50 protein-coding genes and 2 pseudogenes (1 of these 52 cut by a window edge) are annotated in these 57,671 nt (G+C 60.6%); 21 read left to right on the top strand and 31 right to left on the bottom strand.

The features are described 5' to 3' along the window. Positions 1-156: 156 nt before the first annotated feature. The 5 genes and pseudogenes from M1E04_RS05940 to M1E04_RS05920 form a co-directional block, all read right to left on the bottom strand. A complete protein-coding gene (locus M1E04_RS05940; protein ID WP_369318379.1) occupies positions 157-1,173 on the bottom strand; it encodes an ADP-ribosylglycohydrolase family protein in 1,017 nt (338 codons plus the stop codon). Next, positions 1,170-1,883 carry a GntR family transcriptional regulator gene (locus tag M1E04_RS05935; protein WP_192135167.1) on the bottom strand — a complete coding sequence of 238 codons (714 nt, stop codon included), beginning with the start codon at positions 1,881-1,883 and terminating at the stop codon, positions 1,170-1,172. The genes M1E04_RS05940 and M1E04_RS05935 overlap by 4 nt, the downstream gene beginning before the upstream one ends. 171 nt (positions 1,884-2,054) lie before the next feature. Continuing rightward, positions 2,055-2,723 (bottom strand): DsbA family oxidoreductase, encoded by a 669-nt coding sequence (locus M1E04_RS05930; protein ID WP_065992518.1) that lies wholly within the window; start codon positions 2,721-2,723, stop codon positions 2,055-2,057. A 110-nt stretch (positions 2,724-2,833) separates the two neighbouring features. Continuing rightward, positions 2,834-3,826 carry an alpha/beta fold hydrolase gene (locus tag M1E04_RS05925; protein WP_065992516.1) on the bottom strand — a complete coding sequence of 331 codons (993 nt, stop codon included), beginning with the start codon at positions 3,824-3,826 and terminating at the stop codon, positions 2,834-2,836. Between the two features lie 156 nt (positions 3,827-3,982). Further along, positions 3,983-4,591 (bottom strand): annotated as a pseudogene (locus tag M1E04_RS05920) (5-methyltetrahydropteroyltriglutamate--homocysteine S-methyltransferase); the annotation flags it as partial. Between the two features lie 207 nt (positions 4,592-4,798). Between M1E04_RS05920 and metR the strand changes: the two are divergent. Then, positions 4,799-5,716, top strand: coding sequence for a transcriptional regulator MetR (gene metR, locus M1E04_RS05915; protein WP_065992512.1), 918 nt, complete (start codon positions 4,799-4,801; stop codon positions 5,714-5,716). 28 nt (positions 5,717-5,744) lie between these two features. Here metR and M1E04_RS05910 read toward each other — a convergent pair whose 3' ends face one another. The 3 genes from M1E04_RS05910 to M1E04_RS05900 all read right to left on the bottom strand — a co-directional run bounded on the left by M1E04_RS05910 (position 5,745) and on the right by M1E04_RS05900 (position 7,675). After that, positions 5,745-6,149 carry an NUDIX hydrolase gene (locus M1E04_RS05910; RefSeq protein ID WP_065993203.1) on the bottom strand — a complete coding sequence of 135 codons (405 nt, stop codon included), beginning with the start codon at positions 6,147-6,149 and terminating at the stop codon, positions 5,745-5,747. 2 nt (positions 6,150-6,151) lie between these two features. Beyond that, positions 6,152-7,243, bottom strand: a complete 1,092-nt coding sequence (ddlA, locus tag M1E04_RS05905; protein WP_192135175.1) for a D-alanine--D-alanine ligase — start codon at positions 7,241-7,243, stop codon at positions 6,152-6,154. Positions 7,244-7,405: 162 nt separating this feature from the next. Further along, positions 7,406-7,675 (bottom strand): type B 50S ribosomal protein L31, encoded by a 270-nt coding sequence (locus M1E04_RS05900; RefSeq protein WP_065992508.1) that lies wholly within the window; start codon positions 7,673-7,675, stop codon positions 7,406-7,408. Between the two features lie 200 nt (positions 7,676-7,875). Between M1E04_RS05900 and M1E04_RS05895 the strand changes: the two genes are divergently transcribed. The 4 genes and pseudogenes from M1E04_RS05895 to M1E04_RS05880 all read left to right on the top strand — a co-directional run bounded on the left by M1E04_RS05895 (position 7,876) and on the right by M1E04_RS05880 (position 10,756). Further along, complete coding sequence (locus M1E04_RS05895; RefSeq protein ID WP_192135177.1) at positions 7,876-8,247, top strand: hypothetical protein; 372 nt, start codon at positions 7,876-7,878, stop codon at positions 8,245-8,247. Between the two features lie 231 nt (positions 8,248-8,478). Next, positions 8,479-8,736 (top strand): annotated as a pseudogene (locus tag M1E04_RS05890) (helix-turn-helix domain-containing protein); the annotation flags it as partial. 144 nt (positions 8,737-8,880) lie between these two features. Further along, positions 8,881-10,023, top strand: a complete 1,143-nt coding sequence (locus M1E04_RS05885) for an OpgC domain-containing protein (RefSeq protein ID WP_456292544.1) — start codon at positions 8,881-8,883, stop codon at positions 10,021-10,023. A 112-nt stretch (positions 10,024-10,135) separates the two neighbouring features. Further along, positions 10,136-10,756, top strand: coding sequence for a hypothetical protein (locus M1E04_RS05880; RefSeq protein WP_456292543.1), 621 nt, complete (start codon positions 10,136-10,138; stop codon positions 10,754-10,756). Positions 10,757-10,998: 242 nt separating this feature from the next. Here M1E04_RS05880 and M1E04_RS05875 read toward each other — a convergent pair whose 3' ends face one another. Beyond that, positions 10,999-11,451, bottom strand: coding sequence for a hypothetical protein (locus M1E04_RS05875; protein WP_456292542.1), 453 nt, complete (start codon positions 11,449-11,451; stop codon positions 10,999-11,001). A 624-nt stretch (positions 11,452-12,075) separates the two neighbouring features. On the opposite strand from M1E04_RS05875, the gene M1E04_RS05870 reads away from it, so the two are divergent. The 3 genes from M1E04_RS05870 (at position 12,076) to M1E04_RS05860 (ending at position 16,679) form a co-directional block, all read left to right on the top strand. Continuing rightward, positions 12,076-15,198, top strand: a complete 3,123-nt coding sequence (locus M1E04_RS05870; RefSeq protein ID WP_456292541.1) for a transglycosylase domain-containing protein — start codon at positions 12,076-12,078, stop codon at positions 15,196-15,198. Between the two features lie 120 nt (positions 15,199-15,318). Further along, positions 15,319-15,912 (top strand): PadR family transcriptional regulator, encoded by a 594-nt coding sequence (locus M1E04_RS05865; protein ID WP_192135186.1) that lies wholly within the window; start codon positions 15,319-15,321, stop codon positions 15,910-15,912. Further along, on the top strand, positions 15,909-16,679 hold the full coding sequence (locus M1E04_RS05860; RefSeq protein ID WP_192135188.1) for a siderophore-interacting protein: 771 nt from the start codon (positions 15,909-15,911) through the stop codon (positions 16,677-16,679). The genes M1E04_RS05865 and M1E04_RS05860 overlap by 4 nt, the downstream gene beginning before the upstream one ends. A gap of 75 nt (positions 16,680-16,754) precedes the next feature. Here M1E04_RS05860 and M1E04_RS05855 read toward each other — a convergent pair whose 3' ends face one another. Continuing rightward, positions 16,755-17,417, bottom strand: a complete 663-nt coding sequence (locus tag M1E04_RS05855) for a Pr6Pr family membrane protein (RefSeq protein WP_456292540.1) — start codon at positions 17,415-17,417, stop codon at positions 16,755-16,757. A gap of 28 nt (positions 17,418-17,445) precedes the next feature. Then, on the bottom strand, positions 17,446-17,676 hold the full coding sequence (locus M1E04_RS05850; RefSeq protein ID WP_192135192.1) for a VF530 family protein: 231 nt from the start codon (positions 17,674-17,676) through the stop codon (positions 17,446-17,448). A 199-nt stretch (positions 17,677-17,875) separates the two neighbouring features. Here M1E04_RS05850 and M1E04_RS05845 point away from each other — a divergent pair, with 199 nt between their 5' ends. The 3 genes from M1E04_RS05845 (at position 17,876) to M1E04_RS05835 (ending at position 24,417) form a co-directional block, all read left to right on the top strand. Then, positions 17,876-19,906, top strand: a complete 2,031-nt coding sequence (locus M1E04_RS05845) for a TonB-dependent receptor (RefSeq protein ID WP_456292539.1) — start codon at positions 17,876-17,878, stop codon at positions 19,904-19,906. A gap of 594 nt (positions 19,907-20,500) precedes the next feature. Next, positions 20,501-21,871, top strand: coding sequence for a carbohydrate porin (locus M1E04_RS05840; RefSeq protein ID WP_456292538.1), 1,371 nt, complete (start codon positions 20,501-20,503; stop codon positions 21,869-21,871). Between the two features lie 113 nt (positions 21,872-21,984). Next, the gene (locus M1E04_RS05835; RefSeq protein WP_456292537.1) at positions 21,985-24,417 is read left to right on the top strand and encodes a glucose/quinate/shikimate family membrane-bound PQQ-dependent dehydrogenase; all 2,433 of its coding nucleotides are present in this window, start codon (positions 21,985-21,987) and stop codon (positions 24,415-24,417) included. Between the two features lie 183 nt (positions 24,418-24,600). On the opposite strand, the gene M1E04_RS05830 is transcribed toward M1E04_RS05835, so the two are convergent. From M1E04_RS05830 to M1E04_RS05815, 4 genes are read right to left on the bottom strand one after another with little or no spacing between them, the layout of a single operon-like run. After that, positions 24,601-25,032: a group I truncated hemoglobin gene (locus M1E04_RS05830; RefSeq protein WP_456292536.1), complete on the bottom strand. Its 432-nt coding sequence runs from the start codon at positions 25,030-25,032 to the stop codon at positions 24,601-24,603. Further along, positions 25,032-25,922, bottom strand: a complete 891-nt coding sequence (locus M1E04_RS05825) for a DUF3034 family protein (protein ID WP_296309160.1) — start codon at positions 25,920-25,922, stop codon at positions 25,032-25,034. Before M1E04_RS05825 ends, M1E04_RS05830 begins: the two co-directional genes overlap by 1 nt. A 14-nt stretch (positions 25,923-25,936) precedes the next feature. Next, positions 25,937-28,282 (bottom strand): bifunctional diguanylate cyclase/phosphodiesterase, encoded by a 2,346-nt coding sequence (locus tag M1E04_RS05820; RefSeq protein ID WP_065992482.1) that lies wholly within the window; start codon positions 28,280-28,282, stop codon positions 25,937-25,939. Then, positions 28,279-28,950: a methylamine utilization protein gene (locus M1E04_RS05815; protein WP_456292535.1), complete on the bottom strand. Its 672-nt coding sequence runs from the start codon at positions 28,948-28,950 to the stop codon at positions 28,279-28,281. The genes M1E04_RS05820 and M1E04_RS05815 overlap by 4 nt, the downstream gene beginning before the upstream one ends. A gap of 251 nt (positions 28,951-29,201) precedes the next feature. Between M1E04_RS05815 and lon the strand changes: the two genes are divergently transcribed. From lon to M1E04_RS05800, 3 genes are all read left to right on the top strand, one after another. Then, a complete protein-coding gene (lon, locus tag M1E04_RS05810) occupies positions 29,202-31,619 on the top strand; it encodes an endopeptidase La (protein WP_456292534.1) in 2,418 nt (805 codons plus the stop codon). A 73-nt stretch (positions 31,620-31,692) separates the two neighbouring features. After that, positions 31,693-32,061, top strand: a complete 369-nt coding sequence (locus M1E04_RS05805; RefSeq protein WP_065992476.1) for a PH domain-containing protein — start codon at positions 31,693-31,695, stop codon at positions 32,059-32,061. A gap of 235 nt (positions 32,062-32,296) precedes the next feature. Beyond that, positions 32,297-32,689, top strand: coding sequence for a protease inhibitor I42 family protein (locus M1E04_RS05800; protein WP_192135206.1), 393 nt, complete (start codon positions 32,297-32,299; stop codon positions 32,687-32,689). A gap of 88 nt (positions 32,690-32,777) precedes the next feature. Here M1E04_RS05800 and M1E04_RS05795 read toward each other — a convergent pair whose 3' ends face one another. Then, positions 32,778-34,574 (bottom strand): methyl-accepting chemotaxis protein, encoded by a 1,797-nt coding sequence (locus M1E04_RS05795; RefSeq protein WP_456292533.1) that lies wholly within the window; start codon positions 34,572-34,574, stop codon positions 32,778-32,780. A 177-nt stretch (positions 34,575-34,751) separates the two neighbouring features. On the opposite strand from M1E04_RS05795, the gene M1E04_RS05790 reads away from it, so the two are divergent. The 3 genes from M1E04_RS05790 (at position 34,752) to cmoB (ending at position 38,726) form a co-directional block, all read left to right on the top strand. Then, positions 34,752-36,872 carry a TonB-dependent siderophore receptor gene (locus M1E04_RS05790; protein WP_456292532.1) on the top strand — a complete coding sequence of 707 codons (2,121 nt, stop codon included), beginning with the start codon at positions 34,752-34,754 and terminating at the stop codon, positions 36,870-36,872. Positions 36,873-37,026: 154 nt separating this feature from the next. Next, positions 37,027-37,770: a carboxy-S-adenosyl-L-methionine synthase CmoA gene (gene cmoA, locus M1E04_RS05785; protein WP_065992462.1), complete on the top strand. Its 744-nt coding sequence runs from the start codon at positions 37,027-37,029 to the stop codon at positions 37,768-37,770. Beyond that, complete coding sequence (cmoB, locus tag M1E04_RS05780; RefSeq protein WP_369318394.1) at positions 37,767-38,726, top strand: tRNA 5-methoxyuridine(34)/uridine 5-oxyacetic acid(34) synthase CmoB; 960 nt, start codon at positions 37,767-37,769, stop codon at positions 38,724-38,726. The genes cmoA and cmoB overlap by 4 nt, the downstream gene beginning before the upstream one ends. A 120-nt stretch (positions 38,727-38,846) precedes the next feature. On the opposite strand, the gene pdxJ is transcribed toward cmoB, so the two are convergent. The 11 genes from pdxJ to rpoE all read right to left on the bottom strand — a co-directional run bounded on the left by pdxJ (position 38,847) and on the right by rpoE (position 49,341). Further along, complete coding sequence (gene pdxJ / locus M1E04_RS05775; RefSeq protein ID WP_192135214.1) at positions 38,847-39,602, bottom strand: pyridoxine 5'-phosphate synthase; 756 nt, start codon at positions 39,600-39,602, stop codon at positions 38,847-38,849. Positions 39,603-39,691: 89 nt separating this feature from the next. After that, on the bottom strand, positions 39,692-40,381 hold the full coding sequence (gene recO / locus M1E04_RS05770; RefSeq protein ID WP_065992457.1) for a DNA repair protein RecO: 690 nt from the start codon (positions 40,379-40,381) through the stop codon (positions 39,692-39,694). A gap of 166 nt (positions 40,382-40,547) precedes the next feature. Beyond that, positions 40,548-41,450 (bottom strand): GTPase Era, encoded by a 903-nt coding sequence (gene era, locus M1E04_RS05765; protein ID WP_065992456.1) that lies wholly within the window; start codon positions 41,448-41,450, stop codon positions 40,548-40,550. Continuing rightward, positions 41,443-42,132: a ribonuclease III gene (gene rnc, locus M1E04_RS05760; RefSeq protein ID WP_065992454.1), complete on the bottom strand. Its 690-nt coding sequence runs from the start codon at positions 42,130-42,132 to the stop codon at positions 41,443-41,445. Before rnc ends, era begins: the two co-directional genes overlap by 8 nt. Next, entirely contained in the window at positions 42,129-42,506 is a 378-nt protein-coding gene (locus M1E04_RS05755; protein ID WP_065992452.1) for a DUF4845 domain-containing protein, read from the bottom strand. The genes rnc and M1E04_RS05755 overlap by 4 nt, the downstream gene beginning before the upstream one ends. A 100-nt stretch (positions 42,507-42,606) precedes the next feature. Further along, positions 42,607-43,461: a signal peptidase I gene (gene lepB / locus M1E04_RS05750; RefSeq protein ID WP_065992450.1), complete on the bottom strand. Its 855-nt coding sequence runs from the start codon at positions 43,459-43,461 to the stop codon at positions 42,607-42,609. Between the two features lie 9 nt (positions 43,462-43,470). After that, positions 43,471-45,267 carry a translation elongation factor 4 gene (lepA, locus tag M1E04_RS05745; RefSeq protein WP_065992448.1) on the bottom strand — a complete coding sequence of 599 codons (1,797 nt, stop codon included), beginning with the start codon at positions 45,265-45,267 and terminating at the stop codon, positions 43,471-43,473. Positions 45,268-45,438: 171 nt separating this feature from the next. Next, entirely contained in the window at positions 45,439-46,875 is a 1,437-nt protein-coding gene (locus M1E04_RS05740; RefSeq protein ID WP_065992446.1) for a DegQ family serine endoprotease, read from the bottom strand. Positions 46,876-47,167: 292 nt separating this feature from the next. Beyond that, entirely contained in the window at positions 47,168-48,130 is a 963-nt protein-coding gene (locus M1E04_RS05735; RefSeq protein ID WP_369318395.1) for a MucB/RseB C-terminal domain-containing protein, read from the bottom strand. 8 nt (positions 48,131-48,138) lie between these two features. Continuing rightward, positions 48,139-48,726 carry a sigma-E factor negative regulatory protein gene (locus tag M1E04_RS05730; protein WP_065992442.1) on the bottom strand — a complete coding sequence of 196 codons (588 nt, stop codon included), beginning with the start codon at positions 48,724-48,726 and terminating at the stop codon, positions 48,139-48,141. A 33-nt stretch (positions 48,727-48,759) separates the two neighbouring features. Beyond that, positions 48,760-49,341 (bottom strand): RNA polymerase sigma factor RpoE, encoded by a 582-nt coding sequence (gene rpoE, locus M1E04_RS05725; RefSeq protein ID WP_037014368.1) that lies wholly within the window; start codon positions 49,339-49,341, stop codon positions 48,760-48,762. Between the two features lie 495 nt (positions 49,342-49,836). Between rpoE and nadB the strand changes: the two genes are divergently transcribed. Beyond that, a complete protein-coding gene (gene nadB, locus M1E04_RS05720) occupies positions 49,837-51,453 on the top strand; it encodes an L-aspartate oxidase (RefSeq protein ID WP_296306371.1) in 1,617 nt (538 codons plus the stop codon). Here nadB and M1E04_RS05715 read toward each other — a convergent pair. Beyond that, complete coding sequence (locus M1E04_RS05715; RefSeq protein ID WP_065992438.1) at positions 51,422-51,889, bottom strand: protein YgfX; 468 nt, start codon at positions 51,887-51,889, stop codon at positions 51,422-51,424. The two genes, nadB and M1E04_RS05715, sit on opposite strands and share 32 nt — an antisense overlap. Further along, positions 51,873-52,127 carry an FAD assembly factor SdhE gene (locus M1E04_RS05710; protein WP_065992433.1) on the bottom strand — a complete coding sequence of 85 codons (255 nt, stop codon included), beginning with the start codon at positions 52,125-52,127 and terminating at the stop codon, positions 51,873-51,875. The genes M1E04_RS05715 and M1E04_RS05710 overlap by 17 nt, the downstream gene beginning before the upstream one ends. A 142-nt stretch (positions 52,128-52,269) precedes the next feature. On the opposite strand from M1E04_RS05710, the gene ygfZ reads away from it, so the two are divergent. Together ygfZ and M1E04_RS05700 are read left to right on the top strand one after the other, a co-directional pair. Next, the gene (ygfZ, locus tag M1E04_RS05705) at positions 52,270-53,211 is read left to right on the top strand and encodes a CAF17-like 4Fe-4S cluster assembly/insertion protein YgfZ (protein ID WP_369318396.1); all 942 of its coding nucleotides are present in this window, start codon (positions 52,270-52,272) and stop codon (positions 53,209-53,211) included. 97 nt (positions 53,212-53,308) lie between these two features. Further along, positions 53,309-54,130 carry an HDOD domain-containing protein gene (locus M1E04_RS05700; protein WP_065992430.1) on the top strand — a complete coding sequence of 274 codons (822 nt, stop codon included), beginning with the start codon at positions 53,309-53,311 and terminating at the stop codon, positions 54,128-54,130. A gap of 18 nt (positions 54,131-54,148) precedes the next feature. Here the strand turns inward: M1E04_RS05700 and M1E04_RS05695 are convergent, their stop codons facing one another. Then, entirely contained in the window at positions 54,149-55,573 is a 1,425-nt protein-coding gene (locus M1E04_RS05695; RefSeq protein ID WP_065992428.1) for a sensor histidine kinase, read from the bottom strand. Then, entirely contained in the window at positions 55,566-56,237 is a 672-nt protein-coding gene (locus tag M1E04_RS05690) for a response regulator (protein WP_192135230.1), read from the bottom strand. Before M1E04_RS05690 ends, M1E04_RS05695 begins: the two co-directional genes overlap by 8 nt. Positions 56,238-56,711: 474 nt before the next feature. On the opposite strand from M1E04_RS05690, the gene M1E04_RS05685 reads away from it, so the two are divergent. Next, positions 56,712-57,671, top strand: partial view of a Bug family tripartite tricarboxylate transporter substrate binding protein gene (locus tag M1E04_RS05685; RefSeq protein WP_065992422.1) — the 5' portion only. Its footprint extends 21 nt past the window's final position; only the first 960 of its 981 coding nucleotides appear in the window; it begins with the start codon at positions 56,712-56,714; the stop codon falls past the right edge of the window.

Raw genomic sequence — 57,671 nt, 5'->3', positions numbered from 1 at the left:
AATGCTCCTGTGCCATTTGTTCTGGTTGTGGGCAGTACGCAAAGCAAACGACATCCGTGTCAGCGTGGGCTTTTGCAGGCTGCAAAAACCCTGACTCGCCGCTACATGGAGCCGCGAGGTAGGTCTTGTTCTTTATACGGGCTGGCTTCGGTCGGATCAGACCCCGCGCAGGGACAGCAACTGCTCGACCACGGGATGAAGGTCGAGCGCGTTGACGGTCTGGATCTCTTCGATCAGCGGTGCGGGCCAGGCGGCCATGCCCTCGCAGGCACCGAGCATCGCCCCGAGAATAGCGGCGATGGTGTCGGTGTCACCGCCCAGACTGGCGGCCATGCACAGTGCGTCGAATGCCGACAACTGCCCGCGAGCCACCTGATGCGCGACAGTGAACGCAGCGACGACCGATTCCTGGGAGGCGACGGACGTGCCGATCACGTCATAAATCAATTCGGGCAGTTGTTCATTGCTGCATTCGACGCACAGTTGTTTGGCCCACCGGATTCGGGCGGCAATGCGGCCGCCGGCGATCCAGTACCCGTAGCCCTCGGCCTCATGGGCGATGCGCGCGCCGACGTCGAGGGCTTCGCCCAGAGTGGCACCGCTGATACCCGCCGAGACAACCGCCGCGACCGCTGCTGCGCTGGAGATCCCGAGATTGGTGTTGTGGGTGACCTGGCAGGCCTGTTTGACCGCCTCGACGAAACGCGCCTCTTCGCGCACATCGAAGGCAATGCCCACCGGCGTGATGCGCATGGCGGCGCCGTTGGTGGTGCCGAAACGCCCCGATTCTTCGGGGCTGTGACCGGCCAGAATCATCTCGATGGCGCGCTTGGTCGAGGGGCCGAGCAGGTCTTGCGAACCCTTGGCCTGCATCACCGCTTCCCAGTCGATCAGGCTCTGCGCCAGATCCGACGGCTCGATGCGCCCTTCTCCAGCGACCAGCAGTTCAGCGACCAAAACGGCTTGTTCGGTGTCATCGGTGATCGATCCGGCAGGCATGTTCGGCGCAATAGGCTGATCGGCACCGGCAGCCTGCAACGTAGTGATGCGGTCGAATCGCTGCCTGATCTGCTCGCGACTCAAGGACTGCGTCGGCATGCCCAACGCGTCGCCCAGCGCCAATCCGTAAAAAGCGCCCAGGCCTCGGTCGCGCGTGTCGATCAGTGCAGTCATGTGGGTGATCCAAAAGCCAGATGCAGACGAAAATGCACGGGGTCCAGAAGGCTTTCCACGTGCTCCATGAAACGTTCGCGGCGATCAAAAGTAGTGCGAGTCGCCTTGAGGAACACCGAACCCGGCTGGCGCAACATCAGCGCCGCGTCGTCGTTGCTCAGGGGCTCGGCACCGATCCACTGATCGCCGCGATCACCGACATACCCGTGGGCAGCCAGGGTGACCGTCAGCGAATCATCGATCAGCCCGTCGCGGGGCAGATTTTCCAGGCCATCGCACGCCGGGATCAAGACACGCTCCAGGGAAACCACGCTGCCATCCCCCGCCGTGCGCCGACGATCCAGCGCGATGAACTCGGCCGTGCCGAACCGTCCTGCCAGATCAGGCCGCTGCACCGCCACCAGACGCAGAATCTCGGTGCTGACCCTGGCCCCCGTGTCGGCCAGGGCCTGGGCCCAACCGGCGCGCTGATCCAGCGAGATGCCGTCGTAGGTGACGATCGAACCGACGCCGGTTTGCGTGGCGATGTAGTTGCGCCGCTTGAGCTCGGACAGCGCCTCGCGCAGCGTACCGCGGCTGACGTTGAATTCCTGTGCGAGCAGATTCTCGCCCGGCAACAACTCGCCCGACCCCATCTGTCCGGTCTCGATGCGTCGGGCCAGCTCATCCACCACACGTTTTTTCTTGTCGAATCGAACCTGTCTAATCATGTACAAATTGATATCCGAAAGTGGCTGGGAGGAGCAAGTGTTTTTTGAAATGCAATGACGGAGGCGTAACAGCAGGTGACGGCTGCACGCGCAGAAGGATAATCGGCCGTCCGGGGTCGAAGAGCCCGGATCAGCCGCCTGTGCGCTGCGCGTCAGGCCTCATCTCACCTTTCAATCAGCCCGATTCACTACGCTCGATTCTTCGCCCACGATCTGACGAATGGCGCTGACGAACACGTCGACGGGTTGCCCACCGGAAACGGCGTACTGGTCGTTGAAGACGATCGTCGGCACCGAACTCACGCCCCGCGATACCCACAGTTGCTCGAGTTCTCGAACGTCGCTGGCGTACTGATCGCTGGCCAGCAAGGCCTCGGCGCGCACCCGGTCCAGCCCCACTTTCTGCGCAACATCCGCCAGCACCTGGTGGCTGGATACGTTGGCATGCTGGCTGAAATACGCCGTGAACAGCGCTTCTTTCAGCGCGTGCTGCTTGCCTTCCAGCTCAGCCCAGTGCAGCAGTCGATGGGCGTCGAAGGTGTTGAAAATGCGCCGCTCGCCCTGCTTGAAGACGAACCCGAGTTCTGCACCGCGCTCACGGATATTCTCGGCGTTGGCCTGGAATTGTTCCCGCGTCGAGCCGTACTTTTCGGCGATGTGCTCGAAGATGTCCTGGCCTTCAGGCGGCATTTGCGGGTTGAGTTCGAAGGGCTGGAAGTGAATGTCGGCTTGAACTTCATCGCCCAGATGCTCAAGCGCCTGGTCCAGCGCGCGCAGGCCGACGATGCACCAGGGGCAGGACACATCGGAGATGAAATCGATTTTCAGCGGAGTGCTCATGGCAGCCTCGTGCAAGAGAGGAAAAGCACCACGATACGCCGATCACGGTGGCGCTCAAACCCTACACCGGCACGCCCACCCTCAATGGGCGGGTCAACCCCGCCGTCTTATTAGAGCTGCGCGACGTGGGATGCGTCTTCACGATGCTCGCGCAAATACGGCAACACGGCCGCCAGCAGCGGGGCCTTGAAGGCTTCCTGAAAGCGGTGGGCCAGGCCGGGAATGAGCTTCAGTTGACTGCCCTGTATGTGTGCCGCCACGTGGATTCCGTGCATGACCGGCAGCAGCGGGTCGGCGGTGCCGTGAACGACCAGCGTCGGCACGCGCAGACGATTCAACAATTCCACTCGGCTGGGCTCGGACAGGATCGCCAGAATCTGGCGCTTCACGCCTTCAGGATTAAACGCCCGGTCGTAGGAAACCGCCGCCTGATGCAACAGCATCTGCCGATCATCCTTGACCTCCGGGCTGCCCAGCGCCGCCAGAAGATCGGCCTGTTGCTCGAGGGCAGTCTGCCGGTCAGGCGCGCCGCGACGGGCCAATAGTTGCAACAGCGCCGGGCTGGGCATCGGCAGCCCGGGCGCGCCGGAGCTGGTCATGATCAGCGTCAGGCTCTCCACGCGCTTGGGCGCCATGTCCGCCAGATGCTGCGCAATCATGCCGCCCATGCTCGCCCCCAGCACATGGAATTGCTGGACGTGCAGCGCGTCCATCAGGCCGAGCGCGTCCTGAGCCATGTCGGTCAGCGAATACGGCGCCGACACCGGCAGGCCGATTTTGTAGCGCAGCACTTCGTAGGTAAGGTTGGGACTCGGCGGCGCCTGGACCCAGGTCGACAATCCTACGTCCCGGTTGTCGTAGCGAATCACGCGAAAGCCCTGCTGGCACAAGGCAACGACCACTTCGTCCGGCCAGTGGATCAGTTGACCGCCAAGCCCCATGACCAACAGCAGCGCCGGATCGGAATCACGCCCGATGCTTTGATACGCCAGGTGCACGTCATCGAGCTCGACCACCTGCGTGGGAACGTCAACATCGCATCGAGAGGCCGCAAAAGACGACAGGCTGCACAAGAGCGCAGCCAGAAAAAGTAAAACCCGCATGGAAAAACACCGACACACAGAACCCCAGTAGGCCGCGAGTCTGATGAAGTTTGCTCAAGCGCGCTGCCACAGTTGCGTGACAGTTTGATGAAGAGGGCTGAGCGGTAGCAAAACGGTCATCTCACCCTGTTTTCACGCGGCCGCTGTTGCCGGCGAGCTGATCGAATCTGCCACCCACAGGTTGTCGGCGAAGCGCAGTTGAGCCTCTTTTACCACCTCAAGGGCGGCTTCGCTGTCGGTGCCAGCGGGGTCAAGTTCGCCTGCCACACCCAGCGACAGCACCTTGTAGATGGGCAGGCGGTCCAGCACCAGAGGCATTTGCTCCGGGGCACTGAGCACATCGACATGCAGGCCTTGCACTGGCAAAGACACCGCAAGGCCAAGGTTGCTGCCCAGCCCCAGACCGCCGCAGGAGACCGCGAGCAGCTTTTTAAGCGGCGAGTATTGCAAGGCGTGGTACGCGCGCTCGAAGGCGTTCTTCCAGTCCTGGGGCAGGTCGAGGGTCAGAATTGGCTCGTCGATCTGTACCCACTCGACGCCCTTGCCCGCCAGCCGGCCGAGGATCTCGCCGTAGACCGGCAGCAGACGGTCGAGCAGGTCGAGCTTGTCGAAGCCCTCCCCTTCCGCTTGCCCCAGCCAGAGGTACGTCAACGGACCGATGATCTCCGGCCGGAGGGTGTGGCCCTCGGCGCGGGCCTGGTCGACCTCATCGAACAGCGGCGCCCAGCTCAGGTTGAAGCGCTGGTCATGGGTAAACGTTGGCACCGAATCCACATCAATGCCGTCACCCAGGGTTTCGAGGATGTGCTTGAAGCCCCTGGCCACGCCGATGTGAGGAAAATTAGAGTTGTTGACCTGGCCCATGCTGACTGCTTCCTTCAAAAGATGGCGCCATTGTCGACACTTACCCTGACATGAGACAAACTCATTAAATTCGTGTTGATCACAAAATTTACTCATGGAGCGCCGTCGGTGCTGGAAATTCGCCACCTGAAAACCCTGCATGCGTTACGCGAAGCAGACAGCCTCGTTGACGCCGCTGACCGCCTGCATCTGACGCAGTCGGCGCTGTCGCACCAGTTCAAGGAGCTGGAAGAACGCATGGGCATGCCGCTGTTCGTGCGCAAGACCAAACCGGTGCGCTTCACCAGCGCGGGCCTGCGACTGCTGCAACTGGCCGACTCGGTACTGCCGCAACTGCGCCATGCCGAACGGGATATTTCGCGACTGGCCGGCGGTGTCGCGGGGCGTCTGCACATGGCCATCGAATGCCACAGTTGCTTTCAGTGGCTGATGCCGACGATCGACCAGTTCCGCGATGCATGGCCGGAGGTGGAACTTGATCTGGCGTCAGGCTTCGCTTTCGCGCCCCTCCCCGCCCTGGCCCGTGGCGATCTGGATCTGGTGGTGACGTCGGACCCGCTGGAGCTGGCAGGCATTACCTATGTGCCGCTGTTCACCTACGAAGCGATGCTCGCGGTTGCCAATCAGCATCCGCTGGCGGCCAGGCCGTATGTCGTGCCGGAAGATTTGATCAATGAAACCCTGATCACCTACCCCGTCGAGCGCGACCGCCTGGACATCTTCACGCGTTTCCTTGAGCCGGCCGACATCGAACCGGCGCAGGTGCGCACGTCCGAGCTGACGGTGATGATGATGCAACTGGTCGCCAGCGGCCGCGGCGTGTGCGGGATGCCCCACTGGGCGCTGCATGAATACAGCTCACGCGGGTACGTGAAGGGCAAGCGGCTGGGGGAAAAAGGATTGTTCGCCACGCTGTACGCGGCGATTCGCGCTGACATGCTGGACGCGCCCTACATGCGTGACTTCTTGCTGACGGCGAAGGACACGTCGTTTTCGACACTGGACGGGGTAAGCGCGGTTCGTTAACCCGCCGCACCGCACCCCCCCATCAAAATCAGGCGATTGGCAGGCCTCGGTACAGCGGCAATATCGAATCCCGGGTCAGCGGCGCCAGGTGCAACTGCTCAATATTCTCGCCGTCGACCCAGATCGCTTCCTCGATCTCGGCCGCGGGATTGACCGGCTCGTCCACGTGAACGCCGTACAGCTGGCAGTTCACTTCGAAGCCCGGCTCATTCGCCGCCACCGCCGAAAACTCGCCCAGGAATCGCGCGTGTTCAGGCGCGATGACCAGCCCCAGTTCTTCGTTCAGCTCACGGGCCAGCGCATCGAGCGCCGACTCGCCGGCATCGATCTTGCCGCCCGGCTGCATGAACGCTTCGGTCCCGCGCTTACGCACCAGCAGCGTCTTGCCATCGGCACGGGTCAGCAGCGCGGCGGCAATACGGAGCGTCTTCACCGTCACAGCACCACCTCGGTTTTCAGCGCGCGGGTTTCTTCGGCACGTTCCAGCGCCAGGGTGATTAACCGATCGATCAGCTCGGCGTAGCTCAATCCGCTGGCCTGCCAGAGTTTCGGGTACATGCTGATGGAGGTGAAGCCGGGGAGCGTGTTGACCTCGTTGATGATGATTTCCCGTGCCTCGGTGACAAAGAAATCCACCCGCGCCAAACCGGCGCAGCCCAGCACGCGATAGGCCTGCAGCGCCACTTCACGCACGGCCTCGCTCATCTCTTCGGCCATCTGCGCGGGGATGGCGATGCGCGCCTGACCGTCGTTCAGGTACTTGGTGTCGTAGGCGTAAAACTCGTCATTGGCCACGACCTCACCGCACACACTGACCTTCGGCTCGTGGTTGCCCAGCACGGCGCATTCCACTTCGCGACCGACGATACCCTGCTCGATCAGCACCTTGTTGTCGTACTCGAAGGCCAGCTTCAGGGCGGCTGCATAGCCGGCCTCGTCGGTGACTTTGCTCACGCCAACCGACGATCCCTGGCACGCCGGTTTGACGAAAAGCGGCAGGCCCAGCTGGGCGGAGACGCTGACGAAATCCACGGTCTCGCCACGCTGAAGGACCACGAACGGCGCCACCGATATACCCGCATCGCGCAGCAGCCGTTTGGTCACATCCTTGTCCATGCAAGCCGCGGAGCTCAGCACATCCGGGCCCACGAACGGAATGTCCAGCAGCCGCAGCATGCCTTGCAGGCAGCCGTCTTCGCCGAAACTGCCATGGATCAGCGGGAACACCACGTCGATGCGCGGCACCTCTGCGCCGGTCTGCACTTCCACGAATTGCGGCCCGCTGGCGCCCGGCATCAGCGAAAGCAGACGCCCGGAGTCACTGAGCTTGATGTGCGCAGGATCAGTAGGGTTCTGCAGGTAATCCTGCTCGTCGAAGCGCAGCCAGTGGCCCTGCTTGTCGACACCAATGAGGGTGATGGAGAAGTTGTTGCGATCAATCGCGTTGATCACGTTGCGCGCCGATTGCAACGACACTTCATGCTCGGAGGATTGCCCACCGAAAACGATGGCGACTGACTTTTTCAAAGGGGGATGCTCCTGAATTTCAGGTCGCAGAGCTAAAAGCAATTTGGCCCGATAGTCCAGTGCCAAGGTGGCTTGCGAGACGGAATACAGGAAAAACGGGGCAAAAAAATCCCGCGCCCGGGTGATCGACTGGCGATGCCCGGAGCGCGGGAGGTGCTGCTGTCATTCCTCTTTCCTGGCGCCGGAACCGAAGGTCGCGAAGCGCTTGTTGAAGCCCGCGATGCGGCCTTCGGTGGTGGTCTTGCGTTGTTGACCGGTGTACATGGGATGCGACGCGCTGGACACGTCGAGGGCAACATAAGGGTAGGTGGTGCCATCGGTGTGCGTGTGTGTGCGATCGGTATCAACCGTGGAGCCGATCAGGAAAAACACATCGGCAGCAGTGTCGTGGAAGAGCACTTTACGGTAGTCGGGATGGATGTCGGGCTTCATCGTTTTTCTCCAGAATGTAAACAATCATGTAATACGTTATACAGTATCAATTCGATAAAGTTCAACCGCTAACGATTTTGTAACGGTTACAACTTTCGCCTTTTCCGCCGCTTCCCCTGCCGCTAACGTTCGCGCCTCTGACGACCTCAGCCCGGTCCTCGACGGGAACGGAATGAACAAAAACACCAGGAGGGAGTGCCATGCACTTGATCGATCGATACGAAATGAGTGTCCCGGGACACATGAAGCTGATTGACGCCCGCAGCGCGTTGAATCATCTGCAGCGTCTGGTCCAGGCAACTGGCGGCAAGCCTGAATCCGAGCAACTCGTCAGCCTGATCGAAACGATCGTGGAGGCTTTTCACGAAGCCGCTGACGACGTCATGCCGGTCAACGACCACGACGTGTTCATGCGCCAGGCGTGTGAATGGAACTACATCGCGCTGTCTCCCAGAGAGCGTGAAGTGCTCCACGAGATCCGCTGCTGCAACGACGAGGGCAAAGAAGACATTTATCGAATGGTCAGCGAGACGCTGGACCGCAAGCCGATGCTGATGCCGCAAGCTCAGTAATTCACGGTTGGGTTGGAAATCTCCGCGAAAAAAGGGGCGCCTGTGAGTTCCCCTGGTGCATTGCTCGTCGTTAAAAATGCCGGTTCCAGGCCAACCTGACGGTGTCGCAGGGATGAGATCGAATGAAAGCGTTGAGCCGCCGTCCACCAGTCGATTTCGGACTGCTCTACGGCTTGCGAGCCGAGACGGCAGGCTCACCTGAGCGCGCCATCGCATTTTCGTTTATTTCGAATAACATCCTCAGTTCTAGGCAACGTTGTCAGGGTGGTCCCGGTGCATGCCGAACTGACGACTCAGGAAGCCGCTGATCTCCTCAACGTCTCTAGACCTCATCTCGTCAAGCTGCTTGGGGAAGGCGCTCTTCCTCACTTTAAAACCGGTCGCCACCGCAGGGTGTTGTTCTCTGACCTGATGGCGTTCAAGAACAAACGCGACGAAGCCAGCCGAAAACCGATGGATGATTTGTCCCGGCTTTCAGAAGAGCTATAAAGCGAGACATCCTGCAACATCCACCCTTTGCTTTTACCCCGCAAACCCGCCACCCTGCGCGCCGCCGATCAGACCCTGCTGACGGCAAGGAACCATGGCCCCATTGGCCCCTCTTCTTTAAACACCTTTGCAAGGCCCACCGTCATGACGAACGGACGCGACCATCGCATCGACTTCTTTCGGGGTCTGGCGCTGATTTTCATTTTTTGGGATCACGTGCCAGCCAACCCTTTCGCGCAACTGACGCTGCGCAATTTTGGCTTCAGCGACGCCGCCGAGGTGTTCGTGTTTCTCGCCGGCTATGCCGCCGTACTCGCTTACGGGCGCGTGGCGCAGCGTGACGGTTATGTCGTGGCGTGCCTGCGTATCCTGCGGCGCACATGGGTGCTGTACGTCGCGCACATCTTCTTGCTGACGCTGCTGATGGGCATCGTTTTCGTCGCCAACAATCACGTCGAAACCCGGGACATGGTGCGGGAGATGGGGCTGGAGTATTTCGTCGGCAACCCGCAGCAGGCGCTGGCCGATGAGCTGTTGCTGCGCTTTAAACCCAACCTCACCGACCCGCTGCCGCTGTACATCCTGCTGATGGGCACGTTGCCGTTGATCCTGCCTGTCATGCTGCGCAACGCAGCAATGGCGATCGGCCTGTCGATTGGCCTGTACATGATGGTGCCGTTGCTGGGCTGGAACCTGCGCGCCTACGAAGGCGGCGGTTACTGGTATTTCAATCCCGTCGCCTGGCAGTTGATCTTCGTGCTCGGCGGGGCCTTTGCCTTGCACACCCAACGCGAGCTGAACGCAAAGCCCCCTGCTCGCCCGCTTTGGCAACAGCCGTTGTTTCTCGTAGCGGCGGCTTACCTGCTGCTGGCCGGCGTCATCACCGTGCTGTGGAAATTTCCCGACGTGCATGACGCGCTCCTGCCTACCGCGCTCACCGAATTGATCTACCCAATCAGCAAAACCGACCTGTCGCCGGTGCGCCTGCTGCATTTCCTTGCGCTGGTGTCTGTCGTCGCGAAGACGCTGCCGACGTCGATGACCTGGCTCGACAACTGGCCTGTCCAGCAGACCTGCCGGATGGGCCGCTATTCGCTGGAGATCTTCTGCCTGGGCGTCCTCCTCGCCCCGCTGGCCGACATGGCGAACGCGCTGGCTGACGATGCCTGGCAAATGCGCGTGATCACCGCGTTGTTGGGGCTGGGATTGATGCTGCTGTTGTCGAACTGGCTGGAGTTGAACAAGCGATTGGGCAGTCCGAAAGCGGTGCAGGTGGTGAAGGTTTGAGAACAGCGTCTCACTGAGGGGGCTCTTCGGAAATTTCCTACTGGTTTATCAGGCAAAGCTTTTTCGCGAATTGCCGTTACGCGAAGGAGTGGACAAATCAGCGGAGGAAAAAATGGAACTACATCACCTGATGCAGCACGTGGCTTTAGCACCAGCGAGGATCTCAGTACAGCTAAAGCAGGGCGACGAATCCCCCGGCAGCCTAGACGTGTCTCAAGGCCCAGTTGCCGTGGAAGATGAACAACCGTGGCTTACCGAGCCGAATATGAAGAACATAACGAGCATGGCCGACTATCTTTCCTTGAAAAGGATTGATGCGGCCATATCGCTTGAACTGGCAAATCTGGCTTATACGTCATTCAAAAACGAGCTCTATAACCTACGACCGGAACTGGCTTCCAAAAACTTCAGCTTTGGCTTTGATAGCAGTGGGAATATCCAGATACTCGACCCTCAGGAAAGTCTCTCCACAGAGGAGCGGATCTGGCTGACAGAGCAGCTAAAGCACCGAGGCATAAAGGATCATTTGGTCGCCCACTCCAGCGCAATGTCAGCGTTAGCCAAATATGACAAAACCGGCTTCAATGCCCGCTACAAGCTTGAAGCGGCTGATATCGCCCGGATTGTTGACTACGGAAAAATCCTCGAGAGTGAAGACATGGTACAGACGTGGAAGAAACAGATAGACGAGAGAGCGGAGAGAAAGCCTTCCCTGATTTCTGAACATGTTTAATTGATCGGGACAGGCCTGGCTTGTACAGTGTTCAGCCAGGCATCTTCTTATAGGGGGCCTGGAATACTTTTAATCAGCGTCTGCCTACAAATATGACCGAACACTCTTAGATCCTTGCCAGCCTCCACATCTCCAGCCTTTCCCAGCAGATAGTTCGAGAAAGTATAACCACCCACGTAGTAAAAGCTTCTCCACGTATTTGTGCCATGGTCATAGCGGACAAAGTCCCGTGCTTGATGTCCTCACGCACAGCGTTCGAAATTGATAACCGCAACCGCTTTCCCGTTTTCGTCACTTGTGACCTCCTCCTTCACCGGCGCAATTCTGGATTGCGTGAGACTCAGCAGGAATTTGCCAATCGCGCCTTTCAACGGTGCTCCGACGGAGTCGGTAAACTCCGCTTCCAAAACGCCTAGGGTATAGCCCTGAGTCCACAGCCAAGTCGGTTCGGTATAACCTGAAGGAATCCTGTTAACACCGATTTCGTCGCTAAATTCGAAATCTTTTAAAACGGGGTAAGAGCCGATCGCCAAATGATAAGGCTGTCCAGATAAAGGGACATCCGCTCTGTGGATAACCCTGATAAGCACCTCAGTCCCAGGTATCAAACTAGAGAACTTATCTTCAGAATCAGGTTTTTTAAGCCAGTTAGCACCATCGAAGTATTCCAGCTCCCAAAACGGTGCACCTGACATCCTGGTGCGTTAGACACCAGTACATCTTGGCCTCGGACGGAAGTAAAACTGTAGTAGTGAACGGCGGTCTTGCCTTTAAGCACAGCGTCTAACACGTGAGTTTGATCAGACAACACAGTAAGAATCATCTCACCATCATCATGTACCTCAGAAACACTTTCCTCTAAACCTTTGGCATAGGGTTGAGCGGGGGAGATTGATTGAGCGCTGGCAGGCGCGGCGAGAGTACAGACACACGCTACAAAAAAGCCTCTTAACATGTCACTCAAAATTATTTTTCTGCTCATAGTTTCATCCTCTTTAAATTGATTTGCCACCGCATTCAGAGGTGACAAAAGGACGTAACTATCTCAATCAACGCCGGTCAACTGACGAGGCTGAAAACAAGAGATTTCCTACAAATCAGTCAGTCCCCATAACGGCCCCCGGGGAAGGAATAATCAGGCACGAGGCGCGAGGGGTCTAAGCGAGATCCCTCGCGCCTATCACGAAGTTCCAGCGGTTGGATGACGAACGTGCCTCCTAAAGAAGCCGACCGAGCGCCGGTCACAAACTCTTCACCCGCGCCCACCAGCGTCTACGCTTGTAACAAGTGCGATGTGCAGGTTTGACCGGGCTTACGATATGGGCGCTTTTTGGCATTCCGATACGAAGAAGGCTGCGGTCAAGGCTGACAGTCAGGGGAACGGATCAGTGCCAGCCCATGCTCGCCCACGGCGTTACGTGTGGCGGTTTTTGCTGGTGGCGGTGCTAATGGCAGCAGTGATCCTGGGATTTGTGGTCTCGACCGAGGTGCGCAGCTCCCGTTTGCAGGCGCAGGAGTTCAGTCATCTGGCCCAAGGCCTGAGCTACACCGTCGAAGCCGGTTCCAGCGACGCGATTGTGTATCCCGGTGACGGTCCTTTCGACAAGCGTCTGGGCTATTCCGCCCTCGGCGAATTCCTGCCGCGCTTGCTCAAGCGTGACTACCTGATCAGCGCTCAGGCGCGTTTCTCCCCTGATCTTATGTCCTACGCCAGGCGCGGTTTCTTCGTCCCGTATCAGGAGAAGATTCAATCCGGCCTGACCATTTCTGACTGTCGCGCCGCGCCGCTGTATCAGTACACCTACCCGCAGCAGCTGTACCCGACCTTTGCCGCGATCCCACCGGTGCTGGTCAACAGCCTATTGTTCATCGAGAACCGTGACTTGCTGGATGATCAGCGCCCGCTGGCCAACCCGGCGGTGGATTGGCCAAGGTTCTTCAAGGCGGCGCTCTCTCAAGTGGCGAAAATGGTGGGGTTGCCGGGGCAGTCGGCCGGTGGCAGCACGTTGGCGACACAGTTGGAGAAGTACCGGCACTCGCCGGACGGCCTGACGCTGTCGGGCAGCGAGAAGATTCGTCAGATGGTGTCCGCCAGCGTTCGCGCTTATCAGCCGGGGCAGCAGACCCTTGAGGCGCGGCAGCGGGTGGTGCGGGACTATCTCAACAGCGTGCCGCTGTCGGCGGTCCCGGGTCATGGTGAAGTCCACGGCATGGCCGAAGGGTTGCGGGTCTGGTACGGCGCGGACTTCGACCGCACCAACCAGTTGCTGGCGTCGACGGCAAAAGACGATAAAACCCAGGCGGCGCAGGGTTTGGCGCTGCGCGAGGTCCTGTCGCTGGTGATCGCGCAGCGCAGGCCCTCGCACTTTCTGGCGAAGGGGCGCAAGGAGCTCGCGGATCTGACTGACAGCCATCTGCGCGTGCTCGCGCAGAATCATGTCATCGATCAACCGCTGGCCGACGCCGCTCTGGCAGCCAGCGTGACCTATCGCGACTGGGTGCAGCAGCCGACCGTGCAACCGATTGAGAGTAACAAAGGCATCACCGTCGCCCGCACGCGGCTGTCGAACATGCTCAACCGTTCGCTCTACGACCTTGACCGCCTGGACCTTTCGGCCACCAGCACGCTGCAAAACGACCTGCAGGTCAGCGTCGGCCAGTACCTGCGCGACCTCGCCAAGCCCGAATTTGCCGGTCAGATGGGGCTGATCGGTGAGCATCTGCTGACGCCGGCCAGCACCCAGGCGGTGCGTTACAGCTTTACCCTGTTCGAGCGCGACCCCGATGGCTCGCGGGTGCGGGTGCAGACGGACAGCACGGATCAGCCGTTCGACATCAACGAGGGCAGCAAGCTGGAGCTGGGATCGACGGCCAAGATGCGCGTGCTGACGACGTACTTGCAGATCATCGCCGAGCTGCACGACAAGTACGTCGATCTGCCCGCCAGCGCCCTGAGAAAAATCCCGGTCGAGGAGTCCGACCGCCTTAGCCGCTGGGCGGTGGACTACCTGATTCAGAACACCGATCGGGACCTCGCGAAGATGCTCGCTGCGGCCCTCGATCGTCAGTATTCGGCCAGCCCCGGCGAAAGCTTTTTCACCGGCGGCGGCCTGCATCATTTCAATAATTTTCGCCGGGAGGACAACGCGCGCAACCCCACCCTTCGCGAGGCGTTGCGCGAGTCGATCAACTTGCCGTTCATTCGCCTGATGCGCGATCTGGTGCGTTACACCACCTACCAAGGGCCCAACAACAGCGCGGTGTTGCTCAAGGACGACAGCGATCCGAGGCGCCAGGAATACCTGGCCGATTTCGCCGATCGCGAGGGCAAGTCGTTCCTGCTGCGCTTCTGGAAACGCTATAAAAACAAATCCACCCAAGACCGGCTCGACACCTTCCTCGACGGGGTACATCCCGCGGCGAGCCGACTTGCCGCCGTGCACCGTTACCTGCTGCCTGACGCTTCGCAAAGCGCGTTCAATGCGTTCGTGCGGGCGCACATGGCCGGGGAAAAGGGTAAAACGGCGCTCACCGAGAAGCGCCTGGACGACCTCTATTTCGCCTACGGCCCTGGAAAGTTTGATCTGCCGGATCAAGGCTACGTTGCCCGCGTTCATCCGCTGGATCTGTGGCTGGTGGGGTATCTGCTGCAGAACCCGGACGCCACGTTCAAGGATGCCGTCGCGGCCAGCCGTTTCGAGCGTCAGGAGGTCTACAGCTGGCTGTTCAAGAGCCAGCACAAGAGCGCGCGCGACAGCCGCATTCGTACGATGCTGGAGATCGAAGCGTTTCTCGACATCCACCAGCGCTGGCAGCGGCTGGGGTATCCGTTCGATCATCTGGTGCCGTCGCTGGCCACCGCCATTGGCAGTTCCGGTGATCGGCCCGCCGCGCTTGCCGAACTCATCGGGATCATCCAGAACGATGGCATCCGCCTGCCGGTGTTGCGCATCGACAGCCTGCACTTTGCCGCGCAGACACCGTACGAAACGCAACTGATCAACAACCCCGAGCTGGGCAAACGGGTGCTGCCCTCGGAAGTCGCCGCAGCCATGCGCGAGGCGCTGTCGCAGGTGGTCGATGCCGGCACGGCAAGGCGCGTGTCCGGCAGTTTCAAAACCCGTGACGGCAGCGTGCTGGCCATGGGCGGCAAGACCGGCACGGGCGACAACCGTATCGAAAGCATTGGCGCAGGGGGTCGAATCCTGGCGTCCAAGGCCATCAACCGCACCGCGACGTTCGTGTTTTTCATCGGCGACAACCACTACGGCACGCTGACGGCCTACGTCCCGGGACGCGCCGCCGAGAGCTTCAAATTCACCTCCGCCCTTCCGGTGCAAGTCCTCAAAGGCATGGCGCCGATTCTCAGTCCCTACCTGGAGCCGGGCACTTTCACCCAGTGCAAAGCGCCCGTCCCTACGCAGGTGGCCACGCTTCTGTAACCGGTATCCATCGATCCCATGCCTCTGAAACGGGACGACAACCGTTCGTCTTAACCCATCTTGTGGAAACAATAAGATATATCTTAAGGTATATCTAACTTGTACCAAGAGATGAAAAAAATGAAAGACCACTCACACGATCACCCCCACCACCACCGCCCACACTTCGGCGAACACGGCGACGGCCGCGATGGTTTCGAGAAACGTCCCGGCCGTGAACGCGGCGGCCGTGGGCCTCGGGTATTTGCCCCAGGCGACCTGAAATTGATGCTGCTGGCGCTGATCGCCGATCAGCCGTGCCATGGCTATGACTTGATTCGTCAGATCGAAGCGCTGTTCGACGGCGCCTACAGCCCGAGCCCCGGCGTGATTTATCCGACGCTGACCTTTCTGGAAGAAAGCGAGTTGATCCAGGGCGATGCCGACGGCGGCAAAAAACGCTATTGCATCACCGAGGCCGGTCAGCAGTTCCTGACCGAACAGGCCGTCGCGCTGGATGGCGTGAAAATGCGCATCGAAGTCAGCAAGCGCTCGTTGCGTGGGCATGATCGTCCGCCGGAAATCCACGAGGCCGTGCATAACCTGCGTCATGCGTTGCAGATGCACCACGGCCGCTGGAACCCTGAGGAGATCCTGCGGGTTCGCGACCTGCTGAACGACACCGCGAAAGCCATCGTCGACGGCCAACAACCCGCTGCGGAGAAATCTGAATGAATGCACCCCAGGGAATTCACCGCGTCAGCCACGAGATCAAACGTCGTACGCTGCAGGTGCTGAGGGTGACCGACATCACCCCGCGCATGCGCCGCATCACCTTGCACGGGCCGGAGCTTGAAGGGTTCATCAGTCTGGGCACGGATGACCACGTCAAACTGTTGTTCGCCACCACGCCCGAAGAGCAGGCGGCGCTGGACAGTGACGCACCGCTGCAAAACGCTGAAGGCCCGCGCCCGGCGATGCGCGATTACACCCCGCGTCGCTACGACCCGCAGTCCGGCGAGCTGGACATTGATTTCGTGCTGCATGGGGACGGTCCGGCAGCGACTTGGGCGGCCCAGGCCGAAGCCGGGCAAACGCTGAATATCGCCGGGCCTCGGGGTTCGATGATCGTGCCGGACATGTTCGACAGCTATCTGTTGATCGGTGACGAGACCGCCCTCCCCGCCATCGGTCGTCGGCTGGAAGCGTTGCCGGCGGGTCGGCGTGCGCTGGTGGTGGTTGAAATCGATAACCTGGCGGAGCGACAGGCGCTGACCAGCGATGCACAGACCGAGGTGATCTGGGTGGTGCGTGGCGAGCAGGATCTGCTTGAAGTCACGCGCCAACTGACCCTGCCGAATGGCGATTTATACGTTTGGGTGGCGACCGAATCGTCCTTGTCGCGCAAAGTGCGGCGCGTGCTGCTGGATGAGTTCAAGCTGGACGAGGCGTCGGTCAAAGCCGCGGGCTACTGGCGCGCGGACGGTTCGGACGAGGAGTGAGGCGTACGAGGTCGTCGGAGATGATTGAATATTGCCCGCGCTCGAGATTCAGGGCGCGTCAGCATTGTTGAATGCTTACAACTGCCCTCTGCCGCCCAACACCCGATCAATCAGGAAAACAAATGACCCGATTCCCACGAAACCCGCCAGCACGCCCAGCGCATTGGTCAGCGCCTTGGCCACCCCAAGGGTGCCGATGTCCAGGAATGGATAGAGGTAGTCGCCGAAGGCATTCCCACGCAGCAGCAAATAGCCGAAATACATGACGGGATACAGCATCCACATCAGCACATGCCTGGGTTTCAGCAGGCCTTTGGGCACGAAGAACAACCAGTAGCCAAGGAACAGCAGCGGCATGACGTCGTGCAGTAATTCATCGGCGATCCACTGCCAGCCCTGGGGCGTCCACAGATGGCGCAGCAGCAGGTTGTAAGCGAGGCTCACCAGAATAATGCTAGTGGTGATGCCGGCGCAGACAGCGGGAGAACGGAAGAATCGGTACCCCGCCGAATGCCGGTCGATGACCGCACAACTGAGCGCCACCGCCACCAGCGTGTTGGTCACCACGGTGAAGAAACTGCAGAAGCGCACCAGCCCGCCGAGGAGGCTGGCGTGGTCGATCCATCGCCCCCATAGAATCAGGTACAGCTGCACCGCGAGCCCAAACCAGCCGAGCATGGCCGCCGTGACGACGAAGCGGCGCCGGCCTGGGGACAGGTGCAGCAGGGGGTTTTGCATTGCGTTCACATCCTTGGCAGTCAGCGAATCAGCTCGGGCGCTTGGTGCGCGCCAGCTTGATGTACAACCCTTCGACCTTCTCCCGCGCCCAGGGCGTCTTGCGCAAAAACGTCAGGCTGGACTTGATACTCGGGTCGCTCTTGAAGCAGCGAATGTCGATGCGCTCGGCCAGGCCCGACCACTCGTAATGCTCGACCAGCGCGATGAGGATCTGCTCCAGCGTCACGCCGTGCAGCGGGTTGTTGTTGGGTGTGGTCATGACGGGCCTATGGACGCTGATGGGACGGGGCTGATTGGCAAGAGGTTTCGCGAGCTGCGCACCTTAGCGGACGCAGTGATCAGTGTGAAGGCTGCAAGCACCCGAAGCAGCAACCGATATCAAAATGATTGCTTTTTTAGTGTTATGTTATAACACTTACAAATCGTACATTTTGAATCGTTCTGCAAGGAAACGCTGCATGTCCCGTCCCTCAAAACTCCGCCCGTGGCGCCTGACGCCACTCGCTGCCGCTTTGCTGATTGCCTCACCTGCGTACGCCATCGAAGTAGAGCCGCAAATCATCACCGCCAACCCGCTCGGCAGCGATCAACTCGCCTCGCCCAGCACGGTACTGACCGGCGATGAGCTGACCCTGCAACAGAAAGGCAGCCTCGGTGAGACGCTGAATAAACAGCCCGGCGTGTCCTCTTCTTATTTCGGACCGGGCGCGAGCCGGCCGATCATTCGGGGGCTGGACGGCGACCGCATCCGGATCCTGCGCAACGGGGTCGGTGCGCTCGACGCCTCGTCGTTATCCTACGATCACGCGGTGCCGCTGGACCCGGTCAACGTCGACCGCATTGAAATCGTGCGCGGCCCTGCGGCACTGCTTTACGGTGGCAGCGCCATCGGTGGCGTGGTCAACACGTTCGACAACCGCATCCCCACCGAATCCATCGAGGGCATTCAGGGCGCGGGCGAACTGCGTTACGGCGGTGCCGACACGACCCGCAGCAGCGCCGGGAAACTGGAAGCAGGCAATGGCACCTTTGCGTTGCACCTGGACGCCAATGCTCGTGAGTTCAACGACCTGAAAATCCCGGGCTATGCCCGCACCGCCGATCAACGCGCGCGGGATCCGCAAGACAGCGACAAGAAACATCGCCTGGGCAACAGCGATGGTCGGCAGGACGGAGGCGCCATAGGAGGCTCCTACACTTGGGACGACGGTTACGCCGGGGTTTCCTACAGCAACTACGATTCCAATTACGGTTCGCCTGCCGAGCAGGGCGTGCGCATCCGCATGAAGCAGGACCATTACGCGTTTGCCTCCGAGATCCGCAATCTCTCCGGCCCGTTCAGCTCGGTAAAACTCGACGCCGGTTACACCGATTACAAGCACATGGAGATCGAAGACGGCGAAGTCGGCACCACCTTCAAGAACAAGGGTTATGAAGCCCGCGTCGAGGCCCGGCACCAGCCCATCGGCCCGGTCGAGGGCGTCGTCGGCGCGCAAGTGACGCGCAGTGAGTTTTCAGCCCTGGGCGAAGAGGCCTTCGTGCCGCAGACCGATACGGACGCCGGTGCCTTGTTCATTCTGGAAGAACTGCAGGCCACCGACCGCCTCAAGCTCAGCCTGGGCGGGCGCATTGAACACACGACTGTGGACCCGGACAGCGGAGGCAACGCGCGATTCGCAAACGCCAGCCGCTCAAGCAGCTTTACCGCAGGGAGCGTTTCATCCGGGGCCGTTTACACCCTGACGCCGATCTGGTCGCTGGCGGCGACCCTTGGCAACACCGAGCGGGCGCCGACGTTCTATGAGCTCTACGCCGATGGTGCTCACGTCGCCACCGGCACGTACGAGCTCGGTGATGCGGACCTGTCGAAGGAGAAAGCCGTTTCCAGCGATCTGGCGCTGCGCTTCGACAACGGTACCCACAAAGGAAGTGTCGGCGTGTTCTATAGCCACTTCTCCAACTACATCGGACTGCTGGGCAGCGGCCGCACATTGAACGATGAAGGCGCTGACGACCCCGACGGCATTCCCGAATACACCTATTCAGGCGTGCGCGCACGGTTTGCCGGGTTCGAGGCCAAGGATCACTGGAAGCTCGGCGAAACCCGCTATGGCAATTTCGCCTTGGAGCTGTCCGGCGATTACACCCGCGCCAAGAATCTTGATACGGGAGAAGCCCTGCCGCGGATCGCGCCTTTGCGGCTCCAAAGCGGGTTGTTGTGGGAACTGGACAAGTGGCAAGCGAGGATCGACCTCGAACACGCCGCTTCCCAACGGCGCGTACCGGACAACGAAACCGGCACCGACGGCTACACGACGTTGGGGGCGAGCGCCGGCTACACGTTCAAGGTGGGCGGCAGTCAGTGGCTGGCGTTCGTCAGCGGCGAGAACCTGACCAATCAAACCGTGCGTTACGCCAGCTCCATTCTGCGCGACATCGCACCGGCAGAAGGGCGCAGCGTGGAGGTCGGGCTACGGACGACGTTTTAACGCCGTCACCTGAACGGTCACGCCGCAAACCTGAGGGTGACCCCAGGGCCTCTTCCCGGCTAAAGCCGGTCCCACAATTTGAATCGCGTGCATTCAGCGCATTCCTGCTGGCACGACGCAGGATCTTAGTGGGACCGGCTTCAGCCGGGAAGGCGTCAGTCGTCATGCCGCAACGTTCAGGGTGCACACACTGGCCTCTTCCCGGCTAAAGCCGGTCCTACAATTTGAGCGCATCCATTCAGCCGGGAGCGTCAGCCATCACACCGCAGAATCCTACAACCTGAACTCCCCTCTAAACGCACATCCATGCGCCCTCTGTAAGGGTTGGCGGGGCTTCACCCTGCTCTCTTACAAAGCAGACACCCGGGCCAGACCATGGACAGCGCTACCCTGGCCACACGCCACTGTTACGCCAACCGCAACGATCCATGTCGCAATTTCGACTTTTTTAAAAACCGTTAGCGTCCTATCATCGCCGCCCTAAACGCTGAAACGGCTAACTCGTCATTGATTAAGACCTTGCAATGCGCCTCCCAAGCATTGCGAGCGGCGTCGCCCTTTGCTCTCGAATAACTCAAAAAGACCTCACGCCCTATGCCCCGTCATCTGAAACGCCCGACCTGCAAATCGTCCCGAGCCCTTCGTCATGCCAGCGCCCTGAGCCTTGCCGCGCTGGGCTTTGCAAGCTGCGCCCATGCTGCGCCGGCGTTCGACAGCGCGTCGCCGTGGATGCTGGGTGACTGGGGCGGCAAGCGCAGTGAGCTTTCCGAACAGGGCTACGACTTCAAGCTCGACTCAGTCATCGAAGTGGGCTCCAACCTGCACGGCGGTTACAACCATGACAAGGCGACCCGTTACAGCGACCAGTTCGCCCTCGGTGCGCACATGGATTTGCAGAAGATCCTCGGCTGGCACGACGCTGAATTTCAACTGACCCTCACCAACCGTAACGGCGACAACATCAGCAACGACCGCGTGGGCGATCCGCGCACCGGCACCATTTCGTCGTCCCAGGAAGTCTGGGGCCGCGGCAACGTCACACGCCTGACCGACCTCTGGTACCAGCAGAAATTTCTCGACCAGACGCTCAGCGTCAAGGTCGGCCGGTTCAACGAAGGCGAAGATTTCAACACCTTCCCGTGCGACTTCCAGAACCTGGCACTGTGCGGCTCCCAGGTCGGCAACTGGGACGGCGGGATCTGGTACAACTGGCCGGTCAGCCAGTGGGCAATGCGCGTCAAATATCAGCTGAGCCCTGAACTGTTCGTGCAGGTTGGTGCGTTCGAGCAGAACCCCTCCAACCTGGAAAACGATAACGCCTTCAAACTCAGCGGCAGCGGTACCCAGGGCGCCGTGTTGCCGGTCGAGGTGGTCTGGTCGCCGAAGGTCAACGGCCTGCCGGGCGAATACCGCGCCGGTTACTACTACAGCACCGCCGAAAGCAGCGACGTTTCCAAGGACAGCAACGGTCGATACGCCGCCCGGAGCGGCGATGACTACGCCTCGTCGTCCAGCAAACACGGCATGTGGCTGACCCTGCGCCAGCAAGTCACCAGCGAGTCCAGCGACAACGACCGCGGCTTGAGCCTGTTCGCCAACGGCACGCTGCACGACAAGAAAACCAACATGATCGACAACTTCGTTGCCCTCGGTGCGACGTACAAAGGCCCGTTCGATGCGCGCCCCGAGGATGACATCGGCGTCGGCATCAGCCGCATCCACGTCAACCCGGCGTACCGGAAGAACAGCAACCTGCGCAATCAGGCCGAAGGCGTTGCGGACTACAACGACCCGGCGTTCATGCCCGTGCAGGACACCGAATACAACGCCGAAATCTACTACGGCGTGCACGTCGCCAACTGGCTGACCGTGCGCCCGAACCTGCAATTCATCCGCCATCCGGGCGGTGTGAATCAGGTTGATGACGCGCTGGTCGCGGGGTTGAAAATCCAGTCCTCGTTCTGATCAGCCCAGCTCGCCCGTCTGCACCCAGGCATCGGCATTGAAGGCATGGCTTATCCGCCGCGCCTTCACGCCAACACGCGTTAACCACCACATCGTTACGGAGTACAACACTTATGAGCACTGAGGGTGCTTTCGGTAAGGGTCGCCTGCTTCCGAGCTTGCTCGGGCTGGTCATTCTGATAATGGGCCTGGCCTTGCTGGTCGGCGGCATCAAACTGCTGACGCTGGGCGGGTCGCTTTACTACCTGCTGGCCGGCATCGGCTTCGCCATCACCGGCGTCCTGCTGATGATGGGTCGCGGCGCGGCATTCAGCCTGTACGCACTGGTGCTGTTCGCCAGTACCGTGTGGGCGCTATGGGAAGTGGGTCTGGATTGGTGGCAGCTGGTGCCGCGTCTGGCACTCTGGTTTGCCCTGGGCATCGTGATGCTGCTGCCATGGTTCCGTCGTCCAGTCCTGCGTGGCCAGGTCGGCGATACGGGTACCCGCGCATTGGGCGCCGCTGTGATCGTGGCGGGCATCGCCGCGCTGGCCAGCCAATTTACTAACCCCGGTGAAATCAAAGGCCAACTGGACCGCGAAACCGCCGGCACCACCAGCGCCGCGCCGGCCATGCCTGACGGCGACTGGCAGTCCTACGGCCGCACGGCCTTCGGCGATCGCTACTCGCCGCTGTCGCAGATCACCCCGGACAACGTCAGCAAGCTGGTCCCGGCGTGGACCTATCGCACGGGCGACATTCCGGGTCCGAACGACCCGGGTGAGACCACGGCCGAAAACACTCCGCTGAAAGTCAACGGCATGCTCTACGTCTGCACGCCGCACAGCCAGGTCATCGCACTGGACCCGGACACCGGCAAGGAAATCTGGCGCTTCGATCCGAAGATCAGCAGCGGCAAGGCGGCCAACTTCAAGGGTTGGGCGCACATGACCTGCCGTGGCGTGTCGTATCACGATGACGCCGCCTACGCTGCCACCGCGCCGGCCGACGCTGCCGCACCTGCGCAAAGCCCGGCCGCTCCGGCGGTTGCCGGCGCAGCCAATGCCTGCCCGCGTCGCATCTTCCTGCCGACCGCCGACACCCGTCTGATCGCCCTGAACGCCGACACCGGCAAGATGTGTGAAGACTTCGGCACCAACGGTTCGATCGACCTGAGCGCCAACATCGGCACTTACGCACCGGGCGGTTACTATTCGACGTCGCCACCGGCAGTGACCAAAGACCTCGTGGTCATTGGCGGTCACGTCACCGATAACGTTTCCACCGACGAGCCGTCGGGCGTGATCCGTGCGTTCGACGTGCACACCGGCCGGCTGGTCTGGAACTGGGACAGCGGCAATCCGGACGACACCACGCCGCTTGCCGAGGGCAAGACCTACACCCGCAACTCGCCCAACATGTGGTCGATGTTCAGCGTCGACGAAAAGCTGGGCATGCTCTACCTGCCGATGGGCAACCAGATGCCTGATCAGTGGGGCGGCGACCGCACCGAGGCCTCGGAGAAATTCAGCGCCGGTCTGGTCGCGCTGGACATCGCCACCGGTCACGTGAAATGGAGCTTCCAATTCACTCACCACGACCTGTGGGACATGGACGTCGGCGGTCAGCCAACGCTCATGGACATGAAAACCGCTGACGGCGTGAAGCCTGCTGTTCTGGCCTCGACCAAGCAAGGCAGCATCTATGTGCTGGACCGCAGCAACGGTCAGCCCATCGTACCGATCAACGAGATCCCTGTACCCCAGGGCGCTGTTGCCGGCGATCACACGTCGCCTACCCAGCCGAAGTCCGACCTGAACTTCATGCCGCCGCCGCTGAAAGAGCGCGACATGTGGGGCGTGACGCCGTTTGATCAGATGCTGTGCCGCATCGACTTCAAATCCCTGCGTTATGAAGGTCCGTTCACTCCGCCGTCGCTGCAAGGCACATTGGTGTACCCGGGTAACTTCGGTGTGTTCGACTGGGGCGGCATTTCGGTCGATCCGGTGCGTCAGATTGCTTTCGTGAACCCGAGCTACATGGCGTTCCGTTCCAAACTGGTGCCGGCGGCTGAAGTCGCAGGCGGCCCGGGTCGCAAGAGCGAAACCGAAGGCGTGCAGCCGAACAAGGGCGCGCCTTACGGTGTGATCCTCGAAGCAATGCTGTCGCCAATGGGCCTGCCGTGCCAGGCGCCAGCGTGGGGTTATGTGGCGGCGGTCGATCTGACCAACCACCAGACCATCTGGAAGCACAAGAACGGCACCGTGCGTGACAGCGCGCCGGTTCCGATCCCGCTGACCATGGGCGTTCCAAGCCTGGGCGGCACGTTCATCACTGCCAGTGGTGTGTCGTTCCTCAGTGCCACGCTGGACCAGTACCTGCGCGCCTACGACGTTCGTAACGGCAAGCAGTTGTGGGAAGGCCGTCTGCCAGCAGGCGCCCAGACCACGCCGATGACTTACACCGGCAAGGACGGCAAGCAATACGTGCTGGTCGTTGCAGGCGGTCACGGTTCGCTGGGCACCAAACAGGGCGATTACGTCATCGCCTACAAACTGCCGGATTGATCCGCTTCACTGATTAGCGTCGTGCAGTAACAGAAAAGGCGGTCCCGTGAGGTGACCGCCTTTTTTATGCGCGCCGAAACGCGCAAAAGGGGACAGATTTATTTACAACGCTTCACCGTAAATAAATCTGTCCCCTTTTGCGCTGTTTGCGGTCGTCCCCTTTTGCGGTCCCCTTTAGCGCCCCTACTTCTCGATCACCTCACCACGCTGGGGCGCCAGCCTGGCAATAAAACGGTTCTGCGTGGTCACCGGAATGTGCTGCTCGTTCATCGCATCGATAAGGTTCTCGACCAACGCATTGAAATCGCTGCGGCTGAGTTTCATGCCCTTGTGCACTTCTTCCAGGGAGTCTCCGGTGTACGTGCACGGCCCGCCGGCTTCGACGCAAAACCTTTCCACCAGCTTGTCGCGTACCCGAACGATATCGACCTTGGCGAAGTATTTATAAATGCGGTCATCCTGAGCGATGTGCAGCAGCATGCCTTCGACGATTTTCTGGATGCCGGCGCGCTGGCCCAAGTCCTGATAGAGGCTGTCGTCCTTGGGCGGCTGTTGGGCGCACCCCGCCAGCAACGACAGACTGAGCCCGAGAATCAGCCACAGAGACCGCCCCATCAGAAACTCCCCTGCACGGAAAGGTAGGTCCCGTTCTGGTTGTCCAGCGTGGCGATTTCACCGAGCCGGGCATAGGCCAGCACCACGGAGACATGCTTGTTGGGAAACCAGCCGACAAAGAAGTCCGCCCAGTCGCTTTCGCCGGCGAACGACAGATTGTCGGGCTTCTCGCGGTAGTCCATGCCCACTGCCCAATGCGGGTTGAACAGGATGGCTGCGCCGCCCTCTTTCAGTACGCTGCGGGTATCGCGCCGGTCGCCGCCAAAGCCCATCAACCCGGTTTCGTTGGCACGGCTGTAACGCAGGCCGGCGTTGACCACCAGGTTGTAGCCAAAGGCCGCGCCCATGAACAGACGGCTCGCGGTGACATAACCCTCGACGTCCGAATCGCGCTTGGCGCCCACCAGGCTGGGGATGAGGAAATCATTCTGGTGTTTGTATTCCAGCCCCGCCGACACCTGCGGCAACTGATCGTAGATCAGGTCGCCAAACAGGCGAACCTTCACGCCGAAGATGTCCTGGGTGAGGTTGTCATCCGGGAGGTTGAGCTTGCTGACAAGTGAGCCCAGGTCGAAGCGTTGATGGGCGTAGGAAACCTCAACTCGATTGCCGTAGGACGCTGCAGCGCCGACCACATCGAGGGTGTAGTCCGGCAAGTCGACGTGGGTGGCGAACGCGTTGCCGCCCCACTCGCCCTGCTCGTCATACCCGGCCAGCATGGCCCAGGGGATGATCCCGCCGCCTGCGCCGCCTTCAATGCTGCTGGCGCCGCCGGTGGCGATCAGGCGCCCCTGCTCGGCTCCGACTGCCGGCGCGAACCATGTCGCACAGCCTCCGACCACGCTGGCAAGCAGCACGGGATTCAAGTACGTCGAAAGGCGTCGTGCCATAAGTCCGTGTTCCATCAATACACCGTCATGCGGGGTGGGAGCTGGGAGCGGGCAATCCAGGCTTCGAAAGCGATCGCATCGAGCGGACGGCTGATCAGGTAGCCTTGCGCGGTATCGCAATGCCACCGCTCCAGCAGACGGAGGCTGTGTTCGTACTCGACGCCCTCGGCGACCACCTTCAGGCCCAGGTTGTGGCTCATCTCGATGGTCGACCGCACGATGACGGCGTCTTCGCTGGTTTCATCCAGATCGCGCACGAAGGACTGATCGATCTTCAATTCCTGCACCGGCAGCCGCTTGAGGTGCGCCAGCGAGGAGTAACCGGTGCCGAAATCATCCACCGACAGGCTGATGCCGAATTCGCGCAGGCGATTGAGCACCTTCAGCGACTGCTCGGGCTCGCGCATGATGGCGCTTTCGGTGATCTCGAAAATCAACTGTTCGGCCGGCACGCGGTACAGCTTGAGCAGCGCAGCAACGCGGTCAGCCAGATTGCCGTCCAACAGGTCGTCCGCCGAGATGTTCACCGACACTTGCAGAACCAGACCGCGATACGCCCATTCGGCCAACTGGCGCAGGGCTTCTTCGATCACCCAGTTGGTGAGGATCTGAATACTGCCGGTGCGCTCTGCCAGCACGATGAACTCGGCCGGGGACACCGAGCCGAATTGCGGGTGCTGCCAGCGCAGCAAGGCTTCGGCCTGAGTCACGCGGCCGTTGCGGATGTCCAGTTTGGGCTGGTAATGCAGGGACAGTTCGCCATTGCGCGCGGCCTGACGCAGGTCGCGGATCAGGCTGATCTGGCGCAAGTGGGCGACATCGCGACCGTCCACATAGACCTGCAGACGCCCCGGCAGCTGCGCCGCGTCTTGCCGCGCAATGGAGGCACGTCTGAGCAACTCGGACGCCGAATCGCCATTGGCCGGATAGGCCGCGATGCCGATGCAGGCATCCATCGCGATGTCCTGCTCGCCAATGCGCTGAGGCTTGACCAATAGACGCTGCAGCCGGTCGGCCACCGCGACGGCACTGTCGGTTTCAGCGTTGTGCACCAGCAGCAGAAATTCGTTGTCGGAGAGCCGCGCCACCGTATCACCGGGACGCAGCGGCTCCTGCAGTTGCTCGCTGATGATGCGCAGCAGTTGCTCGACTCCCTCGAGACCGACGTTGGTACTGATCGCGCGGAAGTTATCGATGCCCAGATAAAGCAGGGCCACTGGCCGTTGAGCAATGACTGCGCTGCCGAGGCGTTCCATGACCAGCGCGCGATTGGGCAGCCCGGTGAGTGGATCATGCAGGGCGTTGTGGGCCAGTTGCAGCTCACGCTCGGCGATCCCGCTCTGCATCGAATTGATAGCGCTGGCGAGCAGCCCCAGTTCATCCCGGCGATCCAGCACCACGGGGGTGGCGTAATCACCTTCGCCAATGCGCCGGGCCGCTTGGGCCAGGGCACTCACCGGCCGCGACAGGTTGCGCGCCAGTAACAACGCGCCGACCAGCGAGCACGCCAGCGCCACGACAGTGATCCAGAACAGCGTCTTGTCCAGCGGCGCGAATGCCTGCATGGCCTGATCCAGCGGGCTCTGCAGCAGGGCCACGACCTCGCTGTCGCTGTTGCTCCCCAGGCGCAGGGTTTTGCTCAGAAAACTCTGGTTCTGATGCTCGGTCATCTGCATCTCGTCGCTGGGCGGGTTCATCATCACCCCGCGCAGGCTGTCGAACAGCGGCGCCGGCTGGGTGCTGATCATCTGACCCGGCTGCTTTTGCACGATCGACAGAAACGACACCTGCAAACCGCTCAACGAGCGCAGTTCCTGCGCCAGATCACCGTCCATGCTGAAGCCCATCACCACGCGCGCAATCGGCAGCGGTGCGAGGACCGTGCTCTCCACCAGCAAGTGCGGCTGGCCCTGCAACGGCACGATGAGCATCGACTGATTCTTGCCCTTGAGCTCACGCAACGCCTGGGTATAGGGGAACGGCGAGCCTTCGGGGATCTGCGCGACGGTGCTGGCCATGACCGTGCCGTCCATGCCCAGCAGGAACATGTCATTGGCGTTGATTCTGGCGCCGTGATTGAGCAGCACCGAGCGGATGGTCGCCGAGTCCGCCGATGCCACGGCGTCACGGAAGCCGAAATCGGTGGACAGCAATTGCACGGCGTCGCGCAGCCGCTTGCCGCGCATTTCAAGCAAACCTTCGAACACCCGGGTGCCGACTTCGAGCTGTGCCTGGGCCTGCTTGCGAACCGCGTCCTGGGTCGCCGCTCTCACCGCAATAAACACGGCGAAGACCACGATCAGCAGCAGCATGATCAACACGCCGGCAATCCGCGCCTGAAAGCTGATGCGCACCTTCATTCGTGGGCTGCTTTATGAAAGGCATCGCCGAACGCGCTGGGCGTCGGCGCGGCCGGGGTGTTATCGGCGTTGGGCTGTACAGCGATGGTAAACCGTTGCTTGAGGCCGCCGGCCGGGATGTCGATGTCGACACCGGACACGGGCAGCATGTCGGCCCCCTGGGGGTGCCAGAGAGTGACGGCGTAGTGACCGGCGGGCACTTGATCCAGGGTCAGCGCGCCCTTGTCGTTGCTGACGCCGAACCAGCCATCGTCGGTGACGTACACATACCCGATCATGTTGTCGTGGACGTTGCAGCCGAGCACGACCACGCCCGGCTTGTCGAACAGCACGGGGGCCGACGGGGTACCGCCATACAACCGCAATTCAAAACGCTTGGGCGTCGAGAACGAATACACCTGATGGCGGATTTGATCGCTGTTGGGGAAACTGATTTCCGTCCCACTGCGGACGGCCAGCACGTGGGGGGCAAATTGCACATCGCGCTGGTCCATGTCGGCTTTCATCGGCCCGGCAGGCGGCGCCGTTGCGCCGCGCAGGGTAACCACCGCGTCGGGAAGCGGCTTGCCCTGGGCATCAACGAATTCGGCGGTCAGGCTGGCCGCACTGGCAAGGGTGCCCTGCAGCGCGGTTACAACCAGCAACAATGAAATAAAAACGTGGCGCATGACAGATGTTCCAGACAGCGAGGCCGGCAGAGCCTCCGTGGCGATGATTTCCAGCGTAGCCCACATCGGCGGTCAGCGATATCAGACGGACTTCCAGCAAAGCACATGGCCTTCATTAGTGGAATGCCACGGCCTGGCGCAACGCCTTACAGGCTTTAAAACGATCCCCCGTCATTGCTATCGACCGACGCTATTGAAACCTGAGCCAATCTGCCCCATCTAAGGCTCATCTCCATTTATGCAGGTGCCCCATGAGCGACCAGCAATCCGACGCCAACCAGCCGCACCCGGACGACGATCACGAGCACGAAATCCTCGGCTCCGACAGCAAGCGCCTCGCCCTGCCCGGCCAGAACCTGCCGGATCAGGTGTACATCATTCCGATCCACAACCGTCCTTTCTTCCCCGCCCAAGTGCTGCCGGTCATCGTCAACGAAGAGCCCTGGGCCGAAACGCTGGAGCTCGTCAGCAAGTCTGATCACCACTCCCTGGCGCTATTCTTCATGGACACCCCGCCCGACGATCCCCGTCATTTCGACACCAAGGCGTTGCCGGAGTACGGCACGCTGGTCAAGGTGCACCACGCCAGCCGTGAAAACGGCAAGCTGCAGTTCGTCGCCCAAGGCCTGAGCCGCGTGCGCATCAAGACCTGGCTCAAGCACCACCGCCCGCCGTTTCTGGTGGAGGTCGAATACCCGCATCAGCCCAACGAGCCGACCGACGAGGTCAAGGCCTACGGCATGGCGCTGATCAACGCGATCAAGGAGCTGCTGCCGCTCAACCCGCTGTACAGCGAAGAATTGAAGAATTACCTCAATCGCTTCAGCCCCAACGACCCGTCGCCGCTCACCGACTTCGCCGCTGCCCTGACCTCCGCCACAGGCGTCGAGCTGCAGCAGGTGCTCGATTGCGTGCCCGTGCTCAAGCGCATGGAGAAAGTCCTGCCGATGCTGCGCAAGGAAGTCGAAGTCGCGCGCCTGCAGAAAGAAATCTCCGCCGAAGTGAACCGCAAGATCGGCGAGCACCAGCGTGAGTTCTTCCTCAAGGAACAGCTCAAGGTCATTCAGCAGGAACTGGGGCTGACCAAGGACGACCGCAGCGCTGACATCGAACAGTTCGAAGAGCGTCTGGTGGGCAAGACCCTGCCGCCGCAGGCGCGCAAGCGCATCGACGAAGAGATCAACAAGCTGTCGGTGCTGGAAACCGGTTCGCCGGAATACGCCGTCACCCGCAACTACCTGGACTGGGCAAGCTCGGTGCCGTGGGGCGTGTTCGGTGACGACAAGCTCGATCTGAAACATGCGCGCAAGGTGCTCGATCAACACCACGCCGGCCTCGATGACATCAAGAGCCGCATCCTCGAGTTCCTGGCCGTCGGCGCCTACAAGGGTGAAATCTCCGGCTCCATCGTGCTGCTGGTCGGCCCGCCGGGCGTGGGTAAAACCAGCGTCGGCAAATCCATCGCAGAATCCCTGGGCCGTCCGTTCTACCGTTTCAGCGTTGGCGGCATGCGCGACGAGGCCGAGATCAAGGGCCACCGTCGCACGTACATCGGCGCCCAGCCGGGCAAGCTGGTGCAGGCGCTGAAAGACGTGGAGGTCATGAACCCGGTCATCATGCTCGACGAGATCGACAAGATGGGCCAGAGCTTCCAGGGCGACCCGGCCTCGGCGCTGCTCGAAACCCTGGACCCGGAACAGAACGTCGAATTCCTCGACCACTATCTGGACCTGCGTCTGGACCTCTCGAAGGTCCTGTTCATCTGCACCGCGAACACCCTGGACTCGATCCCCGGCCCGCTGCTGGACCGTATGGAAGTGATTCGGCTGTCCGGCTATATCAGCGAAGAAAAGCTCGCCATTGCCAAGCGCCACCTGTGGCCCAAGCAACTGGCCAAGGCCGGCGTTTCGAAAAACAGCCTGATGATCAGCGACAGTGCATTGCGCGCGGTGATTGACGGGTACGCGCGGGAAGCCGGTGTGCGGCAGCTGGAAAAACAGTTGGGCAAACTGGTGCGCAAAGCGGTGGTCAAGCTGCTGGACAACCCGGACACCGTGGTCAAGATCGGCCCGAAAGAGCTGGAAGCCTCTTTGGGCATGGCCGTGTTCCGCAACGAGCAAGTGCTGTCGGGCACCGGCGTGATCACCGGCCTGGCCTGGACCAGCATGGGCGGCGCGACGCTGCCGATCGAAGCGACACGGATCCATACGCTCAACCGCGGCTTCAAGCTCACCGGCCAGCTGGGCGACGTGATGAAGGAATCTGCCGAAATCGCTTACAGCTACGTCAGCTCCAATCTGGCGAAGTTTGGCGGCGATAAGAGCTTCTTCGACGAAGCCTTCGTCCACTTGCACGTGCCGGAAGGTGCGACGCCGAAAGACGGGCCAAGTGCGGGCGTGACCATGGCCAGCGCGCTGCTGTCGCTGGCGCGTAACCAGGCGCCCAAAAAAGGCGTGGCGATGACCGGCGAACTGACCCTGACCGGCCACGTACTGCCGATTGGCGGCGTGCGGGAGAAGGTCATTGCGGCGCGGCGGCAGAAGATCTACGAGCTGATCCTCCCGGAAGCCAACCGAGGCAACTTCGAAGAACTGCCGGATTACCTGAAAGAAGGCATCACCGCACACTTCGCTAAACGCTTTGCGGATGTGGCGAAGATATTGTTCTAAGACGGACCAGCATCACTTCCACAGGGGCGAATCGTGACCTGTGGAAGTCGGCCTCACAGACAAGGAGTTCAACATGCTCGACTTCAACAACAAAGGCTTTTTCAAACTCAAGCAGAACAACGAATACGCTGAGCGTGTGGCCGCGCTGCTGCTTGAGGATGAAACCGTCATCGACGCCTACAAGTCGATGCGCGACGGCGTTGTCTTCACGACCAAGCGGATCATTTCCGTCAACGTGCAAGGCATTACCGGCAGCAAGAAGGACTTCACTTCATTGCCGTATAAAAACATCGTGGCCTACTCGGTGGAAACGTCCGGCACCTTCGACCTCGACTCGGAACTCGAGATCTACTTCTCAGCCCTGGGCAAAGTGAAGTTCGAATTCACCGGGAAGACCTCCATCGTCGAAATTTCCAGGTACATTTCCCAATTCGTTCTCTGAACCAACGCATTTGGCCCAGTCACCTGCGAACGTGGTTGAGGTGCAGGCTTAACCAAGCATCACGGGGCAGCATCACAGCATCGCATCAAAGGGGACTGATTTATTTAAAGCATCACAGGGGACAGATTTATTTACACGCTTCTCCGTAAATTAATCTGTCCCCGTCCAGGCACGCTTAAAACCACCCGATCTTCGGTTATCCTCACCCCAAACGTTGCCCACGACCGGAGCCTTCATGACCCCTGCCCGCCTGCTCGTCCCGCTCAGCCTCTCCCTCCTTGCCGCTTGCGCGGCGACACCGAAGCAGATCGTTTCCCTGGACGATCAGCAAGACTGCCCGCTCACCCTCAAAACCGGCCAGACCCTCATGCTGATGCTGCCCAGCAACCCCACCACCGGGCACCGCTGGCTGATGCAAAACCCCGCGCCGTCGATACTCGCCAGCCTCGGGCCTGAGGTGTTCAATGCCTCTAAAGATGTAGGTCTGGTGGGTGAAGGCGGTCAGTCAGTCTGGCGCTACCGAGCCGCCAATGCAGGCACGGGCCATCTGATGATGGTCTACCAGCAGCCGTGGGCGCCGGAAGTGGCGCCAGAACGCACTTTCGACTGCGTGATCACCGTGAACTGATCGAAAGGGGACTGATTTAGTTACACGCTTCTCCGTAAATCAATCTGTCCCCGTCCATGCAAGTCGCCAAGCACTGGCGTAAGCCCCGTCATTCGGTCAGTAACTGCGCCGCATCGAAGCCCATGCGCAAGTTGCCCCAATGACGGCCGTCGAAGAAAAACGGCACGTCGATCTCGGTCATGATTTCCCCCGTGTCGCGCAGGTAGGTTTGCAACAGGAAGCGCTGTTGGTTACCCGCTGCACGCAGGCCGATGGGGTCAGCGAACATGCGCTTGTTCCGGCAGACCGGCAGGTCGACAGCCCGGTCACCCGTAGGTTTTTTCGACACCCAGCTGTTATTCACCGGGCAGTAGCCCTTGGCGTCAACGATGAAGGTGACCTTGCCCCCCAGCGTGCCTTTGGTCAGCGCGTCGCACTCCTCCTGACAGATCTGGGCGAAGCGCTCGCTGTAGCTGGTCGTGTATTGCTTGGGGTCAGTCCCGGGGATCAGTTTGTAGTTCTGATCGAACAGGTTGACCCCTTCACGTTGCAGCGCGGCCAGACGCACCTGGAGTCGGTCGCGGCAATGACTGGCGCGGGTAATGCCGGCGTCCAGCGCGCCGTGCCCGAGGACAAAGCGTCCCAGCAGCGCCTGGACCTTTTCCGCCACGCCCGACAGATCGCGGGTGGCGGTAGCGGAATGCTGCATGCGCTGGTCGATGGACTGGCTGTCCGCATGAATCTGGGTGACGCGATTATTGATGCCGGTGTTGCTGTCGGCGAACTGCAAGATGTGCGAGGCGATGTCTTCCAACTTGATGTGAGTGGATTCGAAATCGCCGATCATGCTCTCGAAATGCCCTGACGCGCGCTCGACCACTTTCTGGGTCTCCCGGGCGCTGTGGCTGATCTGGGTGGTCTGCTCGTGGGTCGAGCTCACTTCCAGCAGCATGGCGTCGATGTTCTGGGAAATGTCCTCGGTGGCGCGACTGACGTTCTGGGCCAGGGTCCGGACTTCGTCGGCAACCACCGCGAAACCACGGCCGCTCTCCCCCGCACGCGCCGCCTCGATCGCCGCGTTGAGCGCCAGAAGGTTGGTCTGGGAGGAAATCTGTTGAATCAATCCGACGATGGATTTGATGCTCGACGAGCGTTGGTTCAACGCCGACACCAGCGTACCGAATTCATTCAGGCTGGTGGAAATCTCACTGATGTTGCCGGTCACTTCCAGCAGCTCGGTGTAGGAGTCGCGGGCCATGCTGAGGTTCTGCGCGGTGGTCCCGGAAATGCCCTGGGTCTGCCGGGACACCTCGGCAATCCGCCCGACTGCGTCGTTGCTCTGCTCCATGACTTCCCTGGCGAAGCGCGCCTGATGGGTCGCGCTGTCGCTGGAATCGCTGATGTTTTTCAGCGAGCGCGCGGACTCCACGGCAATGTGCACGGTCAGCGCCTGAACGCTGCTGATGATCTCCCGCTGCTTGGCGAGAAACCGGTTGCAGGTGCTCGCCAGCACGCGAATTTCATCATGGGTCAACAGCGGCAAGTCCTTGGACAGGTCGCCCTCGCCATTGGCAATGCCTTCCAGCGCCAGCGTCATCTGGGTCACCGGCCGCACGATCAGGTGGCGGAAATACCAGACCATGAAACTGACCAGACACAGGGTGAACAGCGTGCTGCCCAGAATGGCGTTGCTCAGCACATCGAGTTTGCCTTCGATCATGCCTAGCGTCCCCGCCGGCAACTGCGCGCTGCGCAACTGAAGCAGAATGTCCGCGCGGATGCTTACGGCCACCCAGTACACCACGGCGCTCACCATCACCATCAGGAAAAGGCTCGACAGCTTCTTGGTCAAAGAATCGAAAAACTGCCGCTCGACGGACTCGTACAACGCCTTGAACGCATGCATGCCACGGTTCCCTGTGTCTGGTAATGAAATGGGTTGCAACTAAGGTTCTTCGACTGAGGATGGGAAAGCTTTAATGCAGTGGGGTGAACATCGATAAATGACATTGATTCTCAATTATAACTTGCCGATAATTGAGAACCATCATCATTTGTTACATTCGCCGGAGCTTCGCCCGCCATGCGCCACTCGATCCCCTTTTGCCCAAAGGCCCTTTCGTTAATCGCACTGAGCGTGCTCAACACAGCGAATGCCGAAGACACAGCGCTCAGCCTGCCCGCCACCGACGTGACATCAACCGCCACCTACGGGGACACCGGCGACCCGCTCGGTTACCAGGGCAAACCCGGCAGTACCACTACCCGGCTGGACCTGACCAAACAGCAAACGCCTCAAGGTATTACCAACATCAAGCGCGAGCAAATGGATGACTTCAAGCTCAACAGCATTCGCGACGTATTAACCAGTACCCCCGGCGTCAACGTGCAGAAAGTCGAAACTGACCGCACCTACTTCACCGCGCGCGGTTTCGACATCAACAACTTCCAGTACGACGGCACGGCCATGCCGATGACCAATGGGTTGCTGGTGGGCGACATTGACCTGGCGCCCTATGAACAGGTCGATATCGTTCACGGCGCCAACGGTTTGATGTCCGGATCCGGCAACCCTTCGGCCACGGTCAACTTCATCCGCAAACGCCCGACCTACGATCCCCAGGCGAAGATCGACGTGACTGCCGGTTCCTGGGACAAACGCCGGGTGGACATCGACGTTTCCGGGCCACTGACCGACTCAGGCAACGTGCGCGGACGCGTCATCTACGCCAACGAAAACGGCAACTCATACCTTGATCGTTACTCCCGCGAGAAGAACATCTTCAGCGGTCTGCTGGCATTCGACCTGAGCGACAGTGACACGCTGACCCTGGGTTACGAGGACCAGAAAACCAACGCCAATGGCTCAAGCTGGGGCGCACTGCCGCTGGTCGACGCCAGTGGCAACGCTATTCATTACAGCAGCACCCATTCCAATATTTCCCAGCCGTGGGTGCATTGGGATGTTCACACGCAACGCGCGTTTGGCGAGTGGGAACACACCTTCGCCAATGACTGGAAGTCGAAGCTGACCGTCGCCGGCGCCGAGCACCGCGAAGACACCGAGATGTTCTACATGTACGGCGACAGCACCTCACCCACCGGTTACACCGGGTTGGGCTCCAAGTACAAAGACAAGAACCTCGAACTCAGTGGTGATTACTCCCTGAGCGGCCCCTTCATGCTGGGCGGTCGCGAACATCAACTCACGCTAGGGGCGAACGCTGCACGCCAGCGCAACCGCGAATCGTCGCAGTACGGTGACGCCCTCAACTACTCGCCTGTGACCCTTGAGGATGCGCTGCATGGCTACCTGCCGCAGCCGAATTACGTCGCCGCGTTGCCCGCTGCGACCTCGAACTACACCGATCGCCAGAAGAGCGTTTACGCCGGCGCGCGTTTCAGCCTGACCGACGACCTGCATTTGATCACCGGTGCCCGCATGCTCAGCGCCGACAGCAATGGCGACAACTACGGCTCCGCGCGCAAGGTGCGCATTCACGGCAAAGTCACGCCGTACGCCGGTATCGTCTACGACCTGACCCCGGAATACGCGCTGTACGCCAGTTACACCGAAGTCTTCAATCCGCAGTATTACCTCGACGGCCAAGGCCGGGTGCTCGATCCGCTTGAAGGCAAAAGCTATGAAGCGGGCATCAAGGGCCAGTTGCTGGACAAGAAGCTCAACGTCAGCGCAGCGGTGTTCCATGCCAAGCAGGACAACGTGCCGGGTAGTTCGGTGTATGACGCCAGCCTTGGCGGCTACGTGTACGAGGCGATGTCCTACGACAGCAGCGGCCTGGAGCTGGAAGCGTCCGGCGAAGTGGCACCCGGCCTGCAAATCAACGGCGGGTACACCTACGTCTATATCACCGACGACAACGACAGCCGTGCGCGCAAATTCATCCCGCGCCACGCCCTGAAGTCGTCCATGACCTACCAGTTGCCAATGGCACCGAAGGTCAAGGTCGGCGGCAGCCTGAGCTGGCAGAGCAAGACCCAGAACGACGACGCACCGGCCGCCCGGCAGGACGCCTACGCGCTCATCGGCCTGATGACCCGCTATGACATCGATCAGCACTGGAGCACCCAGTTCAACCTCAACAACCTCACCAACGAGAAATACCAACAGAGCCTGCGCTACAACCAAAGCAACTTCGGTGATCCACGCAACTTAACCGCGTCGGTAAGCTGGACATACTGATAACACGGCTTGCGTCTCAGCCGCCCAAGTGCAACCGGGGCGGCTTTTGCCGTTGAGGGGCAAACGTCTGCACACGAACGATGAGATGAGGTTCCAGCCGAGGGACGGAATTGGCTAAAATGCCGCACTTTTCGCCTTGTCCCCCGGAATCGCCGTGAGCCCAGAACCCGACCGCCTATTCGCCCAGCCGCTGCCCCAGGTGCCCGACTTCGCTTTCAACGAAGACGTCGTGCGGGTGTTCCCGGACATGATCAAGCGCTCGGTACCGGGCTACCCGACCATCGTCGAAAACCTCGGCGTGCTCGCGGCGCAGTTCGCCCAGCCCCACAGCGTGCTCTACGACCTGGGCAGCTCACTGGGCGCCGTCACCCAGGCGTTGCGCCGGCATGTGCGGACCGAGGATTGCCGGGTGATCGCCATCGACAACTCGTCGGCCATGGTCGAGCGCTGCCGGGAATACCTCAACGCCCAGGACTCGATGTACCAGGAGTTGCTGCCGGTGGAGGTCATCGACGGCGATATCCTGGGTCTCGAGTTTCAGCCGGCCTCTGTCGTTGCCCTGAACTTCACCCTGCAGTTCATCGCCCCCGAGCAACGCCTCGCCCTTTTGACTCGCATCCGCCAGTCGCTGCTGCCCGGCGGCGCGCTGATCCTGTCGGAGAAGCTGCGCTTTGATGACACCGAAGAGCACGCGCTGCTCAGCGATCTGCACGTCGCCTTCAAGCGCGCCAACGGTTACAGCGAGCTGGAGATCGCGCAGAAACGCAGCGCGATCGAAAATGTGATGAAGCCCGACAGCCTTGAGCAGCACCGCGAGCGCTTGCTGGCCGCCGGTTTCAGTAAAGTCGTGCCCTGGTTCCAGTGCCTTAATTTCGCCTCGTTGATTGCCCTGCCATGATTGATCTCGCTCCCCTGGTCCGCCGTCTGGCGGGCACGCCACTGTATGCCTGGGCCCAAGGCCTGCAGGCGCAACTCGACGCGAAGATGGAAAAGGGTCACGGCGACCTCGAACGCTGGCAAGGCGCCCTGAATGCCTTGCCTGATCTGACGCCAAGCCGCATCGAGCTCAAGGACGATTTCATCCTCGACGCCGACTGCGACGATGCCACCCGCGAGCAGACCCGTGCTGCGCTGATGGGCCTGTCGCCGTGGCGCAAAGGCCCTTTTGATGTGTTCGGCGTGCACGTCGACACCGAATGGCGCTCGGACTGGAAATGGTCGCGGGTGTCGCCGCACCTTGATCTGAGAGGCAAGCGCGTTCTGGATGTGGGCTGCGGCAACGGCTATTACCAGTGGCGCATGCTGGGGGCCGGGGCCGACAGCGTGATCGGCGTTGACCCGAACTGGCTGTTCTTCTGCCAGTTCCAGGCCATGCAGCGCTACCTGCCGAACCTGCCGGCGTGGCACCTGCCGTTCACCCTGGAAGATCTACCCGCGCGGCTGGAAGGCTTCGACACCGTGTTCTCCATGGGCGTGCTCTATCACCGCAAATCCCCCATCGATCACCTGCTGGCACTCAAGGATTGCCTGGTCAAAGGCGGCGAGCTGGTGCTGGAAACCATGGTGGTGGAAGGCGACGCGAATCAGGTGCTGGTGCCGGAAGACCGCTACTCACAGATGCGCAACGTGTGGTTTCTGCCATCAGTCCCCGCGCTGGAACTGTGGCTGCGCCGCGCGGGTTTTGTGGATGTGCGCTGCGTCGACGTCAGCACCACCACGGTAGAGGAACAGCGCGGCACCGACTGGATGCGCTTTCAATCGTTGAGCGACTTTCTCGATCCCGCTGATCACAGCAAGACCGTGGAAGGACTGCCTGCACCGCGGCGTGCGGTGATCGTTGGGCGCAAGCCGTAAACCCACAACGGCGCCATCGCGCGCGCTCGTGGAGCATGACAACACCGCAGCTGTCATTGCGGACAAATCACCCGTGGGAGCGAGCTTGCTCGCGAAGGCGATGGTGGTCGTCCCTTCAGATCACTGGCGGTGAGAAGAACTCGCCGCTGCCAGAATCAACGCCTTCATCTCCGATACCGCGGACTTGAAGCCGACAAACAGGGCATGGGCCACCAGCGCATGGCCGATGTTCAGTTCGTTGATGCCCTTGATCGCCGCGATCGCTTCAACGTTGTGATAGTGCAAACCATGACCGGCATTGACGATCAGGCCCTGGGCCAGACCAAAAGCAACGCCATCGGCAACGCGCTTGAGCTCTTCGGCGACGGCCGCCGGGGTTTCGGCATCGGCATAACGGCCCGTGTGCAGCTCGATGGCCGGCGCGCCAACCCGGGCCGACGCGGCAATCTGGCGCTCATCGGCGTCGATGAACAGCGACACTTCGCTGCCGATGGCAGACAACCGCTCCACCGCCGCCTTGATGCGCGCTTCCTGACCGGCGACATCCAGCCCGCCCTCCGTGGTCAGTTCCTGACGGGTTTCCGGCACTAGGCAGATGTGCGCCGGCCGAATGCGCTCGGCGAACGCCATCATCGCTTCGGTGACGCCCATCTCGAAATTCATGCGCGTTTGCAGCACGTCTTTCAGCAGCAATACATCGCGTTCCTGAATGTGCCGACGGTCCTCACGCAAATGCACGGTGATGCCGTCGGCACCCGCTTCCTCGGCATCCAGCGCGGCCTTGACCGGATCGGGATAGCGCGTCCCGCGGGCCTGGCGCAGGGTAGCAACGTGGTCGATGTTCACGCCGAGCAGAATGCGAGTGCTGTGGGTCACGGGGTTCTCCTGATTACTGTGGCGGTGCCAGCCAGTAGTGGCTGATTGCGCAAGCGAGGAAGGATTTTCTAGGTTTGCGCCGCTGGACGCTAGAGTTTGCGAAACAATTCACGGCTGACCAGCGGCCGCCCACCCAGATGCACGGCCAGGGCCTGGCGCATCAGACGCTTGGCCGCCGACAGCGCGCCCGGCGAAGTCCAGTCCGCTTCAGACATCGCCTGCAATTCGGCGCCCTGAAACAATCCCGGCTGAAACAGATACACCCGCTCAAGGCCTGCGTCCACCTGAAGCCGGTACAGGCCGTCGCTGGCCAGGGGATCACCGTTGACGTCTGCATCCAGCGCAAAGCCGTAACCGAGATCGTCCAGCAGTCGCCATTCGAACGAGCGCAGCAACGGTTCCAGCGCGCGCCCTTCGGCCAGGGCCACAAGGGTCGCGGCGTAATGCTCGAACACGCCCGGGTGCGGGTCTTCGGCGGGCAACAGACGAATCAGCAATTCATTGAGATAGAGACCGCTGAACAGCGCCTCGCCTTCCAGCCACGTGGCGACGCCGACGCCTTCCATGCGCCCCACGTTCTTCAGCTCGCCCCGGCCGCGAAACTCCACTTCGAGCGGCACGAACGGACGCGCCATCGTCCCCGCCTTTCCCCGAGCGCTGCGCAACACCGCACGCAAGCGACCCTGCGGGGTGATGAAATCGACCAGTGCGCTGTTTTCGCGGTACGCACGGCTGTGCAACACATAAGCGAGCTGACCGACGGGAGGGGTTTGTGACATGGCTATCTCGATGAAAGAACACGGCAGAACGGGCAATCTGAAACGACTGTGGGAGTGAGGTTGCCTGCGAACAGGCGATCCCAGTCAACATCAAATGCTGAATGTCACATCCTCTTCGCGAGCAAGCTCGCTCCCACACGTGTTCGGCACAACCAGACTGCTTAGATTACAAGTCGCCGTAACCCAGCGAACGCAACGCGCGCTCGTCATCGGACCAGCCGCCTTTGACCTTGACCCACAGATTGAGCATGACCTTGGAATCGAACAACACTTCCATGTCACGACGCGCATCCGAGCCAATGCGCTTGATGCGCTCGCCCTTGTCGCCAATGATGATTTTCTTCTGCCCGTCGCGCTCGACCAGAATGAGCGCGTGAATATGCAGCGTCTTGCCCTGCTGCTTGAATTGCTCGATCTCGACGGTGATCTGGTACGGCAGCTCGGCGCCAAGCTGACGCATGATCTTCTCGCGCACCAGTTCCGCTGCGAGAAAACGGCTGCTGCGGTCGGTGATCTGATCTTCCGGGAAGAAGTGCTCATTCTCCGGCAACTGATCGGCAATGACCTTCTCCAGCGCTTCCAGGTTATGCCCCTGCTGCGCCGAGATCGGGATGATCTGGGCGTTCGGCAGTTGCTCCTGCAGCCAGGACAAATGCGGCATCAGCGCGCTCTTGTCTTCGATGCGATCGGTCTTGTTCAGCGCCACGATCAACGGGCCGGTCACGTACTGCACGCGCTCGAGAACCATCTGGTCCTCTTCGGTCCACTTGGTGCGGTCGACCACGAAAATCACCACATCGACGTCTTTCAACGCTGCCGAGGCGGTCTTGTTCATGTAGCGGTTAAGCGCTTTGTCGCTGTTTTTGTGCATGCCGGGGGTATCGACATAGACCGCCTGCACGGCGCCTTCAGTCTTGATGCCAAGCATGTTGTGCCGGGTCGTCTGCGGCTTGCGCGACGTGATTGCCAGTTTCTGGCCGAGGATGTGGTTCAGCAGCGTCGACTTGCCCACGTTTGGCCGGCCAACAATGGCAACATAGCCACAGCGTGTTGCAGGTGAATCAGTCATTGCCATTCTCCACACCCAGGGCGATAAGGGCTGCGGCCGCTGCTACCTGTTCGGCAATGCGACGGCTTACGCCTTGTCCCCGGCTTTTTTCATTCAATAAAGAGATCTCGCATTCGACGAAGAAGATTCGGCAATGCGGCTCGCCCTGGATATCCACCACTTCATAGCGTGGCAGATCGCAGGCGCGTGACTGAAGGAATTCCTGCAGCCGTGTTTTCGGGTCTTTGTTGGTGTCGACCAGGGTCAGGGTTTCGAACTCGCTGGCCAGCCAGGCGAGCACGCGCTCCCTTGCCATGTCCATCCCGGCGTCGAGGTAGATCGCACCGATCAGGGCTTCCAGTGCGTCAGCCAGAATCGACTCACGGCGAAAGCCGCCGCTCTTCAACTCACCCGAGCCCAGGCGCAGGTATTCGCCCAGATCGAAACCGCGGGCCAGAAGCGCAAGGGTCTCGCCTTTCACCAGACGGGCGCGCAGACGGGACAACTGACCTTCACGCGCCTGGGGGAAACGCTCGAACAGCGCTTCGCCGGCGACGAAGTTGAGAATGGCATCACCGAGGAATTCCAGACGCTCGTTGTTGCGTCCGGCAAAGCTGCGGTGGGTCAGCGCCAGGATCATCAGCTCCTGATCCTTGAAGGTATAGCCGAGCTGACGCTCCAGGCGACTCAATGAAACGCTCACGGTTTACCCACGCTGAATTCGTGGTCGAACTTGACCACCAGATCGATGTTCTGGATCAGTGACTCACGTTTTTCGTAGTTCAAATGAGCGAGGAACCTGTTGTTCTCCGTCGTCACAGTTAACGCCTTGTTCAAATCCAAATCCCGAATGTTATTAACCTGCATACCTTTGGCCACATAGGCGTAAAGGTCACCGGCGTTGGTGATGTCTGCCGTGCGGTCAGTGCCGGCACTTTCGATGATTTTCTTCATAGACAGGTAGTCCATGTAATGCGGCACGATCTTGGCGGCAGCGCTTCCAAGGAACGCCAGAATCGCCAGCAACACCAGCCAGCCGATGAACGAGAGGCCTTTTTGCGGACCGGCAGACGTCATGATTGTTTTCAAGAGTAGCCCTTCCCTGTCACCTGCGAGATCGGCCACGCAACATGGCCCTGAATGACATACGGCGCTGCCAATGGCAGCGCCGCATCGGTTACTTGATCAGACCGACTCGCGAGAAGTTCGGAAAGTGGCTGAGCTTGGGTTCAGGCCAGCTCATCCAGACCGCGAAGGCCTTGCCGACGATGTTCTTGTCGGGGACCATGCCCAGCTCGTCCTTGGGAATGTTGGGATCATCCCAGTAACGGCTGTCATTCGAATTGTCGCGGTTGTCGCCCATCATGAAGTAGTGCGCGGCCGGAACGGTCCATTCATGATCAGGCGGCGCGCGGTAGCGGCTCATTTCCTGACGGATCTGGTGTTCCACTTCGCCCAGCTTCTCGTTGTAAAGCTCTGCGCTGCCCAGCGTGCCCGGCTCCGAACCGATCAGCTGCTTGGCCACCAACTGACCGTTGATGAACAACTGCTTGTCGTTGGTGTAGCGAATCACGTCACCTGGCAGGCCGATCACCCGCTTGATGTAGTTCACGTTGGGATCGCTTGGGTAACGGAACACCATCACGTCACCACGCTGCGGGTCTCCGACCGGGATGACCTTGAGGTCGATCACCGGCAGGCGGATGCCATACGAGAACTTGTTGACCAGGATGAAATCGCCCACGTCCAGCGTCGGTTTCATCGAGCCCGACGGGATCTGGAACGGCTCAACCAGAAACGAGCGCAGGACCAGAACGATGAACAACACCGGAAAGAACGATTTGCCGTATTCGACCAGAAACGGCTCCTTGTTCAACCGCTCCACGACCGCGACATCAGGCTGGCTCACGCTGCCCTGATAGTTCGCTATCGCGTTACGGCGACGCGGCGCCAATATGACCAGATCGAACAGGGCCAGCAAACCGCAGACAAACACGGCGACGACCAGCAACAGCGGGAAATTTAGTGACATAGGGCCTGACTATTCCAACCTGAGCACTGCAAGAAAGGCTTCTTGTGGAATTTCCACGTTGCCGACCTGCTTCATGCGTTTTTTACCGGCCTTCTGCTTCTCGAGCAGCTTGCGCTTACGGCTGACGTCACCACCGTAACATTTGGCCAGTACGTTCTTTCTGAGCGCCTTGACGGTTGTACGCGCGATAATCTGACCGCCAATGGCGGCCTGGATTGCCACGTCGAACATCTGACGAGGAATCAGTTCTTTCATCTTTTCGGTCAACGCGCGGCCTTTGTAGGCGGCGTTATCACGGTGCACGATCAGCGCCAGAGCGTCGACCTTGTCGCCGTTGATCATCACGTCCAGGCGAACCAGATTGGCCGACTGATAGCGATCGAAATGGTAGTCCAGCGACGCATAACCGCGGCTGGTCGACTTCAGTCGGTCGAAGAAATCCAGCACCACTTCGTTCATCGGCAAATCGTAGGTCACTTGGACCTGCGTGCCGAGGAACAGCATGTCGTGCTGAATGCCACGCTTCTCGATACACAGCGTAATGACGTTGCCCAGGTGCTCTTGAGGCACAAGAATGTTCGCCCGCACGATCGGCTCGCGCATGTCCTCGATGGTGGACAGGTCTGGCAATTTCGACGGGTTGTCGACGTAAATGGTTTCACCGGTCTTCAGCAGAAGCTCGAAGATGACCGTCGGTGCGGTGGTGATCAGGTCAAGGTCGTACTCGCGCTCAAGGCGCTCCTGGATGATCTCCATGTGCAGCATGCCGAGGAAGCCGCAGCGGAAGCCGAAGCCCAGCGCGTCCGAGCTTTCCGGCAGATACTGCAGGGAAGAGTCATTCAGCGTCAGCTTTTGCAGCGCGTCGCGGAAGTCTTCGAAGTCATCGGAGCTGACCGGGAACAGACCGGCGTAGACCTGCGGCTGGATGCGCTTGAAACCGGGCAGCACCGGAACGTCCGGGGTGGTGCTCAGGGTCAGGGTGTCACCCACTGGCGCGCCGTGAATGTCCTTGATGCCGGCGATGATGAAGCCCACTTCGCCCGCTTTCAGATCAGCGGTGGCGCTGTGCTTGGGGTTGAACACGCCCACGCTATCGACGAGGTGCATCTTGCCGGTCGACTTGACCAGAATCTTGTCGCCCTTCTTGACGCGGCCGTGACGCACACGCACCAGGGAAACAACGCCCAGGTAGTTGTCGAACCACGAATCGATGATCAGCGCTTGCAGGGGATCTTCGATGTTGCCGGTCGGTGCCGGGATGGTGTGAACCAGACGCTCCAGCACTTCGTCGACGCCCAGGCCGGTCTTGGCGCTACAGACCACGGCGTCGGTGGCATCAATGCCGATGATCTTTTCGATTTCTTCCTTGACCCGGTCCGGATCGGCCTGGGGCAGGTCAATCTTGTTCAGGACCGGCATGACTTCCAGGCCCTGTTCGATAGCGGTGTAGCAGTTGGCGACGGATTGGGCTTCTACGCCCTGACCGGCATCGACCACCAGCAACGCGCCCTCACATGCCGCCAGCGAGCGGCTGACTTCGTAGGTGAAGTCAACGTGCCCCGGGGTATCAATAAAGTTGAGCTGGTAGGTGATCCCGTCCTTCGCTTTGTAATAAAGCGTGACGCTGTGGGCTTTGATCGTAATCCCGCGCTCACGCTCCAGGTCCATGGAATCGAGGACCTGAGCTTCCATCTCGCGCTCGGTCAGGCCGCCGCACATCTGGATAAATCGGTCAGCCAGCGTCGACTTGCCATGGTCAATGTGGGCGATGATGGAGAAATTGCGGATATGACTCAAATCACTCACGGATCAACACTCGAAAAAGGTCGCAGGCAGACTGCCCGCCAAAAATAGCCGGGAATTGTACCTGAAGGAACGATCAGGCGTCACGTTCACGCGCAGCGCCTGCTCGCCATGCACCCTGGGGGCACAAAAAAAGGAGCGGTCTGACCGCTCCTTTTTGCTGTTCCCGACGGGTTATTCCGCCAGTTTGAACGTGATGAATGTCGCACGACCCTGACGCAGCACGCGCATGGAGACAGAGCGATTCTTCGGCAAGCCCTTGGCCACTTCAGTGAACTGCTTGGACGAAGTGATCGCCTGGTTGTTCAGGTGAGTGATGACATCACCCGACTGCAGACCGATCAGCGACGCAGGACCGTCCTGGACTTCCTTGATGACGACGCCGCCCTTCAGGTCCAGCGACTTCATCTGTTCAGCGGTCAGATCGACCACGGAAACGCCCAGGCGGTTGCTGCTGCGCTCAACACCGGTGTCAGCCGCGCCCATCTCTTCGCCTTCGGCCGGCAGTGCACCCACAGTCACCGTGAGCTTCTGACGCTTGCCGTCGCGAATCACTTCCAGCTCGGCCTTGCTGCCGTCTTTCAGGTTGCCAATCAGGTGCGGCAAGTCTGCGGACATGACGATAGGCGTGCCATTGGCGCTCAGGATCACGTCGCCGACCTGCAAACCACCTTTGGCGGCCGGTCCGTCTTCAAGCACTTGAGCCACCAGCGCACCGGCCGGCTTGTCCAGACCGAAGGATTCGGCCAGGTCTTTGTTCACTTCCTGGATGACGACGCCCAACCAGCCACGATTGACCTTGCCACTGGCCTTGAGCTGGTTGGCAACATCCATCGCCACGTCGATCGGGATGGCGAACGACAGGCCCATGAAGCCACCGGAACGGGTGAAGATCTGCGAGTTGATACCCACCACTTCGCCCGCCATGTTGAACAGCGGCCCACCCGAGTTACCCGGGTTGATCGCCACATCGGTCTGGATGAATGGCACGTAGGTATCATTCGGCAGACTGCGGCCCTTGGCGCTGACGATGCCTTTGGTCACGGAGTGATCGAAGCCGAACGGCGAGCCGATCGCCAGCACCCATTCACCGACTTTCAGCTTGTCGGAATTACCCAGCTTGACGGTGGGAAGGTCCTTGCCGTCGATCTTCAGCACCGCGACGTCGGTACGAGGATCGGTGCCGATCAGCTTGGCCTTCATTTCGCTGCGATCTGAAAGACGCACGAGAATCTCATCGGCACCATCGATCACGTGATTGTTGGTCAGGATGAACCCGTCGGCGGAGATGATGAAGCCCGAGCCGAGTGACTGCGCCTCACGCTGACGATCCCCCTTGCCGCCCCCTGGCGCACGGGAGCCTGGCGGCGTGCTGCGCTCAAGGAATTCACGAAGCATCGGTGGCAGGCCTTCCAGATCAGGCATCTGACCCTGGGCAACCGCGCGGTCCGGCAGTTTTTGACGCGTACTGATGTTGACGACTGCAGGGGAAGCCTGCTCCACCAGAGAGGTGAAGTCCGGCAGGGCTTCGGCCTGAGCAGTGAAGACCTGTCCAAGCATCAGCACAGCGGCCATCCAGGCCAGGTAAGGTTTCAAGCGTGGTATCGACATATGGCTCCCGTTTACAACGAGCATGGTTAAGCGGTACGAGCCCGCAGGCTCGCGAAGCATCTGTGTGTCGCGGCTTCCCGTGACACCTGTGTCTGCTCCAGTTTCCTGGACCCTGAAACAACAAAGGCCACAGCTGCGAAGCTGTGACCTATAGAAAAAAATACACCCGATTGCAACCGACAAAGCGCACTAAACATTTCAGCAGTACCAGTGAAGCCCATATTTAAAGGCTTGTGAACGTGAAACGACCGAATGAAACCTTTTTCATAGTGGCCATCACCGGCGTGCAGAATCAGTTCTTGCTCGTGGTCGCAGCATCGTCGCGCATCGACAACGCAATGCGCTCGGCGGTCCCGATGGGGATCTCGCCCACCACGGTCACCATCGCATCACCCTTGGGTGTGGTTACGCGACGGGAGACGGCAACGGTTGGCCCTAACTGAGTGCGGATGTCCGTGACCGCGGCGCCAGTGACGGGCTCGACGAACACCGAAAAACGGGCGAGGCCATCGTCATACATCAGGCTCGTCACAAGACTTTTCGAGTCCGGATCCTTGCGTACGGCAGCGCTGCTCAGGTCAAAACCGGGAGGCAACCAGTCCGAGCGCCACACAACATTCTGCTTTGGCGCATCTGCTTTGGACCTGGCCACTTCAACCGGCTTGCAGTCAGCACCGGGCGTCAGCATCTGATCAGTCAGCGACTGCGAGGTGTTGAGGTCGGTGAACTGGAAGCGCTCGAGCAATTGGCCCTTGTCACTGAGCAACAACGACTTCAATGGCAGACCGGTTTCACTGTCGAGGTGCAGTTCGATGCCGTAGCGGTGCTGATCACGGGGGGTAAGCGTCACCACATTGGCCACACGTCCGGCAACACGCGAGGTGCCTGCTGACTTGATGTCATACCAGGATGACAACCTGACAGCATCAAAAGCTCGGGCCGGAGAATCGGGAACGCTGGACACACCCTCTTCGAGGGTACCGCTCACGCACTGGGTAACCCCGTCGACGCGCAGTACTTCCTGAGGAGAGCCATCCAGTTGAAGTAGATGCTCGCGAACCTTGCCGTCGGCGACGCGCTGCCAGATTCGGTGAGTAGAGAAGCTTCCGTTACGCTCATAAACGAATGTGCCGGTGTAGCTTTGCCGTTGCTCGGCCTGCGCAAGACGTTTCAGCTGGTCTTGCGCGTCATCGGCATGAGCTGGAAGGACCAGCCATCCACCCAGCAGAAGCGGCAGTAGAGGGATGGCGCGCATGATCCTCCTTAACGGTTTTCCAGGCTTGCAGCACGAGCGTATGGCAGAGCGCCTTCAGCGCCTTTCATGGCAGCTTGCTGAGCATGCTGACGCAGGTAACCTGGCAGACGTTGGTCATGCCAACCGGCCTGGTTCTGCAGCACACCACTGGCCATCGGACCCGGGGACTGCTCGCCCTCGGTGTAGCCTGCGAGCACCGCCGGACCTTTGGCCTGCGGCATTGCGACGTTGGCCGGCTGGGATTGCTGAGCCAGTTGCGCCCCGGCAATTTCGTCCTGGTTGTACAAGCGTACACCAGCCAGAACGGCAACAGTCACCGAGGCGGCTACGGCCAAGCGACCCAGCGTACGCCAAGGGCCGCGACCGGCCTTCAACGGGCTCACTTCATCAGCGATTCCGGCAGCAACGGCAGCCGAAATATCCAGATGAGGCAGCAACAGTTCTTTATGCATTGCTGCACGGGCAATCTGATAACGGGACCAGGTGGCTCGTGTGTCTGCATCTTCAATGGCGCTAAGCACCCGACGCAGTTCCAATTCGTCCGCTTCGTTATCCATCACCGCGGACAGCGATTCCTGCAGGGCTTCACGACTCATGGCGGTTCCTCTCTTGTGGCTATCGCCGCTGTCTCAGGTTTCCTGCAACAGAGGTTGCAAGGCTTTGTCGATGGCTTCCCGAGCGCGAAAAATGCGAGAGCGCACGGTACCAACCGGACATTGCATGACACTGGCAATGTCTTCGTAACTCAGACCGTCGAACTCACGCAACGTTAAAGCTGTACGCAAATCTTCTGGCAGTAGCTGGATGGTTCTATGGACGGTGCCTTCGATCTCATCCCGCAGCAATGCCCGTTCTGGCGACTCGATGTCCTTGAGGCCGTGATCGCCATCGTAGAACTCCGCGTCTTCCGATCTGACATCGCTATCCGGCGGACGCCGACCTCGCGACACCAGATAGTTCTTCGCCGTGTTAATGGCGATACGGTACAGCCACGTATAAAACGCACTGTCACCGCGGAAGTTACCAAGTGCGCGATAGGCTTTGATAAAAGCCTCTTGCGCAACATCCTGGGCTTCGTGGGTGTCGTGAACAAATCTCACGATCAACCCAAGAATCTTGTGCTGATATTTCACCACTAGCAGATCAAACGCTCGCTTGTCGCCGCGCTGTACGCGTTCAACCAGCTGCTGATCTTCTTCCTGGGTTAGCATGAACACTCCTCATAAAGCTTAAAGGAGCATCGCATCGGCTCTTTCGCAGGCTTGCAAACATAGACTCGGGCTTTAAGCAAAAGTTCTCCCCCCTTCAAGCAAGTTTCCGGCGGGCGTCTGCTGCCCGCACAGAAAACGCCGCTCGAACCAGGTCGGCTGCGTAAATAATCTTGTCGTCAAAAACGTTCGTACTGGCTGGAAACTGCCACTGCGTAACGTCGACGCTGTTCCTTTATGGGCAACCCACTATTGAACGTGCGGGTTCGTGAAAAGTTCCCATCGTTCATTATTGGCCGTAAGACACATCCCCCGTCAGTTGTAGGACTCAATCCATATGAAGCTGTGGGAAAGATCGCATCCATCAAACGGGGTGCGGGAGATTGCGAGGTGGCGCACACTCCGCTCCCACCGTGATTCACCGTTGCCATAAAGCGCGGACATTGTGCCGTTCCACACTTGCTTATACTAGTGGCCATTTAGACGCCGGTACCTGAGATGAGTCAGCATTTCCAGCACGACGTATTGGTAATAGGCTCCGGCGCAGCCGGTTTGAGTCTTGCACTGACACTGCCCGGGCATTTGCGCGTGGCGGTCCTCAGCAAAGGCGATCTGGCGAACGGCTCGACGTTCTGGGCTCAGGGCGGCGTTGCGGCAGTGCTGGATGACGCCGACACCATACAGTCACACGTGGAAGACACCCTCAACGCGGGCGGCGGCCTGTGCCATGAGGACGCAGTCCGGTTTACCGTCGAGCACAGCCGCGAGGCCATTCAATGGCTGATCGACCTTGGCGTGCCCTTTACCCGCGATGACCCCTCGACCGTCGTGGACGGCGGCTTCGAGTTTCACCTCACCCGCGAAGGGGGTCACAGCCATCGCCGGATTATTCATGCCGCCGACGCTACTGGCGCGGCGATCTTCCGCACATTGCTGGCGCAGGCCAGCGCACGCCCCAATATCGAATTGCTGGAACAGCGCGTGGCAGTCGATCTCATCACCGAGTCCCGGCTGGGCCTGCAAGGGCAGCGTTGCCTGGGCGCCTATGTGCTGGATCGTTTGACGGGAGAGGTCGACACCCACAGCGCGCGTTTCACCATTCTGGCGTCCGGCGGCGCGGCGAAAGTCTACCTCTACACCAGCAACCCAGACGGCGCTTGCGGCGACGGCATAGCGATGGCCTGGCGCGCGGGCTGCCGCGTGGGCAATCTGGAGTTCAACCAGTTCCACCCCACCTGCCTGTACCACCCCCAGGCCAAGAGCTTTCTGATTACCGAAGCCCTGCGCGGCGAAGGCGCTTACCTGAAGCTGCCCGATGGCGAACGCTTCATGCAGCGTTTTGACCCAAGGGCCGAACTGGCTCCCCGTGACATCGTTGCCCGGGCGATTGACCACGAGATGAAACGCCTGGGCGCCGACTGCGTGTTTCTGGACATCAGTCACCAGTCCGAAGACTTCATCAAGAGCCACTTCCCGACCGTGTACGAGCGTTGCCTCACGTTCGGTATCGACATCACCCGTCAACCGATTCCGGTGGTGCCGGCGGCGCACTACACCTGTGGCGGCGTTATGGTTGACCAACAGGGCCGCACCGATGTGCCTGGACTGTATGCGATCGGCGAGACCAGCTTCACCGGCCTGCACGGCGCCAACCGCATGGCCAGCAACTCGCTGCTGGAGTGCTTCGTGTACGCCCGCTCGGCTGCGGCAGACATCGTGACTCAGCTTGAGCACGTCCCCCAGCCGCAAAATCTGCCGGCATGGGATTCGAGCCAGGTGACCGATTCCGACGAAGACGTGATCATCGCCCACAACTGGGATGAGCTGCGTCGGTTTATGTGGGACTACGTGGGCATCGTGCGCACCAACAAGCGTCTGCAGCGCGCCCAGCATCGGGTGCGGCTGTTGCTGGACGAAATCGACGAGTTCTACAGCAACTACAAGGTCAGTCGCGATCTGATCGAGCTGCGCAACCTGGCCCAAGTGGCAGAGCTGATGATTGCTTCAGCGATGGCGCGCAAAGAAAGCCGCGGTCTGCACTACACGCTGGATTACCCCGACATGCTGCCCGAAGCGCTGGACACTATTCTGGTGCCGCCCACCTTCGCCGGCTGAACTTCAGGCGCAAACGCAGGCGTCGGTGACTGTCCGGGGCCATGGCGTCTGCCGGGATGCACAGGCTTCGCACCCACATGCGGCTCAGCCAATGGCCCGTCATCCGCCTGAAACGCAGCACAACCAGGTGCGGCAGCGCCAGGCTGTCGGGGCGCAGCTGCACCGGTTGCCAGCCGCCCTCCTCGCTCCACAACGCCCAGCCGCTGCCGTCACGGCGCAGCCCCGTAGATGACTGAGGCCGGTCCAGCAGAATGAACGTCCGGAGACTGCGTGCTGCGTGCAATGCGCACAGCAAGACGCCGATGGCTTTTGCCCACAAGGGAATTGAAAGGAAAACGGTCGACGCCAGCGCAAGGATTTGCGTGACGAGGTACGCCGTCAGCAGCGCCCGGGAAGGCTGCCAACGGCATTCGAAGCGATCACTTCGGCTGGACACGGTCCAGGATCATCCGAACCATGCGTTGCAGCTCCGGATCTTCGGATTCCGCGCGCTGCATGAACCAGCCGAACATGTCCTGATCTTCACAGGTCAGCAGGCGCACGTAGAGGTCGCGATCGACCTGATTGAGCGTCGGGTAGACTTCTTTGACGAACGGCACCAGCAATACGTCCAGCTCGAGCATGCCGCGACGGCTGTGCCAAAAGAGGCGATTGAGTTCAACATCTTCGACCATGGAGGGCTCCTCGAATTTGCCGGCGAGTATACAGGCGCATCGTCCCGGGGCGTACTTGCAGTTAGTCGCAGCTTTTTGCGTATACCCATTAACGACACGCGGCACTATGATGGTGCCCCAGACTTCTACCCTGCGATGACTCATGGCCGTTCCAGCATTTTTCTGCCCCCTGTCCCATGAAGGTGTGCTCGCCGTTCGCGGCGTGGATGCCGGCAAATTCCTGCAAGGCCAACTGACTTGCAACATCGACTACCTGAGCGAAGGCAAAGCCACCCTCGGTGCGCGCTGCACGCAAAAGGGCCGCATGCAGTCGAGCTTCCGCATCCTGCTCGAAGGTGATGGCGTGCTGCTGGCGATGGCCAGCGAGCTGATCGAAGCGCAATTGCTGGACCTGAAGAAATACGCTGTCTTCTCCAAATCCAAACTGACCGACGAAAGCGTGTCCTGGGTGCGATTCGGCTTGCAGGATGGCGACGGGGCACTGGTCAGCCTTGGCCTCGACCTTGCGCAGGAGACCGACTCGGTGGTCCGCGCCAATGACCTCATCGCCATTCGCGTCTCCCCTGCCCGCGCCGAATTGTGGGTACGTGCCGAGCAGGCCGATGACGTGCGCAGCCGGCTGATCTCCCACGTGCCGCAAGAGCCGCTCAACGACTGGTTGCTGGGGCAGATTCGCGCCGGCATCGGCCAGGTGGTCGGGCAGACTCGCGAAGAATTCATTCCACAGATGATCAACCTGCAAGCCGTGGGCGGTGTGAGTTTCAAGAAAGGTTGCTACACCGGCCAGGAGATCGTGGCGCGCATGCAGTACCTCGGCAAGCTGAAACGCCGGCTGTACCGCCTGACCATGGGCAGCACAGAACTGCCTGAACCGGGGGCTGCACTGTTTTCGCCGGTTCATTCAAGCGCAGTAGGCAACGTTGTGATCGCGGCCCGGTCTGATGTCGGGATCGAGGTGCTGGCGGTCTTGCAGGCGGATGCGGCGGAAGATGGCCGGATCCATCTGGGTGCGGCAGATGGCGAGGCCCTGCAAATGAGCGAATTGCCATACACCCTCGACGCGAAGCTCGAAACACAGCGTTGAACCCGGTTGAGGCATGTGCAAGACGTCGGCGTAGTTGCCAGCGCCGTCCCCTCGTGTGGACGGCCGTTGGCCGGAATGCAATGTCCAGAGATCCAATATGAGTAGCATGGCTGACGAAGTGCAGAGGGATCTGATCAAGGCGATCGACAAGGATGCTCTGTTTCTGCCAACTCTCCCCGAAGTTGCACTGAAAATCCGCCTCGCGGCGGAAGACTCGGAAATCTCCATTGCTGCACTGAGCAAGGTCATCGGCAGCGACACCGCGCTTTCCGCACGGCTGATCAAAGTCGTCAACAGCCCCCTGCTGCGGCCCAATTTCGAAGTCAGCGACGTGCTGACGGCGGTCCGACGGCTGGGCGTTAACTACAGCTGTAACCTGGCCATCGGGCTGGTGGTGGAGCAGATGTTTCACGCCAAATCCGACGTCATCGAAACCAAGATGCGCGACATCTGGAAACTCAGCATGCAGGTGGCCGGGGTGTGTAATGTCCTCAGTTACCGCAGTGCGCGCCTCAAGGCTGACAAGGCCACGCTGGCCGGGCTCATCCACCTGATTGGTGTGTTGCCGATCCTGACGTACGCCGAGGACAACTACGAGTTGCTCGCCGACCCGATCAGCCTCAATCATGTTATCGAACGCATCCATCCAATCATCGGCGAGCGGCTGCTGCGCTCATGGGATTTCCCGGACGGCCTGGCGATCGTGCCCCGGGAATTCCAGAATTTCAGCCGTGTCTCGGGTCAGGCTGACTACGTGGATCTGGTCCAGGTCGCGACGATTCACATTCACGAAATGAACGGCACGCCGTACTCGAATCTGCAGTTTCAGGCCGTGCCGGCCGTGGCGCGGTTGGGCCTGAACATGGCCGATGGCGGGCTGATCAATGAGATGAACCAGGCAATGACGCTGTTGTACTGATCCTGTTGACCTAACCGGTCAAACCAGTCCCACCAGCCCCGACTCCGGCACCATAAAGCTCACCCTCACTTTCAAGCCCCGCTGTGCGCCGTCATGCAAGGTGATACGCGCCAGGTGTGCCCTGCAGATCTCCCCCACGATCGCCAACCCCAGACCGGAACCCTTGCTCTGCTGATTACGCCGGTAGAAGCGCTCGAACACTCGCTCGCGCTCGTGGGCGGGGATGCCGGGGCCGTCGTCCTCGACTTCAAGCACACACGGCGCATGAACACGCAAAATCACGTTGCCGCCCGCCGGGGTATGAGCCAGGGCGTTATCCACCAGGTTGCTCAGCAGTTCGTTGAGCAACGTGGGTTCGCCGCGCATCCACACCGGCTCGTCGGCTTCCAGCGCCAATGCCACACCCCGTGCATGGGCCAGCGGCGCCATGGCCATGCCCAGCTCCCGGGCCAGCTGACTGAGGTCGAGCAATTGTGCGCCGCCCTCCGCAATGGCCCGCGCGCCATTTTCGATGCGTGCCAGCGACAGCAACTGGTTGGCCAGGTGGGTCAGTTTGTCGGTGCCGGAGGCGGCGCTCTCCAGCGTGTTACGCCACGCCGCAGGCTCCTGATCACGCAGCCCCAGCTCCAGCCGCGCCTTTAATGCAGCCAGCGGCGTGCGTAATTCATGGGCGGCGTCGGCGATGAATTGCGCCTGACGCTCGAACTGCATGCGCAGCCGTTCGGTGAAGTGATTGAGGGAGCTGACCAGCGGACGCAGCTCGTGCTGCACTTCGACCAGCGGCAACGAGCGCAAATCGTCAGGCTGGCGTTCTTCCACCGCCGTGCGCAAGCGGTCCAGGGGTCGCAACGCGGCGCTGACCGTGAACCAGACCAGCAGCAGAGCGCCGCTGCCGAGCATGCCCAGACGCAGCAGGGTATCGGCCATCAGGGCCTGGGCCATGTCGACCCGCGCCTCTTCGGTTTCCGCCACGCGAATCTCGGCCATGCCGTTCATGTTCGGCTCGCTCACGGCCTTGAGCAGGCTCACCACTCGCACATCCTGCCCCTGATAACGCGCGCTGTAGAACTTGGCGAGCGCCGGATAGGCGTCGGTGCGCGGCGTGCCTTGGGGCGGCGCGGGAATGTTTTCGTAGCCCGAAATGAGCTTCTGATTGATGTCGTTGACCTGGTAGTAGATGCGCCCCGCGCTGTCGTAGGCGAAGGTGTCCAGGGCCACATACGGTACGTCGGCGCTGAGGGTGCCGTCGCGTTCCGACAACCCGGCAGCGATGGTCCGCGCCGAAGCCAGCAAGGTGCGATCGTAAGCAGTGTCTGCCGCTTCGCGTCCGTTCCAGTAGGCGCTCATGCCACTGGCGATCATCAGCACCACCAGCAGCAGACCGAGGTTCCACAGCAAGCGCCAGCGCAGGCTGTTTTCCGCTGAAGGGAACGGATTAAGCATCCCGGCTTTCCAGCAGATAACCCAGACCCCGAAACGTGACGATCGCAATCGGGTGCCCGTCGAGCTTCTTGCGCAGACGGTGCACGTAGATTTCGATGGCGTCGGCGCTGGCGTCTTCGTCCAGGCCAAATACCTGGGCCGCCAGTTGCTCCTTGCTCATCACCCGACCGGGCCGGGCGATGAGCGATTCGAGCACCGATTGCTCGCGGGAGGTCAGCGTGAGGAGTTCTTCGCCCAAGGTGAAGCGGCGGGTGTCGAGGTCGTAGACCAGCTCCCCGCAGCGTTGCTGGCGTTCGCCACCCAGTACGCTACGGCGCAACAACGCCTTGACCCGCGCTTCCAGCTCGGACAGCTCGAAGGGTTTGGCCAGGTAGTCGTCGGCGCCGAGGTTGAGGCCGTGGACCCTGTCCTTGACGTCGCTGCGGGCCGTCAGCATCAGCACGGGCGTGTTCTTAGCCCGCGCCCGCAGACGCGCCAGCACTTCGAAGCCGTCCATGCGCGGCAGGCCGACGTCGAGCACCACCGCGGCATATTCTTCGCTGCTCAGGGCCAGATCAGCTGCGACGCCGTCGTGCAGAACGTCAACGGTCATGCCGCTGCTCTTGAGGGCCAGCGCGACACTTTCAGCCAGTTGCAGATGATCTTCGACGAGCAGGACACGCATCGACTTCTCCAGAGTGGGCATTTTATGGGCCGAGTTTACAGGGGCGCCGTCGTCTGTGAAGGTCCGGCGCGCGGGAACAGCCACCTCCTGCGCTTGAGGCGGATCAGTTGAAAGCTTCCTGAAAGGTAGTTGAAAGGTTCACGAAAGCTTCGCTGATTAGGATCCCGTTACGACTTGTCACGATTGCGTCCCGCGCGACGCTGCTGATGCCAGGGCCGTGACGAAAAACGCCTTGATGCGTTTTCAACAATAAAAACAATATCGGAGTCATCAGTGATGCCCTCACTGCCATCATCGGCCCTCGTGCCGTCAGAATCCCATTGTGTTTACTGTTCACCTCGCAGCCCTGTTGCGCGGTGTTTCGTCACGTCCGCATTGTGTCGGCCCACTCCTTCTCAAGGTTGTGGGACGACTGCCTGACAAACGTACGACCGCCTGCCCCCATTAAAACAACAACTCCTCTGGAGACGGACCATGAACCTATCGTTGCGCCAAATCAGCGTTGCCGCCAGCTGCATGCTGATGGCCACCCAATTGTGGGCCGCCGAGCCCAATCGTCCTGAATGCATCGCGCCGGCTTCCCCCGGCGGTGGCTTCGACCTGACGTGCAAACTGGCGCAGAGCGCGCTGATCAACGAGAAAATCCTCTCCAAACCGATGCGCGTCACCTACATGCCAGGCGGCGTCGGCGCCGTGGCGTACAACGCGGTGGTCGCCCAGCGCCCTGCCGACGCCGGCACGCTGGTGGCCTGGTCCAGCGGCTCGCTGCTGAACCTGGCGCAGGGCAAATTCGGCCGTTACGATGAAAACGCCGTGCGCTGGCTGGCCGCCGTCGGCACCAGCTACGGCGCGATCGCAGTCAAGGCTGATTCGCCTTACAAGAACCTCGACGATCTGGTTAAAGCGCTGAAAGCCGACCCGGGCAAAGTCGTCATCGGCTCAGGCGGCACCGTGGGCAGCCAGGACTGGATGCAGACCGCGCTGATCGCCAAGGCGGCCGGCATCAACCCGCGGGAGCTGCGTTATGTCGCCCTCGAAGGCGGCGGTGAAATCGCCACAGCCCTGCTCGGCGGCCACATCCAAGTGGGCTCCACCGACATTTCCGACTCCATGCCGCACATTCTCAGCGGCGACATGCGCCTGCTGGCAGTGTTCTCTGAAGAGCGTCTGGACGAGCCGGAAATGAAGAACATTCCGACCGCCAAGGAACAGGGCTACGACATCGTCTGGCCGGTGGTGCGCGGCTTCTATCTGGGGCCAAAGGTGTCGGACGAGGAATACAACTGGTGGAAAGCGGCGTTCGACAAGCTGCTGGCCTCGGAAGACTTCGCCAAGCTGCGCGATCAGCGTGAGCTGTTCCCGTTCGCCATGACCGGTGAAGAGCTGGACAAGTACGTGAAAACCCGCGTCGCCGAGTACAAAACGCTGGCCAAG

Source organism: Pseudomonas sp. AK106 (assembly GCF_053903055.1).
Note: the sequence above shows the minus strand (reverse complement) of the source record. Positions and strands in the feature narration are given on the sequence as shown.

Bases quoted from the DNA above. Each gene is read 5' to 3' on its own strand.
- M1E04_RS05940 (WP_369318379.1), bottom strand. From the start codon at position 1,173: ATGACTGCACTGATCGACACGCGCGACCGAGGCCTGGGCGCTTTTTAC.
- M1E04_RS05935 (WP_192135167.1), bottom strand. From the start codon at position 1,883: ATGATTAGACAGGTTCGATTCGACAAGAAAAAACGTGTGGTGGATGAG.
- M1E04_RS05930 (WP_065992518.1), bottom strand. From the start codon at position 2,723: ATGAGCACTCCGCTGAAAATCGATTTCATCTCCGATGTGTCCTGCCCC.
- M1E04_RS05925 (WP_065992516.1), bottom strand. From the start codon at position 3,826: ATGCGGGTTTTACTTTTTCTGGCTGCGCTCTTGTGCAGCCTGTCGTCT.
- M1E04_RS05900 (WP_065992508.1), bottom strand. From the start codon at position 7,675: ATGAAGCCCGACATCCATCCCGACTACCGTAAAGTGCTCTTCCACGAC.
- M1E04_RS05895 (WP_192135177.1), top strand. From the start codon at position 7,876: ATGCACTTGATCGATCGATACGAAATGAGTGTCCCGGGACACATGAAG.
- M1E04_RS05885 (WP_456292544.1), top strand. From the start codon at position 8,881: ATGACGAACGGACGCGACCATCGCATCGACTTCTTTCGGGGTCTGGCG.
- M1E04_RS05880 (WP_456292543.1), top strand. From the start codon at position 10,136: ATGGAACTACATCACCTGATGCAGCACGTGGCTTTAGCACCAGCGAGG.
- M1E04_RS05875 (WP_456292542.1), bottom strand. From the start codon at position 11,451: ATGTCAGGTGCACCGTTTTGGGAGCTGGAATACTTCGATGGTGCTAAC.
- M1E04_RS05870 (WP_456292541.1), top strand. From the start codon at position 12,076: ATGGGCGCTTTTTGGCATTCCGATACGAAGAAGGCTGCGGTCAAGGCT.
- M1E04_RS05865 (WP_192135186.1), top strand. From the start codon at position 15,319: ATGAAAGACCACTCACACGATCACCCCCACCACCACCGCCCACACTTC.
- M1E04_RS05860 (WP_192135188.1), top strand. From the start codon at position 15,909: ATGAATGCACCCCAGGGAATTCACCGCGTCAGCCACGAGATCAAACGT.
- M1E04_RS05855 (WP_456292540.1), bottom strand. From the start codon at position 17,417: ATGCAAAACCCCCTGCTGCACCTGTCCCCAGGCCGGCGCCGCTTCGTC.
- M1E04_RS05850 (WP_192135192.1), bottom strand. From the start codon at position 17,676: ATGACCACACCCAACAACAACCCGCTGCACGGCGTGACGCTGGAGCAG.
- M1E04_RS05845 (WP_456292539.1), top strand. From the start codon at position 17,876: ATGTCCCGTCCCTCAAAACTCCGCCCGTGGCGCCTGACGCCACTCGCT.
- M1E04_RS05840 (WP_456292538.1), top strand. From the start codon at position 20,501: ATGCCCCGTCATCTGAAACGCCCGACCTGCAAATCGTCCCGAGCCCTT.
- M1E04_RS05835 (WP_456292537.1), top strand. From the start codon at position 21,985: ATGAGCACTGAGGGTGCTTTCGGTAAGGGTCGCCTGCTTCCGAGCTTG.
- M1E04_RS05830 (WP_456292536.1), bottom strand. From the start codon at position 25,032: ATGGGGCGGTCTCTGTGGCTGATTCTCGGGCTCAGTCTGTCGTTGCTG.
- M1E04_RS05825 (WP_296309160.1), bottom strand. From the start codon at position 25,922: ATGGCACGACGCCTTTCGACGTACTTGAATCCCGTGCTGCTTGCCAGC.
- M1E04_RS05820 (WP_065992482.1), bottom strand. From the start codon at position 28,282: ATGAAGGTGCGCATCAGCTTTCAGGCGCGGATTGCCGGCGTGTTGATC.
- M1E04_RS05815 (WP_456292535.1), bottom strand. From the start codon at position 28,950: ATGCGCCACGTTTTTATTTCATTGTTGCTGGTTGTAACCGCGCTGCAG.
- lon (WP_456292534.1), top strand. From the start codon at position 29,202: ATGAGCGACCAGCAATCCGACGCCAACCAGCCGCACCCGGACGACGAT.
- M1E04_RS05805 (WP_065992476.1), top strand. From the start codon at position 31,693: ATGCTCGACTTCAACAACAAAGGCTTTTTCAAACTCAAGCAGAACAAC.
- M1E04_RS05800 (WP_192135206.1), top strand. From the start codon at position 32,297: ATGACCCCTGCCCGCCTGCTCGTCCCGCTCAGCCTCTCCCTCCTTGCC.
- M1E04_RS05795 (WP_456292533.1), bottom strand. From the start codon at position 34,574: ATGCATGCGTTCAAGGCGTTGTACGAGTCCGTCGAGCGGCAGTTTTTC.
- M1E04_RS05790 (WP_456292532.1), top strand. From the start codon at position 34,752: ATGCGCCACTCGATCCCCTTTTGCCCAAAGGCCCTTTCGTTAATCGCA.
- cmoB (WP_369318394.1), top strand. From the start codon at position 37,767: ATGATTGATCTCGCTCCCCTGGTCCGCCGTCTGGCGGGCACGCCACTG.
- recO (WP_065992457.1), bottom strand. From the start codon at position 40,381: ATGTCACAAACCCCTCCCGTCGGTCAGCTCGCTTATGTGTTGCACAGC.
- era (WP_065992456.1), bottom strand. From the start codon at position 41,450: ATGACTGATTCACCTGCAACACGCTGTGGCTATGTTGCCATTGTTGGC.
- M1E04_RS05755 (WP_065992452.1), bottom strand. From the start codon at position 42,506: ATGACGTCTGCCGGTCCGCAAAAAGGCCTCTCGTTCATCGGCTGGCTG.
- lepB (WP_065992450.1), bottom strand. From the start codon at position 43,461: ATGTCACTAAATTTCCCGCTGTTGCTGGTCGTCGCCGTGTTTGTCTGC.
- M1E04_RS05740 (WP_065992446.1), bottom strand. From the start codon at position 46,875: ATGTCGATACCACGCTTGAAACCTTACCTGGCCTGGATGGCCGCTGTG.
- M1E04_RS05735 (WP_369318395.1), bottom strand. From the start codon at position 48,130: ATGCGCGCCATCCCTCTACTGCCGCTTCTGCTGGGTGGATGGCTGGTC.
- M1E04_RS05730 (WP_065992442.1), bottom strand. From the start codon at position 48,726: ATGAGTCGTGAAGCCCTGCAGGAATCGCTGTCCGCGGTGATGGATAAC.
- rpoE (WP_037014368.1), bottom strand. From the start codon at position 49,341: ATGCTAACCCAGGAAGAAGATCAGCAGCTGGTTGAACGCGTACAGCGC.
- nadB (WP_296306371.1), top strand. From the start codon at position 49,837: ATGAGTCAGCATTTCCAGCACGACGTATTGGTAATAGGCTCCGGCGCA.
- M1E04_RS05710 (WP_065992433.1), bottom strand. From the start codon at position 52,127: ATGGTCGAAGATGTTGAACTCAATCGCCTCTTTTGGCACAGCCGTCGC.
- ygfZ (WP_369318396.1), top strand. From the start codon at position 52,270: ATGGCCGTTCCAGCATTTTTCTGCCCCCTGTCCCATGAAGGTGTGCTC.
- M1E04_RS05700 (WP_065992430.1), top strand. From the start codon at position 53,309: ATGAGTAGCATGGCTGACGAAGTGCAGAGGGATCTGATCAAGGCGATC.
- M1E04_RS05695 (WP_065992428.1), bottom strand. From the start codon at position 55,573: ATGCTTAATCCGTTCCCTTCAGCGGAAAACAGCCTGCGCTGGCGCTTG.
- M1E04_RS05690 (WP_192135230.1), bottom strand. From the start codon at position 56,237: ATGCGTGTCCTGCTCGTCGAAGATCATCTGCAACTGGCTGAAAGTGTC.